The organism is Streptomyces sp. JLBG701, assembly GCF_058544905.1.
In genome coordinates this window covers 2,035,148-2,091,018 of record NZ_CM178588.1, presented here as the reverse complement: position 1 = coordinate 2,091,018, position 55,871 = coordinate 2,035,148, and the positions used below count along the sequence as shown (strand labels likewise).

Genomic DNA, 55,871 nt, shown 5'->3' with positions numbered 1-55,871 from the left:
CAGGCCTGATCCGGCGGGTGCGGACGCACTGACGCTGTGCCACGGTCCCGCGGGCCACACGGTCACGGACGAAGTGAACTCCTCTCCGGCCGCGACCTCGATCTGCGACGGAGTGAGGATCATGAAGCCTTTCAGGTGCCATGATCCGTTGCTGAGGGGTGTCTGTTTGCCGGTCATGCCGTCAGCGTGCGCCGATACCGCAGGTTCGGGGAGATGACGACGGGGCCGCGCAGGAGGGCCGATCGGGCGCCGTTTCGAGGCCATCCGGCCCGGGGCGGACGGTCCCCGCGTGTCAAGTAGTGTCGGCTCCGCCGCCGCGGTGCTGCCTCCTGTGGACCGCCTGGGCGCCCGTCGACGGGAGCCCAGCCGAACAGCGGGCGCATGTCCATGGGCGCTCCCGCGGTTGGGCCGAGGCGTGCCGCCACCACCCGGACGGCACGCTGCTCGCCGGCCGCGACTTCCTCGGCCTCGCCCGCCGGTTCACCGTCCCGCCGCGCAGGCACGGCGCCGGTGCGGGGACTGTCGCCGTGCTGTCCACCTCGTACGGCAGCCGTCCGGACCGGCTGCTGACGGGGCAGGCGCTCCAGCGCGTCCTGCTGTGCGCGGCGGGCCACGGCGTCATGGCGGCCTTCCACACCCAGCCCCTCGAAGTGCTCCTGCACGGCCCGGTCGTCGCCCTGTGGTGACGACGGTCAGCAGATACGGGGCAGTTGCTCCCCGAGCGGCATGTCCACGATGCGCCGCGCGCCGACCAGGGTCCGCAGCGTCACCCGCCCCCGCGGCCCGTCCGGCAGCACCTCGCCGATCCGCACCGCCGCCGCGCCCTCGGCCACCGACCGCATCGCGGCCAGCGCGCCCTCGGCCGCGTCGGCGGCGACGAAGGCGACCAGACAGCCCTCGTTGGCGACGATCAGCGGGTCCAGGCCCAGCAGGTCGCAGGCCGAGGCGACCGCCTCGGGCACGGGGACGGCGCTCTCCTCGATCTCGACGGCGACGGACGAGTCACGGGCGATCTCGTTGAGGGCGGCGGCGAGTCCGCCCCGGGTCGGGTCGCGCAGTACGTGGACGGCGGCGCCGAGCGGTGCCAGAGCGCGTACGAGGCGGTGCAGCGGCCGGGTGTCGGAGGCGATGTCGCTCTCGAAGCCGAGGCCCTCGCGGGTGCTCAGCACGGTCGTGCCGTGCAGCCCGATCGGCCCGGACAGCAGCACGGTGTCCCCGGGGCGGGCCAGCGTGGCGGACGGCTGCAGCGGGCCGTGCCGCTGCCCGATACCGGTGGTGTTGATGAAGAGCTTGTCGGCGGCGCCGTGCCCCACGACCTTGGTGTCCCCGGTGACCACGGGTACACCGGCGTCCTGTGCCGCCTTCCCCAACGAGGCCAGAACAGCCCGGAGTTCGGCCAGCGGCAGACCTTCCTCCACGATGAGGGACACGGACAGCGCCAACGGCCACGCGCCCCGCATGGCGAGATCGTTGACCGTGCCGTGGACGGCGAGGGAGCCGATGTCCCCGCCGGGGAAGAAGAGCGGGCTGACGACGAAGCTGTCGGTGCTGATCACCAGTTCCCGGTAGCCGGGCAGCAGCGCGGCGTCCTCCAAGGGGCCTCCGACGTCGCCGACAGCGGGCAGGACCAGCTGGTCGAGCAGCTCCGCGGTGAGGCGGCCACCGGCGCCGTGGCCAAGGAGCACGACCTCTTCTTCATGCTTCGGGGTGGGGCATTCGATGGTCATGCCGTGCTCCTCGCAGGAGTGCGTCCGGCCGCGTGGAAGGCGGCACAGGTGCCCTCGGACGACACCATGGGCGCGCCCAGGGGATGACGGGGCGTGCAACGGGTGCCGTACGCGGCGCAGTCGGTGGGCAGCTTCGCCCCGGTGAGAATGGCGCCGGCGATGCACTCGGCGTCCTCGACGGGGCACAGTCCCCCCACGTCGAAGCGGCGTGCCGCGTCGAACCGCCGGTACTCCTCGGCCAGTTCGAGCCCACTGTCCGGCAGCGGCCCGATGCCGCGCCACGCCCGGTCGGTGACCCGGAACACCTCGCGGACGGCGTCCTGGGCGTCGGTGTTGCCGGAGCGGCGCACGGCCCGCACGTACTGGTTCTCCACCTCGTACCGCCCGGACTCCAGCTGCCGTACGGCCATGAGGATGCCCTCCAGCAGGTCCAGCGGCTCGAACCCGGTGACCACGATGGGCACCCGGTACCGGGCGGCGATCGGCTCGTACTCGCGCCAGCCCATCACCGCGCACACGTGCCCGGCCGCCAGGAACGCCTGCACCTCGCAGTCCGGGTCGTCGAGCAGCGCGGTCATCGCGGGCGGCACGAGGACGTGGCTGACCAGCATCGAGAAGTTCGTCAGCCCGAGCCGGGCCGCGTGCAGTACCGCCATCGCGTTGGCAGGCGCGGTCGTCTCGAAGCCGACCGCGAGGAAGACCACCTCGCGGTCCGGATGCTCGGCGGCCAGACGTACGGCGTCCATCGGGGCGTAGACGACGCGGACGTCCGCGCCCCGCGCCCGCAGCGACAGCAGGTCGGTGTCCGTGCCGGGCACGCGCAGCATGTCGCCGAAGCTGGTGAGGATCACGCCGGGCCGGGCGGCGATGGCCATGGCCCGGTCCAGGGTCTCCAGCGGGGTCACGCAGACCGGGCAGCCCGGTCCGTGGATCATCCGCATCCCGGCGGGAAGCAGCTCGTCGATGCCCTGGCGGACCAGGGTGTGGGTCTGGCCGCCGCACACCTCCATGATCCGCCAGGGGCGCGTGGCCGTCTCCCTCAGCTCGTCCAGCAGCCGCCGGGCGAGCACGGGATCGCGGTATTCGTCGAGGTACTTCATCGGTGCGTCAGGTCCAGTCGGATGTCGACGACCCCCTCCACGGCCTGTACCGCCCGGGCCACCACGGGGACGAGCGTGCGGTCGGGCATGGTTCCGCCCAGCGTGACCACGCCCTCGGCCACCGACACCGTCAGGGTGGTGGTGACCGGAAGCCGGTTCAGGACGGAGTGCCGTATCTCCTCCGCGATCTCCTCGTCGGAGCGGAGGAAGACCTTGAGCAGGTCGCCACGGCTGACCACGCCCTGCAGGAGGCCGACCCCGTCCACGACGGGCAGCCGCTTCACGTGCCGGCGGGCCATGATGCGGGCGGCCTCGGCGAGCGACGCGTCCGCGTGCACGGTCACGGCCGGCGCGCTCATCAGCTCACCCGCCGTCACACCGGCCGCCTTGGCCCGCTCCGCCAGATCGCCCTCTTCGGTGTCCCGGAACTCCTCCTTGGCCATCAGGTCGGCCTCCGAGACCACCCCCACGACCCGGCCCTCACCGGCCAGCACCGGCAGGGCGCTGACCTTCCACTGGTCGAGCAGCTCGACGATCTCCTTGAAGGGCGCCTCACTGCCGACGGCGACGACGGTGTGCGTCATCACATCGCTCACGGTGTACGGAGATTCAGGCATCGCAGCCTCCCGAAAGGTCTCCCGGGATGTCTCCCGAGGTGCGGACGACCGTCAGGTCGAGGAAATGGGTGGAGCACGAGATACACGGGTCGTGGTTGCGGATCGCCCGCTCGCACAGGGCCGTCAACTCGGCGTCGTCCGGGTCGTGTTCGCCGATGGCCCGCTGGGCCAGCCGCCGCAGGTCGTCCTCGATCGCGCCCTGGTTCTGCGCGGTGGGAGGAACCAGCGAAGCGCTGGTGACGATGCCGTCGGCGTCGAGCTCGTAACGGTGGTAGAGCAGCCCGCGCGGCGCCTCGGTCGCACCGTGCCCGACGCCCGCGACCGGCGGCACCTCCGTGTACGGGCGTGCGGGCGGCTCGTACGCCTCGATGATCCGCAGCGCCTCGTCGACGGCGTACACGGTCTCCACCGCCCGCACCAGGATGGACCGGTACGGATTGCGGCACACGGCGCCCTCGCGCGGATCGCCCAGCCCCGCCTCGACCGCCGCCTGCAGTGCCACCGGCGACAGCAGGTGCCCGCCGACCGCGAACCGGGCGAGCGGGCCGGTGAGGTGCAGCCGCCCGTCGAGCCGAGAGTGCAGCGCGGTCGAGTGGACCACGTGCGTCTCGGTGACGCGGTCGGTGAAGTCCCGCAGCGGGAAGGAGCCGGTGGTGCCGTCGGCCCGCACGAAGGCGGTGATGCCGCTCTCGATGGCGTACGTGTCCGGGGCGGCCAGCGCGAGGAGGTCGGCGTCGGTGTGGGCGTCCGGGAAGTCGAGGCCGGCCACCCAGCGCACGGTCTCCCATGCGTCGTCGAGTGCCTGCTTCAACTCCTCGGCGAGCGGCCGTAGTTCGGCGCGCGTCGGCGCCCGGTGGAAGCCGCCGAGGCGCACGTTCACCGGGTGCACGGCCCGCCCGCCGAGCAGCTCCATCAGGGCGTTGCCCGCCTTCTTCAGCCTGAGCCCCCGTTCGACCTCGGCCCGGTGCGTGCGCGCCAGGTCGATCGCGCTCGGGCGGCCCAGGAAGTCCGGTGCGTGCAGGAGGTAGATGTGCAGGGCATGGCTCTCGATCCACTCGCCGCAGTACAGCAGCCGTCGCAGATCACGGATCACCGGATCGACTCTCACCCCGCAGGCGTCCTCGATCGCCGCGCACGCGCTCATCTGGTACGCCACCGGGCAGATCCCGCACACCCGGGCCGTGATGTCCGGCGGCTCGGTGTACGACCGGCCGCGCAGGAACGCCTCGAAGAAGCGCGGCGGCTCGTAGATCTCCAGCCGCGCCTCGGTGACCGTGCCGTCGTGGACATGCAGGCGCAGCGCGCCCTCGCCCTCGACCCGGGAGAGCGAGCCGACGTGCAGCACACGGGATCCGCGGTGGGTCACTTCCTCAACTCCTTGTCGAATGCGGCGGCGTTGAAGGTGTGCAGGAACCGCTCGACGGCGTCCTCGTCGAGGCCGTCGCGGCGCAGCAGAGGGATCAGCGCGGGCAGGTTCACCGACCCGGACGGGCCGAAGCAGCCGAAGCAGCCACGCTGATACGCCGGGCAGAGCGCCCCGCATCCGGCGTGTGTGACCGGGCCGAGGCAGGGGGTGCCGTGGGCGACGGTGACGCAGACCGTGCCGCGCCGCTTGCACTCGAAGCACACGCTGTTGTTCGGGATGTCGGGCTTGCGGCCGGCGAGGAACGCGGTGATCACTTCGAGGAGCTGGCGCCGGTCGATCGGGCAGCCGCGCAGCTCGAAGTCGACGTCCACATGGGCCGATACGGGGGTGGAGGTGGCGAGCGTGGAGATGTACTCGGGGCGGGCGTAGACCGTGCGCCGGTACTCGTTGACGTCCGCGAAGTTCCTGAGGGCCTGGATGCCGCCGGCCGTCGCGCACGCGCCGATCGTCACCAGGTGGCGGGATGCGGCGCGGATGGAGCGGACTCGTTCGGCGTCCCCGGGCGTGGTGACCGAGCCCTCGACCAGGGACAGGTCGTACGGGCCGGGCGCCACCGCGCTGGTCGCCTCCAGGAAGTGCGCGATCTCCACCTTGCCCGCCAGCGCCAGGAGTTCGTCCTCGCAGTCCAGCAGGGTGAGCTGGCAGCCGTCGCAGGAGGCCAGTTTGAACACGGCGAGCGTGGGCGTGCTCATCTCACAACTCCCTTACGGACAGCAGGGGTTCGGCCTGGTCCCAGCCGACGACCGGTCCGTCCCGGCACACCAGCAGTGGACCGAGCTGGCAGTGCCCGCAGTGTCCGGTCGCGCAGCGCATGTTCCGCTCCAGCGAGACCCGGATCCGGTCCCCCCGGACACCGCGCTGAGCGAGCTCTCGGGCGGTGGCGCGGATCATCGGCTCGGGGCCGCAGACGAAGGCCCAGGTGTCGGCCGGCTCGAAGGGCGCCCGGCCGAGGAGCTGGGTGACCACGCCGACATCCCCGCGCCAGGTCGTGTCGGGCCAGTCGACCGTCACCCCGGTGTACGCCGTCGGCCAGCTCTCCGTCTCCATCCGGCCGATCAGCTCGCCCGGAGTGCGCGCCCCGATGAGCACGCTGAGCCGGCCGTACGCCTCCCGTTCGGCCAGCGCGCTCAGGATCAGCGGCCTCACCGGGGCGTACCCGATACCCCCGGCCACCACCAGCACGTCGTGCCCGCGGGCCTGCTCGAGCCCCCAGCTCGTGCCGTACGGGCCGCGCAGGCCGAGGACATCACCGACCCGGGCCGCGCACAGGCCGTCGGAGACCGCGCCCACGCTGCGGATGGTGTGGGCCAGGCCGCCCGTGGACTGGACCGAACTCACCGACAGCGGGATCTCACCGCGACCGAAGCAGTGCACCATCGCGAACTGCCCCGGCGCGAAGTCTTCCAGCGAATCGGCGACCGGGTCGAGCCGCAGCGTGACCGACTCCTCGGTCTCCCGCCGGCGGTCGACCACGAGGTAGGGGACCGGAACAGCGGTCATCGCACACCGCCGCTCGTGGATGCGCCGTACAGGTCGACCAGCCGGGCGCGGGCGGCGTTGAGCCGATGGGACAGCACGCGGCCGACCCAGCGTCCGATCGCCCTGCCGAACTCGGCATCGTCGTCGCACATCCGGCGGACGGCGACGGCATCGAACTCGTGTGCCCACAGCGGGGTCATCGCCACGGCGCCCAGCTGCCACGCATACGGCTCGAACAGCCAGGAGCAGCCCACGAGATCACCCTCGCCGACGGTCTCGATCACCGGCGTGCGATGGCCGGGGACGTGCATGTCGAGGGCGACCGTGCCGTCGCGGACGATCCAGAAGCGGTCGGCGCGTGCACCCTCCTCGAAGAGCCGGGCGTCCTGGTGGAGGTGGACCTCGCGGCCGACGCGCAGGAGCCGGTCCCGGTGCTCGGGCGGCAGAGCGTGCGTCAGGCTGAGGGTGATCGAGGGAGTCATCGCTCCGTCTCCGTCTCGAATTCGGCGTGCAGCGCGGCGACTTCCTCCGTTATGTCGATGCCGGCCGGGCACCAGGCGATGCACCGCCCGCAGCCGACGCACCCGGAGCTGCCGAACTGGTCGTGCCAGGTGGACAGTTTGTGGGTGAGCCACTGCCGGTAGCGGGCACGCCCCGAAGCGCGGACCGAGCCCTCGTGCAGATACGAGAAGTCCAGGTCGAAGCAGGAGTCCCAGCGCTGCCAGCGCTCGGTGTGGTCACCGGTGAGGTCGGTGACCTCCTCGGTGGTCGTGCAGAAGCAGGTGGGGCACACCATCGTGCAGTTGCCGCAGGTCAGACAGCGGGCGGCGACGTCGTCCCAGCGCTCGGCCTCCAGGCTCGCGCCGAGCAGCGCACGCAGGCCGACCGGGGGGAGCGCTCGCCCCATGCGGTCGCGGGCGGCGGCCACCGAGGCGTGGGCGGTGTCCTCCGTGACCGTGTCACCGGCGCGGTGGGGTACCTGGTCCAGCAGCTCGGCGCCCTCCTCGCTGCCGACGCGGACGAGGAAGCGGTGCCCGCCTTCGTCCACCACCTCGGTCAGCGCGAGGTCGTAGCCGGGGTCGGCCGCGGGCCCGCCGCCGGTGGAGACGCAGAAGCAGGTCGCACCGGGCTCGGTGCACTCGGCGGCGATCAGTAGCGCCTTGGACCGGCGCTTCCCGTAGCCGGTGTCCTCGTACCGCCCGCCGGTCAGCACGCGATCCTGGATCGCGATGGCCCGCAGGTCGCAGGGCCGGACGCCGAGGAAGGCGTACGAGGGCGCCTCGGGCTCGTGCGCGGTGAAGACGGGACCGGTTCCCTCCGGCGTGCGGTCGGCGCTCCACAGCCGCTCCCGCGACGGGTGCAGGTAGGACTTCCAGGACTGCGGACCCGCGCTGTGCGCGAAGGCGGCCCCGTCCTCGCGAGGGACGAGCCGGTAGCGTCCGGCGTCCAGTTCGACACCCCAGCCGTAGGGGAGCTCGGCCGCCGACGTCAGCTCGGCCAGCACGATCGCCCCGTCGCGCACGGTCGGCCCGACGACGGTCCGTCCCCGCGCCACCAGCGTCGCGACGAGGGCGTCCAGCCCGTCCTGGTCGAGCACGGCCGGGGCTGCGGTGGCGGTCATGACGGTCCTCCTGGTCCGAGGTGGCTCCGTTCTCCTCCACCGTCAGCTTCCGACTCCGGTTGGCACGTACGGCAGGGGCTGACCGGCCCTGTTGACGGGCCGACCGGGTCCTTTGGAGGCGCCGGGACTACGGCGCCCCGTCAGGGGCGCGGGGAACTGCGCGCTCAGCCCCCTGCGACCCGCGGTCCAAAAGTCGGCCTGCACCGGAACGGCGCTGGGCCGGCCCTCCAAGCCGAGCGTCACGGCAGAGGCTCGCCCAGTTCGCCCTCGACCGCGTCCGCCATCGCCCGCAGCACGTCGAGCGTCCTGTGCGCTTCCGCCTCGTCGACCAGCGTGATCGCGAAGCCGACGTGCACGATGACGTACGAGCCGATGTCCGCCTCGGGCGTGCAGCTGAGGCAGGCCTCGCGCCGTATGCCGCCGAAGTCGACGGTGGCCATGCGCAGTCCGGCGTCGTCGTGGATCTCCAGGACCCGGCCCGGGATGCCCAGACACATACGCGTTCACTCCTCCTCGGCGAGCCGGGCGGCGGCGACCGCCGCCTGGCCGTAGCTGATGCCGCCGTCCCCGACCGGGACCTGACCGCCGACCAGTACTCGCAGCCCCTGCGCGTGCAGCCGGCGCTTGACCTCGGTGAGCAGCCTGCGGTTGACGAAGCAGCCGCCGCCGAGGCACACCGTGCGCGGCGCGCCCTCGGCCACGGCCCGCGCGGCGAGGTCCGCGGTGACGATCGCGAGCGTGAGGTGGAAGGCCGCGGCCAGCCGGGCCACCGGCTCGCCGCCCAGCTGCCGCGCCAGCAGGTCGGCCAGGGTCGGCGCGGGGTCGTACACCCACAGGCCCCGCACCCGCACGACGCGGTGGGCGAGTGGTACGGCGTGCTCGTCGCCCGCCGCCGCTTCGAGCAGCACCGCCGCCTCGCCCTCGTAGCTGACCCGGTCGGCGAGGCCCAGCAGCGAGGCGACGGTGTCGAAGAGCCGTCCGGCGCTGGACGCGCGCGGGCAGTTGACGTCCCGGGCGATCATGGCGCGCACGGCGGCGACCTCGGCGGGGTCCAGCCGGTCGGTGAAGGCCCGGGTGAGCCACGGGTAGGGGCGCGGGGAGCCCAGCGGTTCGCCGCCGAACAGATGGCCGAGGGCCGTGCGGGAGGGATGGCGTACCGCCGCGTCGCCGCCGGGCAGGGGCGCGGTCGCGAACCTGCCCACGCGACGGTAGCCGCTCATCGTGGCGACGAGGATCTCGCCGCCCCACAGGGTGCCGTCGTCGCCCAGCCCGAGCCCGTCGTAGGCAACGCCGAGGAACGGGCCCCGTACGCCGTGCTCGGCCGCGCAGGCGGCCACGTGCGCGTGGTGGTGCTGCACCGCGATACGGCGCAGCGGCTGCGCCAGCGCCCACTGCGTGGACAGGTAGTCGGGGTGCAGATCATGGGCGAGGACCTGCGGCTCGATGCCGGTGAGCACCTTGAGGTGGTCGTACGACGCCCGGAACGCCTCGAACGTCGCCAGATCGGCCAGGTCGCCGGTGTGCGGGCCGAGGTGGGCGCGGCCGTCGGCGGCCAGCGTGAATGTGTGCTTCAGCTGGGCGCCCACCCCGGCGACCGGCCCCCGCACGTCGAGCGGCAACGGCGCCGGGGCCAGGCCGCGGGCCCGGCGGACGGTGACCCGGGTCCGCCCGGTGAACTGCACCACCGAGTCGTCGTAGCGGGAGCGGATCGGCCGGTCGTGCGTGAGGAAGCCGTCCGCGACACCGGCCAGGGTACGGCGGGCCTCGGCGTCGTCGAGGGCGATGGGCTCGTCGGTGAGGTTGCCGCTGGTGACCACAAGGGGCCGGGCGAGTTCGTCGAGGAGGAGGTGGTGCAGGCCGGTCGTGGGCAGGAACAGGCCGACGCGGCTCAGGCCGGGATGCACCTCGCGCGCCAGTGGAGGAGTGCCGCGCCACCGGCTTCGGGCGAGCAGCACCACGGGACGCTCCGGAGACGTCAGGGCCCGCAGTTCCGCGGCGCCGATCCGGGCAAGCCGGGCCGCCGACTCCACGTCCCGGACCATCACGGCGAACGGTTTCGCCGGACGGTGCTTGCGCCGCCGCAGCTCCGCCACGGCCCGCGGATCGCCCGCGTCGCACACCAGCTGATAGCCGCCGAGCCCCTTCAGTGCCACGATCCCGCCCGCTTCGACGGCCTTGACCGCCGCCCGCAGTGCCTCCTCGCCACGAAGCTCCTCCCAGGCCAGTCGCGGCCCGCAGACGGGGCAGGCGACGGGTTCGGCGTGGAAGCGCCGGTCGGCGGGATCGCCGTACTCCGCCGCGCAGTTCGCGCACAGGGGGAACCGGCGCATCGTCGTGCGGTCCCGGTCGTAGGGCAGGTCCTCGATGATCGTGGCGCGCGGTCCGCAGTCGGTGCAGTTGATGAACGGGTAGCGGTGGCGCCGGTCGCGGGGGTCGCGCAGTTCGCGCAGGCAGGCGGCGCAGATCGCCGCGTCGGGCGGGATCTCGCGCGGGCCGGCGTGACCGGGTGCGCTGTGGCGCACGCGGAAACCGGGGTCGTACGCCTGCTGCCGCGGGCTCTGGGTCAGCAGCACGCGGCGCACCCGGGCGAGGGCCGGCGCGGCGTCCCGCAGACGCGCCGCGAACTCCTCGATCGCGCGGGGCGGTCCGGCGACCTCGCCCTCCACGTGGCCGTTGACGTTGGCCACCCAGCCGTCCAGGCCGAGCGCGGCCGCGGTGCGGTAGACGAACGGGCGGAAGCCGACGCCCTGGACGATTCCCTCCACGTGGAAGTGCCGCACGGTCATGCCCGCCCCCTGGCTGCCACGATCTCGTCCTCGACGGCGTCGGCGAGCGGATCCACGGCGTCCGCGACGGCGGGGGAGAGCCCGGTGCCGAACGAACCGTCGGCGCCTTCCACGGCGTACACGACGAGGCGGTCCGGCATGAGCCCCAGCACCCCGGCGAGTTCGACCGCCTCGCCGAGGCCCAGCCCGTGCGAGCTGGTGGACTGTGGATGGGCGAAGTGCCCGGCGTCGAGTTCGAGGCGGTGCACGCGCCCGGGGGTTCCCGGGTGGGCGTGGGCGGCGTCCACGACCACGGCCAGCGAGACGCCCTCCCACAGTCCGATCAGTCGGCCGGGGTCGCCGTCGCAGGTGGCGAGCACGGTGTCCGGCGGCAGCGGCCGCTCGTCGGCCCGCTCGCGCAGCCGGGCGACCACGGCCCAGCCCACGCCGTCGTCGCGCCGGAACTCGTTGCCGACGCCGACGACGGCGATCCGCGTGCGCGCTCTCATGCCTCTCACGGTGCGCTGCCGTGCTCCAGCTCCACAGGGGCCGAACGACCCAGGCGCGAGGGCCGATCGTCCCCGGGACCCGGACGGCGGCGGACCGGCGTGCCTCGTGAGCCACTGGCTGTCTCATTCGCCGCCCTGTGACAGCCGAGGGCCGGTTTCAAGAGCCGTGAGAAGCGCCACGTCAGGACGGCACGACCGCGACCGGGCACTGGACGTGCCGCAAACAGGTCGTGAACGGTCGAGATGGTCGTGGCGCGTCGGCCGGCCACCGTCTTGCTCCTGTGAGGGGAACGGCGTCGCCGAGACACCCTGCGGCCGCCGCTTCTTACCAGGTGCGGCCGGTGATCCTCTCGACGTTTTCCGGCGCGAAGAACTCCTGGACCGGCACGGTTGCGGCGATCACGCCGAAGAACCGGCTGGTCTGCTCAGGATTGCCGCGCAGTGCCCAGAACAGCTCCTGCATCTGCTGCGGCGCGGGTTCCAGGGTGGCGAGTTCGCAGGTGAACTCGTACAGCGACAGCGTTGCCTCGTTGCGTGTGCGTTCGTAGCGGGCGAGCGCCTCGTCCAGGTCGCGGCGGCCGGAGAAGCCGTCGTCGATGGCCTCGGCGAGCAGCGTCGCGTCGCGGAACGCATCGGTGATGCCCTGGGCGGTGATCGGGTCCTTGTGGTACCCGGCATCGCCCGCGAGCGCCCAGCCGGGCCCGTACGGCTTGCGGTAGTAGCCCGGGAGGTCGGCGGTCCCGACGAATCGCGTCTCGCGGTGCGCCGCCGCCAGGCGTTCGGCGAAGGAGGGGCCCAACTCGGCGATCGTGCCGAGGAAGTTGCCCTCGATGTCGCGCCGGAACTCGTGGAAGCGCCCGTGCGGCCAGTTGAGCACGACGCAGGTCAGGCCGTCGTTGGTGGGGATCGCGCCCCACATGGCGCCCGGCCGGTCGTACGCCTCGACACCCGAGGTGGGCAAGCCGCTCCAGTAGGCGTAGTAGCCGCACGACACGCGCGGCCTCTCGTGGTACGCCGGGGCGTCCACGCTACGGGCGACGAGCGAGTGCAGGCCGTCGGCGCCGACCACCATCCGGGCGTGCTCCACGGTCGCCGAGCCGGGCCCACCGCGGATCCCGGTCACCCGCCCGTCCTCGTCACGGACGAGCTCATGGACGGGGAACCCCTCGCGCACTTCGGCGCCCGACGCCCGCGCGGCCTCGACGAGGACCGTGTCGAGCACGGTCCGTCGCGGTGCCAGGCTGGGCACGCCATCGAACGGCAGCAGCGGAGCGTCGAGCGCGAACTCCCCGACGTCGAACCGCATCCGGTCGATCGGCGGGCAACCCGAGGCCACGATCGCGTCCAGCAGTCCCCAGTCGCGCAGCTTCGCGACGGCGGGCTCGTGCAGCCAGTGGGTCGACATGGTGTCGCTCGGGAAACCCGCCCGGTCGACGACGAGCACACGATGGCCCGCGCGGGCCAGCAGCATGCCGGTCGCCGAGCCGGCGCACCTGGCCCCCACGATGATCACGTCGTGCATCGCCGTGCCCCTCTCGCTGATTCCTCTGACACCGGTGGAACTGAGAGCAGGATCGGGTGGCGAGGACGGCGCGAGCATGGGTGCGCGCACCTATTCCGTCACGGACTCACGAAGTTGCGTGCTCCGGGGCGGCGCGGGCATCCCGGGTGCGACGCTGTGGGGAACGGGACAGGGCGGAGGGACTCCGTGGCGCAGGCATCGATCACCGAAGGACAAGCGGCGCTTGAGCGAGGGGACTGGACGGCGGCACAGTCGTTCTTCGCCGAGGCCCTGGCGCAGGAGGAGACGCCCGACGCGCTGTATGGGCTGGCGCGGTCGACGGACTGGCTGGGCGACTACGAGGCTGCGATCGATCTGTACGAGCGGGCGTTCACCGGATTCCGGGCGCGGGGTGAGACCCGACTGCCGGCCCGCATCGCCGGACGCGAACTCCCCTTCCTCTACATCGCCGTGCACGGCAACCTCGCCGCGTCGAACGGCTGGATGGAGCGGGCCGGGACCCTGCTGGAGGAGGCCGGCGACTGCCCGGAGCGCGGCTGGGTGGAGCTGACGCGCTCCCTGGCCACCGACGATCCGGAGCAGAAGGAGCGGCACGTCCGGACGGCGATGGAGATCGCCGAGCGGTTCGGCGACACCGACCTGGCCTTCGACGCGCTCGGCGCCCGGGGCACCTGCATGGTCATGCGGGGCCAGGTCGCGGAGGGGATGCGCCGGCTCGACGAGGCGGTGACCGCGGCCAGCAGCGGCGAGGTGCGCGACGGCCAGACCGTCGGTGAGATCTACTGCAAGATGCTGCTGTGCTGCGAGTTGGCCCTCGACGTGCGCCGCGCGCAGCAGTGGATGGCGGTCGCGGAGGCGTTCGCCCGGCGCTCGAACTACCTTCCCGTGTCGGCGATCTGCCGCATGTACTACGGCGGGATCCTCACGGCCGCCGGGAGGTGGACGGAGGCGGAGATCCAGCTGACCATGTCCGCGCAGATCTACACCGGCGCGTACCCCGCGATGCGTTCCGGCGCCGTCGTCCGCCTCGCCGACCTGCGGGTACGGCAGGGCCGACTGGACGAGGCGGCGCAGCTGCTGGCGGGCTACGAGTGGGACTCCTACGCGGTGCAGCCGCTGGCCCGCCTGCACCTCGCCCGGGGCGAGACCGAGGTCGCCACCACGCTTCTGCGCCGCTTCCTGGACCGGGTGGGCGAACACGTGCTGCACGCCCCGGTACTCGCGCTCCTCGCCGAAATCGAGGTGGCGGCGGGACGGCTGGAGGAAGCCCGGTCGGTGTGCGCCCGCCTTGGCATGATGGCGGACCGGGCCCAGCGCCCGCACATGCGGGCGCTGGCCGAGTACACCGCGGGCCTCGCCTGCGCGTCGGCCGGGGAACCAACCGCCCTGGGCCATCTGGAGCAGGCGCTCGCCGCCTTCGCCTCGGCCGGCCTGCCGCTGGAGGAGGCCAGGACCCGACTGGCGATAGCCCGCACCGTGGCCGCCACCGAGCCGGAGGTGGCCCGTGCGGAGGCACGTGCCGCGCTGACAGCATTCGAACAAATGACCGCGGCCCCGGACGCCGACGCGGCGGCGAGCCTGCTGCGCAACCTCGGCAGTCCGGGCCGTGCCTGGCCCCGGATCGGCGGCACACTCACCAAACGGGAGTCTGAGGTGCTGCGGCTGGTCGCCGAGGGGCTGTCGAACGAGCAGATCGCCCAGCGGCTCTACATCAGCAAGCGCACGGTGGAACACCACGTCGGCAGCATCCTCGGCAAGCTCGGGCTCTCAACCCGGGCCGAGGCCCTGGCCTATGCCGTCCGTCGCGGCTGAGGCTTGAACCTGTCGGCAGGAGCGGGGGTTCAGACGTCGGCCGGCTGATCCACGTCGGTGAGTAGAACGCCGGTGACCAGATCGGGGCGGATGCGGACCGTGTAGTCCATGGTCTGCTGCTGCACCCAGGGGTGCAGCAGCGCCTGGTAGCGGGCCAGTTCCAGCGGGTCGGTCACCAGGTGGGCGTAGCCGGTGGCCACGACGCTCCAGCCGAGGTGGGTGTCCGGGTCGATGGCGTCGGCTTCGTAGGCGACGACGACGCCGGGCAGGCCGGCCCTGCGGGTGTACGAGGTGAGTGCCGCGCCCTCGTGGGTGCGGATGACGATGTCGCCCTCGTCCAGCAGGTGGTTGACCGGGCGGACGGTCGGCAGTGCGTGCCGGGTGAAGACGATCCTCCCCAGGGACACGCTGCCGAGCAGCCGCAGGGCTTCGGCGCTGTCGAGCTCGACGCTCCGGCGCGGCCCGGGGGAGGCCGCGTGGCCGTTGTGGATTCCCATGACCAACTTCCGTACGGACTCGTCGCTCACTTCATGCCTCCGGTTACGGCACCCGTGCTGTCCCTTCGGCGGCTTGTCGTACCGCCAGGGTGGGGCGGCGGGGTCGTGGGCAGGGCCCCAGTGGGTCGATCAGGAGCATCGGTTCGGTCTCGCCTCGCTGGGGATGTCCGGCCCATGCCGCCGTCCGACCGGTCCTACTCGCCAGGCATGTCGACCGGTCCGTAGTAGGCCGCCCGCATGAGCTGCTGCATGTCGTCGAGCATGGGCATGCGCGGGTTGGCGGGGGCGCACTGGTCCTCGTAGGCGTTGAGGGATTGCTGCGGCAGGGCGTCGAGGAAGGCGCGCTCGTTGACGTCGAGGGCCCGGAAGGATGGCTCGATGCCGACGGTGTCCCGCAGCCGTTCGACCGCGGTGGCGAGGGATTCGACGCCCTCGACCGGGGATGTGGCGGGCAGGCCCAGCGTGCGGGCGATGTCCTGGAAACGTTCCGGGGCGCGGTAGTTCTCGTACTTGGGCCAGCCGGTGAGCTTGGTCGGGACGGTGCCGTTGTAGCGGATGACGTGCGGCAGCAGGATCGCGTTGGTGCGGCCGTGGGCGATGTGGAAGGTGGCGCCGAGGGTGTGGGACATGGCGTGGACGATGCCGAGGAAGGCGTTGCCGAAGGCCATGCCCGCGATGGTGCCGGCGTTGTGCATCTTCTCCCGCGCCTCGGCGCTGTCCGCACGGTTGTTCACCGCGGCGTCGAGGTTGTCGAAGATGAGCCGGATGGCGTGCAGGGCGGGGCCGTCGGTGAAGTCGTTGGCGTACACGGACACATACGCCTCGATGGCGTGGGTGAGGGCGTCGAAGCCGCTGTCGGCGGCCAGCGCCGGGGGCAGGTCGGCGGTCAGCAGCGGGTCGACGATGGCCACGCTGGGCGTGAGCGCGTAGTCGGCCAGCGGGTACTTCTTGCCGGTGGCGGGGTCGGAGATGACCGCGAACGGGGTGACTTCGGCGCCGGTCCCGGAGGTGGTGGGGATGCACACCAGGCGGGCGAGCTTGCCGAGGACGGGGAAGCGGAAGGCGCGCTTGCGGATGTCGGAGAACTTCTGCCGCATGTCGGCGAAGTCGAGGTCTTTGCCCGCGGCCTGCTGCTCGTACAGCAGCCACATCACCTTCGCCGCGTCCATCGGCGAGCCGCCGCCGAGCGCGATGATCGTGTCCGGGCGGAAGTCCCGCATGAGGCGGGCGCCGCGCTGGACGGAGTCGATGCTGGGCTCCGGCTCGACGCTGTCGATGATCTGCAGCGTCACGGGCTCGGGGCGGCGTTGCAGGACTCGGCCTATGCGGTCGACGAAGCCGAGTCGGGTCATGGTCGCGTCGGTGACGATGGTGACGCGGTGGACGTCCGGCATGGAGGCGAGGTAGCGGATGGACCCCGGCTCGAAGTAGATCTTCGGCGGGACCTTGAACCACTGCAGGTTGTTGTGGCGGGTGGTGACCCGCTTGATGTTCAGCAGCTGGGCGGCGGAGACGTTGTTGGACACCGACGTGCTGCCCCAGGAGCCGCAGCCGAGGGTCAGCGACGGCAGCAGGCTGTTGTAGATACCGCCGATGGCACCCTGCGAGGAGGGCGCGTTGACGATGACCCGTACCGTCTTCATGCGGGTGCCGTACGCCTCTGCCAGCGCCGTGTCCTCGGTGTGGATGACGGCGGTGTGGCCCTGGCCGTGGAAGGCGACCATGTCAGCGGCCAGGTCGAAGCCCTGCTGTGCGGAGCCGGCCCGCAGCACGGCGAGGACCGGGCAGAGCTTCTCGCGGGTCAACGGCTCGTCCGGGCCCACGCGTTCGGCCTCGACCAGGATGAGCGAGGTGCCCTCGGGCACGCTGAAGCCGGCCTGCTCGGCGATCCACGCCGGGCTCTGTCCCACGGCCGCGGCGTTGACCTTGGGCTCGCAACCCGCGCCGGCGGCCTGGCCGGTGGGGAAGAGGAACGCCTCCAGCCTGGCCTTCTCCTCGGCTGTGGCGAGGTGGGCGTGCAGGGTGCGGAACTCGGCCAGGGCGGCGTCGTAGATCTCGGTGTCCAGGATGACGGCCTGTTCGGAGGCGCAGATCATGCCGTTGTCGAAGGACTTGGACAGCACCAGGTCGTTGACCGCGCGGCGCAGCTTGGCGCTCTTGTGTACATACGCGGGGACGTTGCCGGCGCCGACGCCGAGCGCGGGCTTGCCGGCCGAGTACGCGGCCTTCACCATCGCGTTGCCGCCGGTCGCCAGGATCAGCGACACCCCCGGGTGGTGCATCAGCGCGCCGGTCGCCTCGATCGACGGCGTCTCGATCCACTGCACGCAGTGCTCCGGCGCCCCGGCGGCGACGGCCGCGTCGCGCACGATGCGGGCCGCCTGAGCGCTGCACCGCTGGGCGGAGGGGTGGAAGGCGAATACGACGGGGTTGCGGGTCTTCAGCGCCATGAGGGCCTTGAAGATCGTGGTGGAGGTCGGGTTGGTGACGGGCGTGACCGCGCACACGACGCCGACCGGTTCGGCGATCTCGATCACGTCGTCGATGTCGTCGCGGGCTATGACACCGACGGTCTTCATGGGGCCCATGCTGTGCGTGACGTGCTCGCACGCGAACATGTTCTTGGCGGCCTTGTCCTCGAAGAGGCCGCGCCCGGTCTCCTCCACCGCGAGCAGGGCCAGCGCGGTGTGCTGGTCGAGGGCGGCGACCGAGGCCTTCTTCACGATGTGGTCGACCTGCTCCTGCGTCAGCACCTCGTAGTCGGAGAGCGCCTTCAGCCCGTTCGTGACCAGTCGGTCCACCGCGATGGAGGTCTCGGACGGCGCGCCGCCAGGGGCGGCGGTTCGGGTTCGGGCGTCCTGTTTGGTCATGGGGATTGCGCCTCCGTCGTCGAGGTCATGGCGGGTGGACCGGCAACTTGCGGTGTGGGAAGCGGCACCGCGAGGGATCGGTACCGCTCCCAATACCACCGTCTCTCGGACGGGAGCTGCCACCCAGGCGCCGAAGGTCCCAGCCGGGGCCCGACCGGCCCCGGGTTGCCGGGGCCGGTCGGCAGCCGACGTCGAGCGTGCCGGGTCAGCCAGGTCTGCCCCGCGCTGCAGCAACCAGCAACCAGCAACCAGTTAGGGCGCTTTGATGATTCTTCCTGACAAAGGCTGTATATGCAGTCCGACTGTCGTCATCATGTCGCCATGACTGGGGAGGGTCTCGCCCGCGTATCAGATGACGGCGTGGGACGTCTGGTGGACAACCGCTACCGGCTGCGGATGCGGCTTGGGGACGGCGGAATGGGGACGGTCTGGAAGGCGACGGATGAACGGCTCCAGCGCGACGTGGCCGTCAAAGAGCCGCGGCTTGAGCAGCACCTGCCCGAAGCCGAGCGGGCCAGAATATTCCAGCGGATTGAGCGTGAGGCGCGTGCTGCAGCCAGGATCCGCCATCCGGGAGTCGTGGAGATTCACGACGTGGTGATGGAGGATGGCCGGCCCTGGATCGTCATGGAATGGGTTCCTGGGCAGTCCCTCATGGATCGGTTACATGGAGGCCGCAGTCTGGATCCCACGAGTGCGGCGCAGATCGCCCTGCCTGTGCTGGAGGCGTTGTCCGCCGTGCACCAGGAGAGCGTTCTGCACCGCGACGTGAAACCGGACAACGTGCTGATCACGCCGAACGGTCGAGTGGTCTTGGTGGACTTCGGGATAGCCCGGACGGACGGCGAGACCCGGCTGACGCAGACGGGTGGCCTGGTGGGCACACCCAACTACATCGCGCCGGAACGAGCGAAGGGACAAGAGCCGGGTCCACCAGCAGACCTGTGGTCGCTGGGCGTGTTGCTCTTCCGCGCGGTGGAGGGCTGGGAACCCTTCAACCGGGGTTCCGCCACAAGAACACTGGACGCGGTAAAGCACGATCCGCTGCTTCCGCTGAAGTGCACAGGCCCACTGAGCGAACTGATCGTGGACCTGCTCAAGAAAGAGCCGTCCGACCGCCCGACGGTGGACCAGGTGCGTGAGCGGCTGAAGAGAGTGGCTGGCCTGGAACAAGGTCGGCCGAAGCCGTCCCCAGTGCCGCCAACGGCGGTACTCCCACTCCCGGGCGGCGCTGCCAGTGACGGCGGCAGGGGCCGCGCGAGCTCCCGATGGTGGACACGGCGCCGCAATCAGGTACTCGCATCCGCCGTGGCGATGGCCGCAGTAATCGCACTCACGCTGGCGTGGAGCCTTCCGTCCGGAAGCGGACTGCCCGATGGCTGGACGTGGCACACCCCTGACGGGCTGCATGTGAAGGTCGGTACTCCCGATGCGTACAGTCAGGAGGTCATCAAAGATGGTGTCGCCTTCAACGATCCTGACAAGACCTTCAGCGTGGCGTTCTACCGGGAAACGGGAGTTCAGGAGACTGCACTGGCGACGGCCAACTCGACCAAGGACAGTCTCACCCGCGAAGGCGAGGGGGCCAGTGGCCGGAAAACGGACGTCACCAACGTGACCATTGACGAGACCACTGTGCAGTCCAAGCCGGCTGCAGCCCTCGGGTTCAGCTATCGGAACCGCACTGGTGCCGACGTCACCACCGTCTTCCACCGAATGGACATGATCGTGGTCAGTGACGGAGGAGTGCGTTACTGGCTCGCGATCTCGATGCCGAGCGTGGGCGAAGAGCGCGCGAAAGGTGAGCGACTGTACAGAGATGTTCTCGATCACTTGGAGATTGACGACCTTTGAGGGCGATGGCGCCGGGGGCGAGGCCGGGTCGGTCGGACATGCCGTAGGCGATGTGCCCGGCCAGGACCGGGACCAGGAAGCCGAAGGCGGGGGCGCCGATCTGGAACATCAGCGCGGCCCAGCTGTCCACCTGACCCCAGGTGAAGTGTTCCCTGACCGAGGCCGCCTGGCAGTACGGCCGGGAGCAGCTGGGACGGTGATCGCGCCGCGCTCCGCCCTGCCGCGGGTCTCGTCGATCAGTTCGCGGGGGCGGTTGATGGCCGCTCTGACATCCTCCAGGGCGCCGAAGTCCACGCCTGCGGGCTGCGCGCGAAGGCCAGGCTCGGCTGGGTGACGTGGGCGGAGCGGGCGTGCGGGATGCCGATCCCGCCCTCCAGGCCGGTGGGCAGCTGTTCCTCGCGGGCGGCGATGTCGGCGAGGAAGCCGTCGAGGTCGGTGACCCGGCCCTGGTCTGCCAGGCGCTCGGCGAGCGCGCGGGCGGCTGCGTCCTTGCTCTCCGCCGTCAGGTCGAGGTCGATCAGTTGGGGATTGATGAGAGGGACAGCGGAGTCGATCATGCGCCCTGCTCCTGCGGGCTGGGCTGGTTGGGGTTCAGGGCGGCGGCGGTGGGTTGCGGGCATCGCCGGGCGAGGGGGCGTCGTTACGGCCGTGGTTGCCTACTCCCTGCACGCCGCCGAAGCGGCGCCAGGGACTACCGCTCGGGGAGCCAGTGGTGGGCGATCCGGCGCGAGGGGTGTTTCTCGGGCGGGTGGGTGTCGTCGATGCGGTAGGTGAGGCTGTTCATCACGCCTACGACGCCGTCCACCCGCCAGGTCAGCTGGACCACCAGCGGGATGTCGCCGCGGCGTTCCAGGCGTCCCTCCAGCGTGGCCATGCCGTCGTGGACGGAGACGATGACGGTGTGGGGCGGCAGGCACATGGCGCGGGTCAGGACCTCGTCGACGATCTCCTGGCGGATCTCCTCGTCTGTACGCAGGAAGACCCGCAGCAGATCGCGACGCGTGGCAATGCCGATCAGGCGGTCCTCTTCATCCACCACCGGCAGCCGTTCGATCTGGTGGCGCTCCATGACCCGTGCGGCGTCCGCGACGGGCTGCTCCGGGTGCACGGTGATCGCGGGCGTCGACATCAGTTGCCCGGCGGTCATGGCACGGGCCTTGGCAGCCGCGATACGCACCTTCCGGCGCAGAGCCGGCAGCCGGAAGCGGCGTCCCCGGTGCTCCTGTTCGGCCTGAGCCGCCTGTCGGCGTATCAGGTCGGTCTCGGAGATCACGCCGAGGACCTTGTCGTCGGCGTCCACCACCGGCAGGCCGCTGATCCGGTGCCGGGCCAGCAGCTGTGCCACGTCCTTGAACGGCGTCTCACGGCGCGCCCCGATGACCTCGGCGGTCATCACCTCGCCGACCTTGGAGGTCTTCATGGCAGTTCCCTTCCCACTGGTGCGTGCGGAGCGCAACCGGTGTCCCTGCGCACGGCCCCTGCGGGCCGACGGATCCATGCAGGGCGTCCTGCTCCTGCGGGTAGGCATCGGGGGCCGGAACTCGCGGGTGAGGGCGGCCGGTCCGGTCGCCGCTGTTCCGTTGGACTGTCCCGGGCAGCCGGCCCCCGATGCCTCTTCAGCCTCCCGCGCACCGCCTCGATGGCGCACGGGCCAACCGGTCCCGAGTCCCCGGGCCGAACCGCCCTCTCCTCGGCCGCGCTCGGTCCGGGCACGGAACCGCCGCACAGCAGGCCAGGAAGGCCGGCGCACCACAGTGTGGGGCGACGAGAGGTTCAACCATCAAGCCGGGTACGACAGTTGCCGTGCCCGGGTCAAGACGGCGGCGGCAGCCGCTCAGAGCGCGGCGGCGATGCGGAGCGTCACCGGGGCTGAGGTCGGTGACGGCTCGGCTCGGCTGGACCCGTCCGGTTCTGTACGCTCTGCCGCGCCGAGCGCCGTCGGCGTGGGTGAGGCCGAAGTCGCCGTTCGGCGCGCTTGCGTCTGCCCAGCCCAGTTCGCGGTGGGTACTCCCGGACGGAGCCGCAGTCCGGGCCCTGCAAGGATCCTTGCCCGGGCGGGTCACGCCGAGCGGGTGTCCGGCCGTCCCGCGTCGCGGCCCGCAGGGTCTCCGGCCGGTTGCCCGCCGCGCCAGGGCGGGGTGACCGGCCGGTGGGCGGCGTTGCCCCCGTGGACCGCTCGCTCCACCTGACGGCGCAGCCGGTCCTGCAGCCGGTCGGTGACCTCCTGGCTGGTTGCCTCCTGCGCGTGAACGACCACGACGGTGCGGCCCACTCGGAGGTCGGCCACGGCCGACCACGGGTGCTCGGCGTGATGGGCCGCCGCCTTGGCGATCCTCACCTCGCCGGTGATCGCCGGCAGCCCCGGCCGGTTCACGACAGCGTCGATCTTGGAATGGGCGTACGCGAGGTCTTCCACGCCGACCTCGCCTTCGGCCCGTACCTGGACAGCAGTCGCGGTACCGCGGGCTTCAGCGTCCCTGCCAGTCATGCCGACCACTCCTTCTTGCTCGTTCTCGTTCTGTGCCGGCTCCAGCCTTTCGCCGCCGCTGACCGGTACCCCAGGGCCGATCGGGCCCGACGGAAGGGCCGTGGGTCCCGTCGTGGTCACGGTCGGCCCCGCTGATGGGAGCGGCTCGCGAACTCGCGGGCGGCGCGGCCGTGGCCGCCGTGCATGTCCTGGTGACTCACCCTCGCTCTGCGCCGCACCCTGCGGCTGTGACCACCTCGGCGGCATAAGGCGGCATGGAGAGCTGACAAAACCCCGCGGGGGTAGATTGAGCGGACGGCGAGCCCCCGCCGACCGGGCTCACAGAAGGCAAGGCCGGGCGGAGGTGACGGCGATGGTGACAGGCCGCACCAGTGCGGTCCGCTGGGCACGCAGCGCTGTCATCGCCCTGCTCGCCGCGCTGGCCGTGCTGATCCACCATGAGACGGCAACTTTCACCGCCACTCCGGGGGAACACGCCGCACATTCCACGCACACCGGGCACGCCATGCCCGACATGACGTCCTCGGCCGCTGCCGCCGTCCCGCAGGGCACCGCCGCTGACCACACGGACACACTCGACGCGCCCGCACCCGCCCCCGCGCACGGCGTCGACGGCAGTGCCTGCGCCGATCCCGGCATGCAGCACTGCACCACCGCGGGCGTCGACACGGTCAAGCTCGCCCCGCCGACGCAGCACCATGGCCAGCAGGCGGGGCACCCGTACCAGGCCAAGCCCGGACGGTTGCCCGCCGGGACGATCAGCCGCGCGCCACCCGACCTGTCGGTCCTCTCCCAACTGCGCATCTAGGCCGCGCCCACGGCACCCGTGTGCCGTCTCTGCCGCGACCTCCATGCCAGCTCGAACAAGAGGACTCACATCGTGAACAGCATCAACCGCCGCTCCGTCCTACTCGCCGGACTCGGCGCCGCCGGCGCGGGCGCGCTCGCCGCCTGCACCGACTCCGCCGGCACTACTCCCGCGCTGGTCAGCCCCTCCGGTTCCGCCGTCGCCGCTGCCGAGAAGAAGCGAGCCGGCACCGGCAGGCAGCACAAGACCACACTCACCGCCGCGCCCGCTGTGATCGACCTCGGCGGCGGCATCGGGGCCAAGACCTGGACCTTCGACGGCCGCACACCTGGCAAGGAGGTCCGGCTCTCCGCCGGAGACACGCTGGCCGCCGAACTCGTGAACCAGCTACCGGACAGGACCACCACCTCGATCCACTGGCACGGCATCGCCCTGCGCAACGACATGGACGGCGTGCCTCCGGCCACCCAGACAGCCGTGCGCGCCGGGAGTTCCTTCACCTACCGTTTCATCGCCGACGCCCCCGGCACGTACTTCTTCCACCCGCACGTCGGCCTTCAGCTCGACCGCGGCCTGTACGCCCCGCTGATCGTCGAGGACCCGCGCGAGCCGCTGGCATACGACGACGAATGGGTCGTCGTCCTCGACGACTGGGTCGACGGTGTCACCGGCACCCCCGACGAGGTCTTCGCCGAACTCAGGCAGGGCATGGGCGGCATGGACATGGGCGGTAATTCCGGCTCCGGCATGGACGGCCAGGACATGCACGGCATGGGGAACATGAGCGACGATGCATCCCCGTCCGCCTCCGCCTCATCGGGCGGGATGTCGTCGAGGTTCATGCTCATGGGCGCCGAGAGCGACCTGCTCGGCGGTGACGCCGGCGACGTGAAGTACCCCCACCACCTGGTCAACGGCCGTGTTCCGACCGACCCGGACGTCTACACGGGCAAGCCCGGCCGCAAGGTGCGCCTGCGGATCGTCAACGCGGGCAGCGACACCGCCTACCGCGTCGCCCTCGGCGGCCACAGGATGACGATCACCCACACCGACGGCTTCCCTGTCCGACACCGACAGGCGGACGCACTTCTGATCGGCATGGGCGAGCGCTACGACGTACTGGTCACCCTCGGCGATGGTGTCTTCCCCCTGGTCGCCCTGGCCGAAGGGAAGAACGCAAACGGCCTGGCGCTCGTGCGCACGGGCTCGGGCAGCGCGCCCTCGGCCACCGTACGGCCGAAGGAGCTCGACGGCACGGTCATGACCGCCTCTCGGCTCCGCGCGGCCGACGACGTGCGACTGAAGTCCGCCAGGACCGATGTCACGCACCAGGTCAAGCTCACCGGCGGCATGATGCACTACAACTGGGCCATCAACGGCAAACCGTTCGACATGGCCAATCCGGACGCCAACCCGATCCTGATCGAGGAGGGCCACCGGGTCCGGCTCGACTTCGTCAACGACACCACCATGTGGCACCCGATGCACCTGCACGGCCACACCTACCAACTCGGCGACTCCGGCCCACGCAAGGACACCGCCATCGTGCTTCCCAAGAGGAAGCTGTCCGTCTTCTTCGACGCCGACAACCCCGGCCAGTGGATGCTGCACTGCCACAACGCCTACCACGGCGAGGCCGGGATGATGACGAACGTCGCTTACCAGGCATGACCTCACAGCTGGCTGGCACGCGGCGTGCATGCGTGCCGGCCAGCCGCCGCCGTGAACCCCAGGCAAGAGGCGGGTCACGTTGCACCACGCAGCAAGCCCCGGAGGGCCGAAGCCGGGCCGTCCTCTCCGGCCCTCCGGGGTGTGTCAGCGGCTGTCGCTGGCCTCCGTCTCGGTCAGCGCGGCCCGACCCGCCTCCAGACGGGCCACCGGGACACGGAACGGCGAGCAGGAGACGTAGTCGAGGCCCGCACCGTGGAAGAAGTGCACCGATTCGGGGTCACCGCCGTGCTCGCCGCAGACGCCGATCTTCAGGTCAGGGCGTGCGGCGCGGCCCTCGGCAACCGCGATCTCGACCAGGCGGCCGACGCCGGCGCGGTCGATCGTCTCGAACGGGGACACCTTGAAGATGCCCTTGTCGAGATAGGCGGAGAAGAATGCCGCCTCCACGTCGTCGCGGGAGAAGCCCCAGGTGGTCTGGGTCAGGTCGTTGGTGCCGAAGGAGAAGAACTGCGCCTCCTCCGCGATCCGGCCCGCGGTGAGCGCCGCCCTGGGCAGCTCGATCATCGTGCCGACCGGGCACTCGACGGGGACGCCCGATGTCCTGGAGACCTCGGCCAGTACCTGCTCCACCTCCTCACGGACGATCCGGAGCTCCTCGACCGTGTCGATCAGCGGCACCATGATCTCCGCCCGCGGGTCCCCGCCCGTCCGTTTGCGTTCCACGACCGCCTCGGCGATCGCCCGTACCTGCATGGCGACCAGACCCGGCGCCACCAACCCCAGGCGTACGCCGCGCAGGCCGAGCATCGGGTTCTCCTCGTGCATGCGGTTCACGGCCTCCAGCAGCTCGGCGTCGTGCGCGCTGGGCGGGTTGCCGTGCGCCTCGGCGGCGGCGAGGCGCACGGCGAGTTCGGTGCGGTCGGGGAGGAACTCGTGCAGTGGCGGGTCGAGGAGGCGGATGGTGACCGGCAGGCTGTCCATCGCCTCCAGGATCCCGACGAAGTCCTGCCGCTGGAGGGGCAGCAGCGCGGCCAGCGCCCGTTCGCGTTCGGCGTCGGTGCGGGCCAGGATCATCGCCTCGACCAGCTGCCGTCGGTCGCCGAGGAACATGTGCTCGGTGCGGCACAGGCCGATGCCCTCGGCTCCGAACCGGCGGGCGCGGGCGGCGTCCTCGGGCGTGTCGGCGTTCGCCCGCACCCCCAGTCGCCGTACACCGTCGGCCTGTTGCATGGCGCGGGCCACGGCGTCGACCAGTCCGTCCGAGCGCTCGCCTGTCTCGAAGTACCGCATCACCGCGGAGTCGACCAGCGGAGCAGCGCCCGGATAGACGGCGCCTTCGGAGCCGTCGACGGAGATGACCGTGCCCTCCTCCACGGTGGTGTCGCCCACGGTGAAGCGGCGGCCCTGCGGGTCCACGGTGATTTCTTCGGCGCCGCACACGCATACCTTGCCCATGCCGCGGGCGACCACGGCCGCGTGGCTGGTCTTGCCGCCGCGGCTGGTCAGCACGGCCTGGGCGGCGATCATGCCGGGAAGGTCGTCGGGGGTGGTCTCCTGGCGTACGAGGACGACCTTCTCGCCGGCGGCGGCGCGCCGGACCGCCTCGGCGGAGTCGAACACCGCGGCGCCGACGGCGGCGCCCGGCGAGGCCGGGAGTCCGTGCGCGAGCGCGTCACCGACGGCCGAGGTGTCGAAGCGGGGGAACATCAGCCGGGCGAGCCCGTCCCCACTGATGCGCGCCAGCCCCTCGTCCGCGCTGATGAGACCCTCGTCGACGAGCTCGGCGGCGATGGCGAAGGCGGCCTCGGCGGTACGCTTGCCGACGCGGGTCTGCAGCATCCACAGCGTGCCGCGTTCGATGGTGAACTCGATGTCGCACAGGTCCCGGTAGTGGGTCTCCAACGTGCTCATGTGGTCGCGTAGTTGGGTGAACGCCTCCGGGTTCAGACGGCCCAATTCGTCCAGCGGCACGGTGTTGCGGATACCGGCGACTACGTCCTCGCCCTGCGCGTTGGACAGGTAGTCGCCGTACACGCCTCGGGCGCCGGTGGCCGGGTCGCGGGTGAAGGCGACGCCGCTGCCGGAGTCGGCGCCGAGGTTGCCGAAGACCATGGTCTGCACGTTGACCGCGGTGCCCAGGTCGTCGGGGATGTGCTCGCGGCGGCGGTAGAGCCGGGCGCGTTCGCCGTTCCAGGACTCGAAGACGGCGAGGATCGCGCGCCGCAGCTGCTCGGCCGGGAGCTGCGGGAAGTCCTCCCGGGTCTCGTTCTTGATCAGGTTCTTGTACGTCTCCACGAGCTGGGCGAGGTCGCCGGCGTCCAGGTGCAGATCGTCCGGGGCGTCGCGCAGGTCCTTGAGCAGCGTCATGGCCTGCTCGAACAGTGCGGGATCGACGCCCATGACGGTGCTGCCGAACATCTGCACGAGGCGGCGGTAGGAGTCCCAGGCGAAGCGTTCGTTCCCGGAGGTCTTCGCCAGGCCGAGCACGGACTCGTCGTTGAGGCCGATGTCGAGGATCGTCTCCATCATGCCCGGCATGGAGAAGCGGGCCCCGGAGCGGACGGACAGCAGCAGCGGATCATCCGGCTGCCCCAGCCGACGTCCGGCGGCCTCCTCCAGGGCGGTCAGATGGTCGGAGACCTCGCGGGCCAGGCCGTCCGGCTCGGCGCCCGTGGTGAGGAAGGCGCGGCACGCCTCCGTCGAGACGGTGAAGCCGGGCGGCACCGGCAGACCCAACCGGGTCATCTCGGCCAGGTTGGCGCCCTTGCCGCCGAGCAGGTCAGCCATGTCACGGCCGCCCTCGGTGAACTCGTACACGTAGCGGACCATGACGTGTGCTCTCCTTCCGATATCCAACGTTGTCCGGGTGGACTTGCCATACGAGGCTGCCCGCCGCCCGTGGTCCCCGTCGGGCTACGACGTGCGGCGGACAGGCGCGGGTGTTTCACATCTCGAAGACGATGCGGGCCTTGATCTGTCCGTCGAGGACCTGGGCGATGGACTCGTTGACGGTGTCCAGCGGCCGGGTCTCGTAGATCACCTTGGTGCGCCCGGCGGCGTGCAGCCGGAACACCTCGTCGAGGTCCTGACGGGTGCCGACGATCGAGCCGATGACGGAGGTGCCGTTCAGGACGGTGTCGAAGATCGGCACGCTGATGGTTCCGCCGGCGGGCAGGGCGACCATGACCAGCTTGCCGCCTCGCCGCAGACCGCTGTAGACGGAGGCGAACGCCTGCTCGTTGACGGCCAGCGCGATCGCCGCGTGGGCGCCGCCATGCTGCTTCAGAACCTCGGCCGGGTCCTCCTTGCGGGCGTCGATGAGGATGTCGGCGCCCAACTCCCGGGCGAGTTCGAGCTTCTCGTCGGTCACGTCGATCGCGGCGACGGTGGCCCCGGCGATCTTCGCGTACTGCACGGCGAGGTGGCCGAGACCGCCGACTCCGGAGATCGCGACCAGCTGGGTCGGCCGGACTCCGGCGACCTTGAGGGCTTTGTACGTGGTGACGCCGGCGCAGGTCAGTGGGGCCGCGTCACGCGGGTCGATGCCGTCGGGGACCACAGCGGCGAAGTCGGCGGGGGCGAGCATTTTCTCTGCGTACCCGCCGTCGCGGCCGTACCCGGTGTTGACCTGCTGCTCGCACAGCGTCTCCCAGCCGGACAGGCAGTGCTCGCAGCGCCCGCAGGCCCAGCCCAGCCAGGGCACGGCCACCCGCTGACCGACGGCCAGGTGGGTCACCCCGTCGCCGAGCGCCTCGACGATGCCGACACCCTCGTGTCCGGGCACGAACGGCGGGGTGGGCTTGACCGGCCAGTCGCCGTGCGCGGCGTGGATGTCGGTGTGGCACAGCCCGGACGCCTCGACCCGGATGCGGACCTGGCCGGCGCCGGGCTCCGGGTCGGGGCGCTCCTCGATCACCAGCGGCTGGCCGAAGGACCGGACGACTGCTGCCTTCATGTTGATGCTCCTCGGTTCTGTCTGTTCGGTGCGGTTCCAGCGTCGGACGGGCCCCGACGCGGCGGGCAGGTACTGGACGTCCTCGGTGGGTGGGCCGCTCGGCCCTCAGGCCGCGCGGAAACCGGCCCTCAGTCGTGCGGGACGACGGCGACCGGGGCGGCGGCGTGGTGCAGGACGGCATGGGCGACCGGCCCGATGCGCATACCGAGAGCGGGCCGGTGCACTCTGCGGCCGACCACCACGAGGCCGGCCTGGGCGGCGGCCTGGAGTACGACGCCGGACGCGCGGGCAAGATCGAGCGTGTGGACGACCGGGACCTGCGGGTACTTCTCGCGCCACGGCTTGAGTGCGTCGGACAGCGCCTTCTCCGCCTGCCCCGTGATCCCGCCCTCTCGGCCGGCCTGCTGCACGACCGCGGGGCCGAATCCGTACAGCGGCGGCAGGTCCGGCGCGTGCACGGCGCGCAGTGTGGTCCTGCGGGCGGCGGCCTGGTCGAAGGCGAACTGCAGCAGCGGCCCGGCCGGGTCGGCCAGGTCCTGGAGTCCGACCACGACCTCCCCGCCGTCGTGCTTTGCGGCTGAGCGGGCGTTCGCCCGCACCATGACCACTGGGCCCTTTGCCCGGGCGAGCACGTGCTGGCCGACGGAGCCGAGCAGGAACCCGGCGACGGCGCTGTGCCCGCTGGAGCCCAGCACCAGCAGCTCCGCCGTCTCGGCCTGGCCCAGCAGCACCTCGGCCGCGGTGTCGGAGACTTGCTCGGTGCTGACCGTCAGTTCCGGATGCCGCCCGCGCAGCTCCTCCTCGGCCTCCCGCAGAATGCGCAGAGCCCAGCGCTTCTGCGTGTCGAAATCCTGGGCGCCGGGCACGTCGTGCGGCTGCCAGATCCAGGCGTGCACCAGATGCAGCGGCAGATCGCGGCGCTGTGCCTCGCGGGCTGCCCAGTCGGCGGCGGCCAGGCTCTCGGGGGAACCGTCCAGGCCGACGGTGATGGGGCGAATCATGGGAAGAGACCTCCGTGTCCGAGACGGGACCAGCGGGCCGCGGACGATTGCGCCGGCCCTCACCCTGAGCCTCACGACAGGGTGGCCGCGACTCCAGGGGCCGATGGTCCCGATCCGGGCTGCTCAGCCCTGTCGTCCAGGGCCCGCCCGTCCCACACAGGGCTCGGCACCGCCAGAGGGGAAAGGGCCGATCGGCCCTGGTCCTTCGGCCCGGAGTCACGCAGGATCTCTCACAGGGAAGGATCGGTTCCGCCCACCAGGCGGATTCCGGCGCGGGAGACAGACGACGCAGGACAGGAGCCGTCGATGACGGACAGCGAGCAGCCCACCTCCAAGACCGCGATTCGGGTCTTCCTGCTGGACGACCACGAGGTCGTACGGCGCGGGGTGCACGACCTGCTGGACGACCAGCCCGACATCACCGTGGTCGGCGAGGCCGCCAATGTCGAACAAGCCCTGGCACGCGTCCCCGCCCTGCGCCCGGACGTCGCCGTGCTCGACGTACGCCTCCCCGACGGCGACGGCATCACCGTGTGCCGGGAACTGCGCTCGCGCATGCCGGACCTGGCCTGCCTGATGCTGACCTCGTTCGACGACGAAGAGGCTCTGCTCGACTCGATCATGGCCGGAGCCTCCGGCTACGTGCTCAAGCAGATCCAGGGATCGGACCTGGTCTCCGCCGTCCGCACGGTCGCCGCGGGTCAGTCCCTGCTCGACCCGAGCGCGACCACGAAGCTGATGGCCCGCCTGCGCAACGACCAGCAGAAGGAAGAGGAACCTGACGCGCTGCCCGGCCTGACCAGCCGGGAGCAGGAGATCCTCGCCCTGATCGGCGAAGGGCTGACCAACCGCCAGATCGGCCAGCGGCTCTACCTCGCGGAGAAGACCGTCAAGAACCACATCTCCCGGCTCCTGGCCAAGCTCGGCGTGGAGCGGCGCATCCAGGCCGCGGTCATCGCCACCCAGGTCCAGGAGCGGCTCAAGCACGACGGGGCCTGACAGTCCGTACGGCATCGAGGTCCGCTGGGCCGAACGTCCCTCACCTGGCCCCCGGACGGCCCAAGCCCGAACCGATCCCCTGCCAGCAGGCTGGCAGCGCCCACCAGAAGCGGATCGATCGGGAGGACGACGGACATGAGCGTGCGCGTAGGCATCAACGGCTTCGGCCGTATCGGACGCAACTACCTGCGCTGCGTGCTGGAGCGCGCGGGCGCCGGGGCGGGGACGCCCATCGAGGTGGTGGCCATCAACGACATCACCTCGCCGGCGACCCTGGCCCACCTCCTGGCGTACGACTCGACGTATGGCCGCCTCGGCCGCATCGTCGAGCACGACGACGACTCGATCACCGTGGACGGGCACCGCATCGCCGTGACCGCCGAGCGCGACCCGGCAGCACTGGCCTGGGGCGAGCTCGGTGTGGACGTCGTCATCGAGTCCACCGGTCGCTTCCGCACCCGCGAGGACGCCGGACAACACCTGAAGGCCGGCGCGCGCAAGGTGCTGCTGTCGGTGCCGGGCAAGGGAGTTGACGCCACGATCGTGATGGGCGTCAACGAGGGTACGTACGACCCGGAGTACGACCACGTGGTGTCCAACGCCTCGTGCACCACCAACTGCGTGGCGCCCATGGTGAAGGTCCTCGACGAGCACTTCGGCATCGTCAAGGGGCTGATGACCACGATCCACGGCTACACCAACGACCAGGTCGTCCTCGACGGCCCGCACAAGGACCTGCGCCGCGGCCGCAGTGCCGCCGTCAACATCATCCCCACCAGCACTGGCGCCGCCCGCGCCGTCGGGCTGGTCCTTCCGGAGCTGACCGGGACCCTGGACGGCATCGCCGTACGTGTGCCGGTCGAGGACGGCTCCCTGACCGACCTGACCCTGGTGCTCGACCGGCCCGTGAGCGCGGACGAGGTCAATGCCGCGTTCCGGGAGGCCGCCGATGGTCCGCTGAAGGGCATCCTGCGGGTGTCCGACGCCCCGATCGTCTCCCGCGACGTGGTCGGCGACCCCGCCTCGTGCGTCTTCGACGCTCCGCTCACCCAGGCGCACGGAAACCTGGTGAAGGTGTTCGGCTGGTACGACAACGAGTGGGGCTACACCAACCGGCTGCTCGACCTCACCGAGTATGTCGCCGCCCGGCTCCCGCAGAACTGACAGACCGAGAACCGAAGTCGGCATGGGGCCGCCGGTCCGGACAACGAAGCCGGTCGGCGGCCCTGTGCCGTCGCGCAGTTCGATCTCCGGGGGGTGCTGTCGCCGTCCCTGGCGCCACGCACGGGCCGGTGCCGGAGGCCCGAGCGTCCCTGGCACAGGGGCCGTTCGGCCCCTGCACCCCTCCCCGGAACGCGGGTGAGGTTGGTGCGACCGGACTGGACGAAGGCACGTGGGAGGTGCCATGGACGTTGCCACCGCCACCTCGGCAACCGCGTTGCGCTCCGCGCACGAGAGGTTCATGACCTCGTCTGAACCGCCGGAGGGCGTACGGCGCCTGGTGGCCGACTCGTGGCGGCGCTGCGCGGCGGGCGGCGTACGACCCGACGGCAGCCGTCTGCCGCCGCTGCGCGGGACGGCCGAACAACTGGCGGCCTACCGGCGCACCCACCCGCTGGTCGCGGTGCTCCCCTTGTTCCGGGAGCTGTTGGGAGCCGGTGCCGCGGACGACGGGCACGTCTTCGCGGTCGGTGACACCGACGGCACCCTGCTGTGGGTCGAGGGCGACACCGGGGCTGTGGAGCGCGCCGAGCGGATGCACTTCGCCGAGGGTGCCGTGTGGTCCGAGGCGCAGGCCGGGACCAACGCACCTGGACTGGTACTGGAGTTGGGGCAGCCTGTCCAGATCGTGGCCGGCGAGCACTACAGCGCCGCAGCGCACGGCTGGTCGTGTGCCGCCGCCCCGGTACGCGACCCGGGCACCGGCCGGGTACTCGGTGTCGTCGACCTCTCCGGCGGCGGCACCATCGCCACGCCCCCCGCTCTGGCCGCGGTGCGGGGTGCCGCGCTGGCGGCCGAGGCGGAACTCGCCCGTACGCTGACCGCTCCTGCGGTTCTGCTCGGCCCCGACGGGCGCGTGGTGCGTACACAGGACGTGTCCTGCCCGGGACGGGACGGCGCCGTACGGCTGATGGCGCTGGGCCGGGACAGCGCCCTGTTGGAGTGTGCCGGGAGAGTTCACCGGCTGAGCCCGCGGCACAGCGAGATCGTGGTCGCGCTCGCCCTGGAGGGCCGTGGCGTGACCGGCGGCCGGCTCGCGGTGGACCTGTCGGAGCGGGAGCTGTGCCCTTCGACTCTGCGGGCCGAGCTGACCCGGCTGCGTACGGTGCTCGGGCCCGCCCTGCTCGGGTCACGGCCGTACGCATTGCTGAGCCCGGTGCGGACCGACTTCGCCGACGTGACCGCGCTGCTCGCCGAGGGACGGGTGGGGGAGGCGCTGGTCGGCTATACCGGTCCGCTGTTGCCGCGTTCCGAGGCGCCGGTCGTCGTGGAACAACGGCGGGCCCTGGAGCAGCAGTTGCGTGGTGCCGTCCTCGGCAGCCGCGACTCCCGGCTGCTGCGCCGCTGGGTGGACGAGGCCTGGGGAGTCGACGACGCTCCCGCGTGGCAGGCCCTCGCCCGCGCGCTCCCGGGCGGTTCGCCGCAGCGGGCCGCTGCGGCGAACCGGGCCCGCGCGCTGGACGCCGAATCGTCTCTCCTGCCCCGGCTGCCGCAGGTCGGACGGCATGCAGCGTTGTTGCAGCGTTCCGGTACCTAGCGTGCTGAGCATCGCCACAACCCTCGCGAAAGGTGAGGATCATGAGGTACGAGCCTCCGGGGAGGACGGGCAGTCCCGTCGACGTCGCGCCCCGGTACGAAAACTTCATCGGCGGCAAGTGGCAGGCACCCACCACGGGTGAGTACGCGCCCAACCTGTGCCCCGCCACCGCCAAGCCGATCTGCGAGGTCCCGAAGTCCGGACCTGAGGACATCGAACTCGCCCTGGACGCCGCACACTCCGCACAGGGAAGGTGGGGCGAGGCTTCCACCGCCCAGCGGGCCGCGGTGCTGAACAAGGTGGCCGACGCCATCGACGCGCACCGCGAGGAGCTCGCGGTCGCAGAGAGCTGGGAGAACGGCAAGCCGGTCCGTGAGACCCTCGCGGCCGACATCCCGCTCGCCGCCGACCACTTCCGCTACTTCGCGGCCGCGATCCGGGCCGAGGAGAGCTCGATCACCGAGATCGACAAGGAGACCGTCGCCTACCACTTCCACGAGCCGCTGGGCGTGGTCGGGCAGATCATTCCGTTCAACTTCCCGCTGCTGATGGCCGCGTGGAAGCTGGCCCCGGCCCTCGCGGCGGGCAACGCCACGGTGCTCAAGCCGGCGTCGCCGACCCCGTGGTCGATCCTGAAGCTGATGGAGGTCATCGGCGACATCGTGCCGGCGGGCGTCCTCAACGTCGTCAACGGGCCCGGCGCCGAGATCGGCAAGGCGCTGGCCACCAACAAGCGCATCGCCAAGGTCGCCTTCACCGGTGAGACCACCACCGGCCGGCTGATCATGCAGTACGCGGCGCAGAACATCATCCCGGTCACGCTGGAGCTGGGCGGCAAGTCGCCGAACATCTTCTTCAACGACGTGGCCGCGGCCGACGACGAGTTTCTGGACAAGGCCGTCGAGGGGCTCGTGCTGTACGCGTTCAACAAGGGCGAGGTCTGCACCGCTCCCTCGCGCGCACTCATCCAGGAGGACATCTACGAGGAGTTCATGGGCCGCTGCCTGGAGCGCATCCGCGCCATCAAGCAGGGCGACCCGCTGGACACCGCGACCATGATCGGCCCCCAGGTCTCCAAGCAGCAGATCGAGAAGATCGCCTCGTACGTCGACATCGGCGTCAAGGAGGGTGCGGAACTGCTGGTCGGCGGCCACCGGCCCACCATCGGCGGGGAGTTCAAGGACGGCTACTTCTACGAGCCGACCGTCCTCAAGGGCCACAACAAGATGCGGGTCTTCCAGGAGGAGATCTTCGGACCCGTCCTCGCGGTCACCACCTTCAAGGACGAGGCCGAGGCACTTCAGATCGCCAACGACACGCTGTACGGCCTCGGGGCCGGCGTGTGGAGCCGCGACACCAACCGCACCTTCCGGATGGGCCGCGCCATCAAGGCCGGCCGTGTCTGGACGAACTGCTACCACCAGTACCCCGCGGGTGCCGCGTTCGGTGGCTACAAGGTCTCCGGCATCGGCCGCGAGACACACAAGATGATGCTCGACCACTACAGCCAGACCAAGAACCTGCTGGTCAGCTACGGCACCAAGCCGCTCGGGCTGTTCTAGCCGAGCCGGCGACACCAGCGGATCCGAAGGGGTGCACCGACATGCCCGCGACGCTAGTGAACGGCAACGCCGGGCGCGTCACCGCCACCCGGGCGGCGCACAAGGCCATCCAGGCCCTGCGCGCCGCCCACGGCGGCCAGGTGATGTTCGTCCAGTCCGGCGGCTGCTGCGACGGCAGCGACCCGATGTGCTTCCCGGGCGGCGAACTCGCCCTCGGCGAGAGCGACATGCTGCTCGGCGTCCTGGACGGGTGCACCTTCCACATCGACGCCGACCTGTACGAGGCGCTCGGCCGTCCGCGCCTCGTCCTGGACGTCGAGGAGGGCACACCGGGCGGTTTCTCCCTCGCGGCCGGGGACGGGCTGCGTTTCGTCACACGGATCGAGGACCCGGCAGTGAGCCGGGTCCCGGCACAGAGCCGATTTCCAGCTCAGAGCCCAGTCGAGGAGCAGATCATGAAGGCAGCAGTCGTCACCGACCTCGGGAAGCCCCTGGAGATCCAGGACCTTCCCGTCCCCGAGCCCGGCCCCGGCCAGGTGCTCGTGAAGATGGAGGCCTCCGGCCTCTGCCACACCGACATCCACGCCGCCCACGGCGACTGGCCGGTCAAGCCGCAACCGCCGTTCACCCCCGGACACGAGGGCGTCGGCCCTGTACAGGCCGTCGGCGACGGCGTCTCCGCCGGCCTGGTCGGCAAGCGGGTCGCGATCCCGTGGCTCGGCTCGTCCTGCGGCACCTGCCGCTACTGCGTCTCCGGCTGGGAGACCCTGTGCGAGAGCCAGGTCAACTCCGGCTACTCCGTGGACGGTTGCTACGCCGAGTACGCCGTCGCCGACGCGGGGGCGGTCGTCCGGGTACCCGAGGGCGTGTCGTCCTTCGACGCGGCCCCGCTGACCTGCGCCGGCGTCACCACGTACAAGGCGATCAAGGTGGCGCGCGTGGTCCCGGCCGAGCGGGTCGCCGTCTTCGGCGTCGGCGGCCTGGGCCACCTGGCCGTGCAATACGCACGCCTCGTGGGCGGCTTCGTGACCGCCGTCGACCTCGAACCCGACAAGCTGGGCCTGGCTCATCGGCTCGGCGCCGACCAGATCGTCAACGCCCGTACGCACGACCCGGTCGAGGAGATCAAGAAGGCCGGCGGCGCGGACGTGGCCGTCGTGCTGGCCGCCTCGCCCAAGGCCTTCGAGCAGGCCTACCGGTCCCTCAACCGGGGTGGACGTCTGGTCATGGTCGGATTGCCCGCCGACAACGCGGCGATCAACGTGCCCATCTTCGAGACCGTGCTCAGCGGGATCTCCGTCATCGGCTCCATCGTAGGCACCCGCCAGGACCTTGCCGAGGTGTTCGCACTGCACGCGGCCGGACGCACCCAGGTCATCGCCGAACCACGGCGCCTGGACCAGGTCAACGAGTCCTTCGACGAGGTCCTCGGCGGACGGGCCGAAGCGCGGCTCGTCTTCGAGTTCTGAGAGTGCTGCGGCCCGGCCACCACCGGGTCACAGGGAGAGGCAGCAGATCATGGCAACCCTCATCATCGGTGCCGTACGGGAGCGGGCGCCCGGCGAACGCCGTGTCGCCCTCGTCCCCGAGGCCGTAACCCTCCTGCGCCGGGCGGGACTTGACGTCCTGATCGAGACCGGTGCCGGCTCCGGAGCTTGGTTCACCGACGCCGAGTACACCGACGTCGGCGCGACCGTCGTACCGCAGGAGGAGCTGTACGCCCGCGCAGACGCCGTGCTGTGCGTCGGCCCGCCGGACGCGGAGACGGCGCAGGCGCTGCGCGCCGGGCAGACCGTGATCGGCCTGCTCGAACCACTGCGGCACCCCGGCCTCGTCAAGGAGCTGACCGAGCGCGGCATCCGCACGGTGAGCCTCGATCTGCTGCCCCGCACCCTCAGCCGCGCCCAGTCCATGGACGCGCTGACGTCCCAGGCCAGTGTCGCCGGCTACAAGGCGGCACTGGTGGCGGCCGACTCGTACGACCGGTTCTTCCCGATGCTGACCACCGCGGCGGGCACCATGCGCCCGGCGCAGGTCCTGGTCCTCGGCGCCGGAGTGGCCGGGCTGCAGGCGATCGCCACCGCCCGCCGCCTCGGCGGCGTCGTCTCGGCGTACGACGTACGCCCCGCGTCCCGAGGGGAGGTGGAGTCGCTCGGCGCCCGGTTCCTCGACATCCAGAGCTCGCCGAACGGGGATCCGGGGGCCGGACAGGGCGGCTACGCACGGGAGTTGACCGAACAGGAACAGCGGGCCCAGCGGGAGGCGCTCGACACGCACATCGCCCGCTCCGACATCGTCATCACCACGGCCCAAGTACCGGGCCGCAAGCCGCCGTTGCTGGTGACCGCCGCCGCTGTCGAGCGGATGAAGCCCGGCTCGGTCGTCGTAGACCTGGCGGCGAGCGAACTCGGCGGCAACGTGGAGGGCACCGAGCCCGACAAGACCACCGTCCTGGACAACGGCGTCACCCTCATCGGCGCCGGGCGCCTGCCGTCCGCGATGGCGACCGCCGCGTCCACGGCGTACGCCCGCAACCTCGTCGCACTGCTGCGCCACCTGGTGCGCGACGGTGAACTGGTCCTCGACCCGGCCGACGAGATCACGGCCGCACTCATGGGAGGAGCGTCATCATGAACAACCTCGATCTCCTCACCGCGGTCACCGTCTTCGTGCTGAGCGTCCTGGTCGGCATCGAGGTCATCAGCAAGGTCCCGGCGACCCTGCACACCCCGCTGATGTCCGGCTCCAACTCCGTGCACGGCATCGTCGTCATCGGCGCGATGCTGATCGCGGCCGAGGCGCACAACTGGATCGGGTACGTCCTCGCCTTCGTAGCGATGGTGTTCGGCGCCATGAACGTCGTCGGCGGATACGTGGTCACGGACCGGATGCTGGAGATGTTCCGGGCCAAGCCGACCCCCGAGAAGTCCGTCACGGAATCGCAAGAGAAGGCGGGGGTGTGAACGCCATGAACACCGTCTCCAACGCCGTTCACTACATCTTCCTGGCCGCGGCCGCCTGCTTCGTGATGGGCCTGCACCTGATGAACCACCCACGCACGGCCCGCCGCGGCAACACCCTCTCCGCCGGGGCCATGGCCCTCGCGATCGCCGCTACCGTGTGGCTGGTCATGGACGAGAACGTGATCAGCCGGACCGGCTGGCTCGTGCTGATCTCGGGAGGCGTCCTCGGCGCGGCACTCGGCCTGTGGGCCGCCCGCGAAGTGCAGATGACCGCCATGCCCCAACTGGTCAGCCTCTTCAACGCCGTTGGTGGCGGTGCGGCCGCGCTCATCGCGGTGGGTGACCTGCTCCAGGCCGACCACCCGGCCGCCCTGGGTGCACGGGTCTCCCTGCCGGGCGCCCTGGACATCGTCATCGGCGCGGTCACCTTCTCCGGTTCGCTGATCGCGGCGGGCAAGCTGCAGGGCCTCGTGTCCGGCGCACCCGTGGTCTTCCCGGGCGCGCGGCTGCTCAACGTCCTGCTGCCGGCCTCCTTCGTCGCCGGCACGGTCTGGCTGGTGCTGGCCCCCGACAGCCAGGTCGCGCTGTACGGACTCGTCGTCGTGGCCCTGCTCTTCGGCGTGACGATGGTGCTGCCGATCGGCGGCGCCGACATGCCCGTGGTCATCGCCCTGCTGAACGCCTTCACGGGCTCGGCGGTCGCCATGGCCGGCTTCGTCCTCGACGAGACCGCACTCATCATCGCGGGCATGCTCGTCAGCGCCTCCGGCGGCATCCTCACCAAGCTCATGGCCGACGCCATGAACCGGTCCATCGCCAACATCGTCATCGGCGGCTTCGGCACCGGTGACAGCGCCCCTGCGGCGACCGCATCCGGTGCGCCGGCCCAGGTGCGCCCGGTCTCCGCCGACGACGTGGCGATCCAGCTGGCGTACGCGAGCAAGGTCATCTTCGTACCCGGGTACGGCCTCGCCGCCGCCCAGGCCCAGCACGAACTCGGCGCCCTGGCCAAGCTGTTGACGGACCACGGTGTCGACGTCAGCTACGCCGTCCATCCGGTCGCGGGCCGCATGCCAGGACACATGAACGTGCTCCTGGCGGAGGCCAACGTTCCCTACACACAGCTGAAGGAGATGGACGACGTCAACCCCGAGTTCCCGCAGGCCGACGTCGCCCTTGTCATCGGCGCCAACGACGTCACCAACCCGATCGCCCGCCGCTCCGGCAACGCGATCTCCGGCATGCCGATCCTCGACGTCGACAAGGCCAAGAGCATCGTCGTCATCAAGCGCTCGATGGGCCACGGCTACGCCGGGATCGACAACGAGCTCTACACCGACCCGAAGACCGGGATGTTCTTCACCGACGCGAAGAAGGGACTGGGGGAACTGAAGGCGGCGGTGGGGGAGTTCGTCGGCTGACGCACCAGTACTGGCCACACGACTACTTGAGCCCTCGCGGAAGGCGCGAGGGCTCAGGCGATGGCTGGTTCAGTCGGGTCCGGCTCGCGCAGAGGGCCCGCACGACATACCGCGCCGAACAACGTGTGGGTGCGACGGGGTCCCGGCCCATTCCGGCGGGCCGGGACCGGTGATTCACTCGTGCGGGACGACCGCGACCGGGCAGCGGACGTGGTGCATCACCGCGTGCGCGACCGGCCCGGTGTGCGGGCCGAGCCTGGCCGGGCGGATCCTGCGGCCGACGACCAGCAGGCCGGCATCCTGCGAGGCGTGCTGCAGTTGCTGCGCCGCACGCCCGTTCTCCACCAGCTCCCGCACCTCCACCGTGGGGTACTTCTCCCGCCACGGCTGGAGCACGGGGGCCAGCGCCCGCTCGGCGGCCTGCTGTGCGGCGGTGCCGGCCTTCGCGTCCACCGCACCGGGGGCGTACGGCAGACGCCACGTGTGCACGACCCGCAGGGGCGCGGACCGCAGCGCCGCGCACTCGAAGGCGAACGCGAGCACCACCTCGCACGGATGCGCGGTGTCCGCGCCGACCACGACGTCGCGGTACCGGGTGCGTGCCGAGGGGTGGCCCTCCGTGTCGGGTACGTGCTCGTCCTCGAGAGTCTGGTCGGCCCGTACGAGGACGACGGGCCGCGTCACACGGGCCACCGTCGCCGACGCCACCGAACCGGCCATGAACCCGCCGAAGCCGCTGAACGCACGGCTGCCCAGGACCAGCAGCTCGGCCTCGACGCCCTCCGCGACGAGGGCGTCGGCCGCGGGCCGGGCGAGCTGCTCGGCGCTGAGATACACCTGCGGATAGCGCTCGTTGAGCCGGTCCATGGCGCTGCGCAGGATCCGCCGCGCCCAGTAGCGCGGCGCTTCGAGCTCGGGCAGCGGTGACGCGTCGGGGGACAGGCCCTCCCACGCGTGCACCAGGCGCAGCGGCAGGCCGCGCCGCAGGGCCTCTCTGGCCGCCCAGTCGGCGGCGGCGAGGCTCTCGCGTGAACCGTCCAGGCCTACGACAACGGGACGAAGCACGGCCAACACCTCCCCGGATCGGGCCCGCACACCTTTGTGTGGACCGCACTCGAAGCGTCCCCGCGAGGGTGCCGGCGGGGCATGGGCCGCGTGGGCCCTGCGTCCGGGTCGAACGGCACTTTGTTCCTGCTCGAGTCGTGGTCGGCGCACGTGGTGGGGAGCCTCGGCCCCAGGTGGGTGTCGTCCGGCACATGCAACGAGGGCCCACCGGAACCCGGCACAGGGCCACTAGGCCCATTCCCGCGGCGGCTCGATGCCCGATGCTGAAGGTGTCGCGCGATCGGAGAACACAGGAGGACGCCATGTACGGCACTCCGCACATCGTGAGCGATGTGATGACCCGCACTGTCGTCGCCCTGGGCCGCGGGGCGACGTTCAAGGACATCGTGAAGACCATGCGGCAGTGGAAGGTCAGCGCCCTGCCCGTGCTGGAGGGTGGGCGCCTGGTCGTCGGGGTCGTCTCCGAGGCCGACCTGCTGCCCAAGGAAGAGTTCCGCGACGGCGACCCGGACCGGTACACCCAGCTGCGACGCCTGTCCGACCTGGTCAAGGCTGGCGGGGTGACCGCGGAGGAGCTGATGACCGCACCGGCGATCACCGTCCCGGCGTACGCGTCGCTCGCGCAGGCCGCGCGGATCATGGCGCGCAGCAGGGTGAAACGGCTGCCCGTGGTCGACGACGAAGGCGCGCTGCAGGGCATCGTCAGCCGGTCCGACCTGCTCAAGGTCTTCCTACGCGACGACGAGGACATCGCCGAGGAGATCCGCCGTGAGGTCGTCGCCCACCTGTTCCCCGAGCCGCTCGAACCGATCCGGGTGGAGGTGCGCGACGGAGTCGTGAAGCTCACTGGCAGGATCGGGGACACCAGCCTCGTGCCCGTCGCCGCACGGCTGGTACGGGCCGTCGAGGGCGTAGTGGACGTGGACTGCGCGCTCACGGGTCCGCCCCGCCGTCCGGACCTCGACCCGGATCTTCCGGACGACGGCACGACCTCACAGCTGTCGGGAGCCCGCGACATCGCGTGAAGCAGTTCCTCAACCGGCAGATGAGAGGTGGGCGTTCGGCCGCCAGGGCTGGTCGGGGCGAAGGGTGAGGAAGCCACCGCCTCGTAAAAGGACGGTGTCCTGATCCTCACGATCCCGGTGCCCGAGAGGAAGAGGGGCGCCACGACCATCCCCGTGCGGTACGACTGAACGCGGGTTCGCGAGGCAGTGCCGCACCACGTATGCGAGGCCGGGAGTGCGTTCCGGCTGCACACACGTTTGTCCGGTCCACAAGGGATGAGAGGCCTCAGAGGCCTCCCTGGCCTGCCCGGGCCCTTCGGCCCAGTGACGCGACTACCTGCTCCGCCGAGGCTGGAGATGTACGCGGTGCAGGGGGGGGAACCATGACCGTCTCCAGTAGGAGATCGTCCGGGACCGGGTTGCGCTGCTGACCTGGGATGTGGCCTGGCAGGCTGAGGACCGGCATGACAGAACGGGAAGGGCCCCTACCCACTTCTCGCGGATCCTGATTGCGCGGTGCACGGCTGTCAGCCGCTTCTCCGCGTCTACTCGGGTCCTTCCCGTCACTGCAAGCACACCACGTGGGCGCCGGACCCGCCAGGGCCGAACGGCCCGAAGCCAGGCCTAGGCCGGTAAGGAGATGGACGCCATGACGCAGCAAGTTCCTCGTCGAGAGCGACCACGCGCGCGTCCTCGTGGACTGCGGGCTATTCCAGGGCCTCGCCGGCGGTGCCGCCCCTCCGCACAGCACATGGTCCACGGCGGGACAGACGCGGTCGCGGTGTTGCGGGACCGCATCGACCGGCCCCTGGGTTGGTCTGCCGTCGTCCCGCGCTCCGGGGAGCACGTGCTCGTTCGGTGACGTATAACCCCGGGCCGACCCGCCCAGCGTGCCCCGTGGGTCCCCCGTGCAAGAGCCGTTCCATCCCTTTGCCCGGGCCGGTCGGCTCATGTGCCCTGACCCGTTTCGCCGCCTGCTGCTGAGCGCGGCATGACCGTGTCTGCAGACCTCGGAGGTGCTCCTCCAGGTTCGGAAGTCAGCCGGTCTTTCCGCCCCATCGGGTGTCGGCCCGTGCCCAGTCCGCGGCCCATTGCTCCATGCGGGTTGCGTGCCTGTGACGACGGTCAGCACAGTGCCTTCTATGTCGATCTGAGGGAGCTCCGCTGCGACGCAGCCATGCAGGCCGAGGCCATTCGGAGGCTCTTCGCGTTCAGCTTCGACGCACGGTTCCACCTCATCGGTGCCCCCGAGGAGATCCGGATGGGCGCCGCGGGCGATCCACGCTTCACTCTGCACGCCACCGTGGAGTCAGCCTGGGACCTGTGGGAGTAGCGGGCTGCCCCGCGATTGATTGGGGTGTGCTGGCCTGTGGGTTGGCTGGTGAGTGACTCTGAAGGTCGTCGTGCGGCCTTCAGGACGGCTGCTGGGCTACGTCCTGTATCAGCCGCACGATCGGCAGGCGGGGGAACGGCTGCGGGATCTGCTGGACGTGACCCACCGTGCCGCCAATCGCAACACCCGCCGTCGGCCGAGCACCGAGCTCGCCCACGTACGCACGACCACACGCTGAAACCACCCTTCAGCCAAACCCCTAGCCCAGCACGCCCCAGCTTTGGCATGCACATCCTGGGCGCAGGGCCAGGGCCCCATGCGCAAACCGTGCACCTCAGGGGGAGGACGCAGTTTCCCATCGCACAGGACTACAATTTGAAGAGTTCTTCAATTGGTTAGTTGCGTTGGGCGATAGATGGTCCAGGGTGTGGAGGTCGGGGTGGACGCAGTCGTCGAGGCGCTGCTGGCGCGGGTGCGGGCGGCTCGGGCCGGGGTGGCGGATGCCGTGGCGGCGGAGGACCCGTATGCCGTGGCGGTGGCGCAGGACGAGCTGGACGACGCGGTGAGGTTCGCCCGCAGGCACGGGCTCGACGTCGAGGTGGCGGGGGCCGACGAGGAGTGAGTGGCATGCCGGTTCCGCTGTACGAGGCGAAGGCGGAGTTCTTCCGCATGCTCGGGCACCCGGCGCGGATCAGGGTGCTGGAGCTGCTGCAGGACGGACCGAAACCGGTGCGCGACCTGCTGGCCGCCATCGAGATCGAGCCCTCCAGCCTGTCGCAGCAGCTGGCGGTGCTGCGCCGCTCCGGCATCGTCACCGCCACCCGCACCGGCTCCACTGTGGTGTACGAGCTGGCCGGCGGGGACGTGGCCGAACTACTGGCCGCCGCCCGCCGGATCCTGTCCGTGCTGCTGTCCGGCCGTCAGGAACTGCTGGACGAGCTGCGTGTCACGGAGTCGGCGCGGTGACGGGCGGGAACCCGTTCCGGCCGTGGCGCAGAGACCGCCGGCCCGCGGCAGCGATAGAGCATGTGCCATCCCCGGTGCCCCGCCACATCGTCTCCGTACCGGTGGGACCGGACGCGGTGCGGAAGGCCCGTGAGGCGGTGGCCGGACGCTTCGCCGAGGTCGGCGTCGCACCGGGTTCCGCATTCGCCGACGCGGTGCTGCTGGTGGTCAGCGAGCTGGTCGTGAACGTGCTTCGGCACGCGCCACAGTCCCCGGTCGCCGACGTGGGCATATCGGTCGGGGCGGGCCAGTTGGTCGTCAGCGTCGCCGATGCTGAGCCATGCCTGCCCGATCTCGAACCGGGCGCGATGGGGGCGGGACTTCACATGGTCGCTGAGCTGGCCGCCGAGTACGACGGCGACGTCAGCGCGGAACCGGCCGTGGACCGCGGCGGCAAGGTGGTCCTCGTCCGGTTCGGCATGCCGTCGTAGGCCGCAGGAGCGTGGAGATCGCGGGAAGCAGGGAGGCAACAGCGTGAGTGACGAAGCCGAGGCGGCCGAGCCTCCGGAGAGCAGGCGGCGCAAAGTGAATGACAGGGACAGCTTGATCGAGCGCGGTGTCGCGATCCGGGCCGGCATCTACATCTTCGGCACCCATCTGATCGCCGGGTTCGTGTGGCTGCTCTTCTATCTGGGTGACCACGCGAACAAGTAACCGGGACTCAGGGGGGCCCAGCTGACCACGGACATGGGTCTGACGCTGTGGATCGACCCAGCCAGTGGGCGGCCGGTCTTCTCCCGCATCCAGCCGCCCATGCCTCCGGCTCGGCGGATTTCCCTTGGCGTGCGGCTTGAAAGCTTCTTCAATTCGCTAGTTGTCGTGACCGGCATGGACGGGGCGAAAAGACTGCTGAGGGTGATCGCTGTTGTGGGGCACGCGGATCTCGCGCCCTGGACCCCTGGCATTGTTTGGAGGAGGAGCTGCGTGCCCGGCCGGCCCGGTGTGCCGAGGCGGGGCGGACGGGCCTGGTCCGGGTCGGGCAGGGGCTGCCGGTGGCGTTCGGGAGGGCCGCGAAGCAGGCGGGGCCGGCGCTGGTGGCCGAGAGGATTGGCAGTATTCGGGTCGGGGCCATTCGGTGGCTCGGAACCGGAGAAGTTCGAGGGGCGCCCCGCACCGGCGTCCCTCCAGGGGAGTAACACCTGTTAGAGATCGTTGCCGGCGTAGGAGAGATTGAAGCTCTTGTTGGTCAGCGGGAAGTCCGGGACGATCGTGTCGTTCAGGGCGACCGGCAGCGCGGGCCAGTTGAAGAAGGACGGGTCGACGGGCTTGACCCGGGCAAGCGTGCCGTCGGCTGCGAGTTCGACGCGGGTGGCGATGGTGCCGCGCCAGCCCTCGACGAGGCCGACACCACTGCGGGGACCCTCCCCAGGGGCGGTTGAGGGCCCGAGCACCGCGCCGGTGGCGACACGATCGCGCAGCTGACGGATCAGCGCGAGGGAGGCGTCGATCTCCTCGGCGCGGACCAGGAAGCGGGCCAGGACATCGCCGCTGGTGTGCACTGGGACGCGGCCCGGTTGTCCGTGCGGGGTGAACGGGTGCGCGATCCGGGCGTCCTGGGACAGGCCGCTGGCGCGGGCGACGTAGCCGAGGCAGCCGATGTCGCGGGCGGCCTCGGTGGGCAGGATCGCGGTGCCGGTGAAGCGGTCGTGGACGGTGGTGTGGCCGAGCGCCAGCCGTACGATCTCGCTGATGTCCTCGCCGATGGCGTCCAGTTGGGCGGGGCTGGGCAGGGTACGCAGCACACTGCCGCCGGGGACCACGCCGCCGCGCAGGAGCCGGTGTCCGGTCACCGTGTCGTTGAGGCGCAGGAGTTGTTCGCGGACGCGTTGCGCGTGGGCGTTGAGGATGCCGTGTCCGACATCGTTGCAGAGCATGCCGAGGTCGGCGACGTGGTTGTGGAGCCGTTCGAGTTCGAGGAGCAGCGCGCGGGCGCACTGGGCCTGTTCGGGGACGGTCGTGCCGGTGGCCTCCTCGACGGCCAGGCAGTACGCGAGGGCGTGACCCACGGCGGTGTCGCCGCTGATGCGTTCCGCAAGCGGAAGTCCGGCGGCGATACTGCGGCCCTGGAAGAGCTTCTCGATGCCCTTGTGCACGAACCAGAGGCGGGCCTTGAGTTTGAGGATTGTCTCGCCGACGACGGAGAAGCGGAAGTGGCCTGGTTCGATCAGTCCGGCGTGGACGGGGCCGACGGGGATCTCGTAGACGCCGTCGCCGGTGACTTCCAGGAAGGGGTAGGGGCCTTCCTGTTCGCCGAAGGCCGGCGGGTCCCCGGCGTCGGGGTGCATCGGGTACCAGCCGCGCGGCCAGTGGAAGTGGCGTACCAGGCGGCGCGGTTGCGGGTGGTCCAGGGGCACGATGCCGTGCAGGTCGTGCATCTCGCGCTCGAACCGGCCTGCGGGGAAGGAGAGATGGGCAAGGCTGGGCACCTCGGGCCGGGCGGGGTCGAGGCGTACCTGGAGCTCGATGCGGGTGTCGGGCGGCCCGGAGACGAAGAGGTAGACGACGCGTACGGCGTCCGCGTCGTGGTGGGCGGCGAGCAGGGCCAGGCGGTGTCCGTCGCGCAGCAGCCCCTCGGCCCGCTTGGGGAGGTCTGTGGCGGAGACGTCGTGCACGGTGCGCGCCATGGCGTCAGGGCCTTTCGAGGACGGCGGCGGCCTGGGAGAGCAGATCGCCCAGCGGGCCGGCGGTGATACCGAGGACGGCGCAGGCCGCCAGACCCAGCACGAGGGGCCACAGCGCGGACGGGTTTTCCGCGACGGCCGTGTCCCTGTCGGGAGCGGGCCCGAGCAGCATCCGCGCGGACCGGGTGGCGAGCGCGGCGAACGCGACCAGGACCAGCAGCAGGGCGGCGGCCAGGGTCCAGCCCAGTCCCGCCCCGGCGGCGAACCCGGCGCGGGCGATGGCCAGTTCGGAGGCGAAGAGGCTGAACGGCGGAAAGCCCAGCAGCGCCACGATCGCGAGCCCGAACAGCGCGCCCAGCCACGGCGATTGGGCGAGCAGTCCGCGCACCCGCCCGATCTTGGACGTACCCCGCAGCTGGAGGATCTGGCCGGAGGCGCAGAACGCGGTGGCCTTGGCGAGCCCGTGCCCGGCGATGTGCAGCAGCGCGGCGGCCAGGGCGAGCGGGCTGCCGATCGCCGCCGCCAGGGCGATCAGGCTCATGTGCTCCATGCTGGAGTAGGCCAGCATCCGCTTGTAGTCGCGCTGGGCCAGCAGCAGCCCGGCCGCGAGGGCGAGGGTGAGCAGCGCGATGCCGGCCAGCAGGACCCGGGTGAAGTCGATGCCGAGGGCGGCGTCCGCGATGACGCGGTAGCGCAGGATCGCTGCGAAGGCGACGGACAGCAGCACCCCGGACATCAGCGCCGAGACCGGGGCGGGGGCCTGGCTGTGGGCGTCGGGCAGCCAGGCGTGCAGCGGGATCAGGCCCGCTTTGGCGCCGTAGCCGAGGATGATGAGCGTGATGCCGAGCCGGGTGACCGCCGGGTCGAGGCGATCGGCGCGGGCGAGCAGGGTCGGCCAGTCCAGGGCCCATGCCTCGGCGATGCCGGCCTGCCGGGCGGCGTAGTAGATCAGCACGGTGCCGAGGAAGGCCAACGCGATTCCGGCCGAGCAGATCACCACGTACTTCCAGGCCGCTTCCACGGATGTACGGGTGCGACGGTGGCCCACCAGGAACGCCGTGACGATGGTCGTCGCCTCGATCGCCACCCACAGCACACCGAGGTTCGCGGTCACCACGGCCAGGCACATCGCGGCGAGGAAGCCGTGTACGAGGGCGTGGTAGCGCCACACGGTCCCCTCCGTCGACCGCCCGGCGACCCGCTCGCCTCCCAGATACGCGGGGGCTGCGGCGCAGGCGATCAGCGCGACGGCACCGACTACCAGCAGCATCCACACGGTCAGCGCGTCCGCGCGCAGCAGGCCGGAGTAGGCGGCCACGTGCCCGTCGTCGAGCACCGGTCCCGCGAGCCCGGCGCCGCAGGCCAGGATCACAGCGGGGGAGGCGATCCCGGCCCAGTCGCCCGGGTGCCGTTCCGGCGACGGAGAGGCAGCTCCCGTCGCTTCCTCTGTCCTACCGGCGGGCGCTGGACCGGTCCCCACTGTCACCGGCTCAGACTGGCGCTCGACGATGGGCAGGGCGGCGGACGGCCGACTCGCGCGCAGACCGGCGAGGGCGTACGCGGCCGCCACGGTCAGGGGTGCGGCGGCGGGCGCCGTGACGAGCAGGGCGGTGAGGGAGGCGGTCATCAGTCGTGCAGCTCCCGCAGGTCGTCGATGTCGGTGGTGCCGAACGCCTCCCGTACCCGCACGGTGAGCAGTTGCAGGACCAGGACGGCCAGCAGTACGTCGAAGGAGACGCCGAGTTCGACGATCAGCGGCACTCCGGAGGCGGCCAGGAAGGCGGTCGCGGTGATGCCGTTGTCGAGCAGCAGGAAGCCGACGACCTGGGCGAGCGCGCGGCGCCGGGTCACCAGCACGAAGAAGCCGATCAGGACCACGGCCAGGCCGACCGGCAGGGCACGAGTGGCGGGCGTCGGGTCGAGTTCGATGAGGGGGCGGGCGACGGCGTAGGCGAGCAGCGTGAGGGCGGCGGCGGTCAGCAGGGACGCGGCCACGTTGACCAGCGGCTGCGTCTCTCGTGCCTCGATGTGCCCGCCGTCCCCCTCGGCGACGAGCGCGGCCAGGGCGCGGCGGATCAGATACGGCAGCAACCCGGCCCGCAGCGCCCCGATGCCCGCCGCGACCACGATCAGGTCCCAGCGGTCCTCGTGCAGCCCGAGGAGCAGGGCGATGGCGGCGAGCGTGATTCCCTGCAGGGCGAACAGCCGTACGATCGCGGCGAGTTCGCGCCGCCACAGCACCGCCACGGCGGCCAGCAGGAACGCCCCGCAGGCCAGATCGAGCAGCTGGGTGAACAGGCTGTCGCTCATGGAAGCTCACTCACCTCCCAGGAAGTACGAGGCGGTCACCGCGAGCAGTGCCAACAAGAAGGAACCGGCGAGGAGTTCGGGCACCCGGAACAGCCGCAGCTTGGCCCAGAACACCTCGGCCGCCGCCAATGCCATGCCCAGCACCGCCACCTTGACCACCACCAGCAGCAGGGCCAGCGACACGGCGGTGAGCGAGGCGCTGGTGGCGATCCCCCATGGGGCGAACAGCGAGGCCAGTAGCCCCAGCAGCACGGTGAGCCTCAGCTGTGCGCCGAGCTCGACGAGTGCCAGATCCGGTCCGGCGTATTCCAGGACCATGGCTTCGTGGACCATGGTCAGCTCCAGGTGGGTGGAGGGGTTGTCCACGGGCAGCCGGCCGCTCTCGGCCAGTACCGCGACCGCGAGCGCGGCGATCGCCAACAGCCCGGCCGGGGAGGTCAGCCGGGCGGGCTGGTCCGCCGCCCCGGCGACGATGACGGGCAGGTTGGTGGACCCGGCCGGTATCGACAGCGCGAACACCGCCATCAGGATGGTCGGTTCGACCAGGGCGGCGATGGTCATCTCCCGGGAGGCGCCCATGCCGCCGAACGCGGTGCCGGTGTCCAGGCCCGCGAGCGCCAGCGCCAGCGTGCCGAGGGCGAGGAGCGCCACCACCAGGATCAGGTCCGCCCGGCTCCGCACGGGGGTGTCGGTGGAGATCAGCGGTACCAGGACGGCCAGCACCAGCGAGGTGGCGACCAGCAGCGGCGGCGCCCACCGGAACGCGGGACCGGTACCGACGGGGGTGATCGGCTCCTTGCGCAGCAGCTTGCGCATGTCCCGCCAGGGCTGGAGCACCCCGGCGCCGGCCCGGCCCTCCAGGCGGGCCCGGGTCTGCCGCATCAGCCCGGTCAGCAGGGGCGCTCCGGCCACCACCGCGCCCACCTGGAGGGCGATCGCCGTGTATCCGACCGTGTTCACCAGCCCACCACCAACACGACCAGCAGAGCGACCAGTCCGAAGAAGCCGTAGCCGAGATAGGCGTGCACACTGCCGCCCGCGAGCCTGCGCGCCGACTGCCCGGCGGCCGCGAGGAGCGCGAGCACCGGCCGGTACAGGCGGTGTTCGATGCGGTCGGGCACCCGGTTGCGGAAGCGCACCCGCTCCACGAGATACGCCGACTCGCGCACCGGCGTGACGTCCACGTCCTGCTCGGGGGCGAGCACGTCGTCGAAGACTCGCTGGAGAGGCTCGGCGAACGAGGTGGCCGTGTAGGCCATCCGCGGGGTCGGAGCCCCGCCGCCGCAGTCCCACAACCTGGCCTGCGTACGCCGCTGTCGGCGCCGTGCCGCCCAATGGGCCGTCGCCATGACCGCGCCCAGCGCGACCAAGAGGGCCGCGATGATCCATAGCGGGGAGAGCGTGGCGGACACCTCGTCCAGGCGCACCCGCAGCCCGCCGCCGGACACGGGCCGGGTCCCGGCCAACCCGACTGCCGCCACCGCCCGCTCCAGCCCCTCGCCCAGCAGGCCCGGCACCAGGGCCAGGGCCGCGCACAGGGCCGCGAGCAGTCCCATCCCCACCCGCATGAGCAGCGGTGACTCCTTGGCTGCGACGGCTCCTTCGCCGCGCGGCCGGGCGAAGAAGCCCACGCCGAGCGCCTTGACGAACACCGCCGCCGCCAGGCCCGCCGACAGGGCAATCACTGCCACCGCGAGGGGCAGCACGATCGCGGTGGTCACGCCGGGCACGGCCAGCCCGTGGATCATCGACTGCAGCAGCAGCCACTCACTGATGAACCCGTTGCCCGGCGGCAGCGCCACCGCCCCCAGCGCACCGACCGCGAACAGCCCGGCTGTGAACGGCATCCGGGCGCGCAGCCCGCCCAGGAGGTCCAGGTTCCGCTCGCCGGTGGCGCGTAGCACCGAGCCCGCGCCCGTGAACAGCAGGGCCTTGAACGCGGCGTGGTTGACGAGGTGCAACAGTCCGGCGGCCAGCGCGAGGCCGGCCAGCGCAGTGTTCCCGGTGTGGGCGAACAGCCCGGCCGCGCCGACGCCGAGGACGACGAGCCCCATGTTCTCGCTGGTCGAGTAGGCCAGCAGCCGCTTGAGGTCGGAGGCCATCGCGGCCTGGAGGATCCCGTACACCGCTGAGAGCCCGCCCATGGCCATCACGAGCAGCCACCACCAGGCCGGTCCCCCGCCCAACAGGTCGAAGCCGACCCGTACAAGACCGTAGATCCCGAGGTTGACCATGGCCGCGCTCATCAGCGCCGACACCGCGCTGGGCGCTTCGGGATGCGCCCGCGGCAGCCAGGCGTGCAGCGGCACCAGCCCCGCCTTGGAGGTGAATGCCACCGCAGTCAGCACGAACACGAGCCCGCGTACGGTCGGCGAGATCCCCGCGGTGCCGGCACGCAGGGCGGCGAAGGTCTCTCCGCCGGCCTGAGCGGTGTACACCATGAGGCCCACCAGGAGCAGGACAAGCCCCAGGTGGGTCATCACCGCGTACCAGACGGCCGCCTCCCGTACGGCGGGCCGGGCGCGGTGCTCGGACAGGACCAGGAGCAGCGAGGTGAGCGCCATCAGCTCCCACAGCAGCAGGAACGTCGAAACCGAGGCCGCCGTCGGTACCAGCAGCAGGGTCAGGGCGAACAGCGGCAGTGCCGCCTGCGCGCCTCGCGAGCCGAGGCCATGCGACCCGTGCGATCCGTGCCCGGCCACATAGCCGATGCCGTAGACCGCCACCGCCGCCACCACGGCCCCTGCCACCGCCATGAACAGTCCGGACAGGGCGTCCACCCCGAAGTGCGTCCCGGCCAGCGGGAGCAGCCCGGATACTGCGGCCGACCAGCCGTTTCCGCCCAGTGCAGCCATACCCGCTGTGCCACCAGCCACCCCCACACCCGCCGTCAACACACCCACCACCCAGCCGCGCACCCGCTGCGGCAGGACCAGCCCGGCCGCCCCACCCGCCCCACCCAGTCCGGTGGCCGTCGCGAGGGCGGCCGGAATCAGGCTCACCGCCCGGTCACCCTCCGCAGCGCCGCGATGATGTCGTCCGGCCGCGGCGGACACCCGGGCACCGCAAGATCCACCGGTACGACGTCGGAGACGGCGCCCTCGACGCCGTAACCGCCCGCGAACTCCCCGCAGTTGATCGCGCAGTCGCCGACCGCCACGACCAGCCGCGGCTCGGGCATCGCGGCGACGGTGCGGCGCAGAGGCTCGGCCATGTTCCGGGTCACCGGCCCGGTCACCAGGGCCATGTCCGCGTGACGGGGCGAGGCCACCAGCCGGGCGCCGTACCGCTCGGCGTCGTAGACCGGATTGAAGGCTGCGGCGATCTCGATCTCGCAGCCGTTGCAGGAACCGGCGTCCACGCACCGCACCTGGACCGAGCCGCCGAACTCCCGCGCCTGCGGTAGGACGTCGGCCTCCGGGCGTGGTGGAGCGGGCTCGGCCACCCGCCCGGTGTCCCGGATCTTGCGCAGCAGACTCATGACCGCCCCTCTCCCGTCGCTGGTGAGGACTTGCATCCGCAGGTGGCTAACGGGCTCACCCGAGGCCAGAGTTACGCCATTTTTCCTACGCTTTGCCAAGCTTGCGCCGTCTTGTCAGTGTTCGACGGGCTGAGACCCGCGGGTGAAGGTGGCCGCCTCCCGCACCACGGAGCGCTGTCAACTCCCGGGAGACGGTCGCCGCATGAGGGCCGTCGCTAGGACGGCGGTTTCGCCTCCGCCTGGGCGGCCTGCAGATCGGCGAGCAGCTCGGCCTGCCCGGCCAGCACCCCGGAGAGGATGCTCCGCGCGACCCGCAGGAGCTCGGTGATGTGCGGGCTGGTCAGCGAGTAGTACACGTTCGAGCCCTCCTTGCGGGTTACCACCAGGTTCGCCCTGCGCAGCACCGCGAGCTGCTGTGACAGGTGGGCCGCCTCGATCCCCACCTCGGGCAGCATCTCCGCCACCGCGTGCTCGCGCTCGCTCAGCAGTTCAAGGACCCGGATGCGGGCCGGGTGGCCGAGGGTCTTGAAGAACTCGGCCTTCAGTTGGTACAGCGGCGTACTCATCGTGCCGTCGCCTCCCCGGTACAGCAGCCCAGCCGCACCGGCCGGCCCTCGGCCCATCGCATCCACCTACTCGTCAACAACATGGGCCCGATCCTCCCGTGCGACGAGGCCCCGCCGAATCCGCGCACGAGAACCGAGCCACCCCAAACCAGCGGTAGCCGTGAGAACCTAAACAATTGCTAAGATTAGCAAGTCTATACGTGCCATGAGGAGGCTTGCGTGAGAATCATTCCGCTGCGCGGCGCGGGCGTCGTCTGGTTCAAGTGCCCCGCCTGCCGCCTCAAGTGCCGGCCCACCGCCGTCGGCCCGGAGGGTCAGTGCCCGCGCTGTGGACACAGCAGACTGGGCCGGCCAGTCCGGTAGCGGGATCCGTTTCGAGTGGGGGTCTGCCGGTGCGGGCTGCCTCGCCGCGACGGCCGCCTGCCTGGTCGACGTCGACGTACTGTCCTTCACCACGGCGGTGAGTGTCGCCGTCCAGCGGGGCATCCGGATTCTTCCGTTCCGGCTACCGGACGGCCCTGCCTGCGTGGCCGAGCGGGCCCCGGCGGAGGGGGCGGGCGGGTCAGCCCTTCCTGACCACGCTCGACTTGAGCTGCATCGCCCCGAAACCGTCGATCTTGCAGTCGATGTCGTGGCCGTCGACGCCGTCGACCAGCCGGATGTTGCGGACCTTGGTCCCGGCCTTGATCCCCGAAGGGCTCCCCTTCACCTTGAGCGCCTTCACCACGACCACGGAACCGCCGGCAGGAGGGTGGCCGCGCAAGACGGGGCCCTCGTCGATCACAAGGGCGTCCGCGCCGCTGAGCGCAGTGGCGCCGGTGCTGCGGTAGCCGGGCTGAGCCTGCTCCAGCTCGGCTCGACGATCTCGCGGGTTGAGCTGTGGGTGGTCGCGTAGCCCACCAGGTGCAGGCACTCCGCCGCTATGCGGCACCGCTCTTGGCGAGAGGTGACGTTTCCACGGCCCTGAGCGGCGACGCTGGCCGTTCTGGGGCGGGCACCGCGACCACGGGGACCGTCGCGTGCCGCAGACACTCACGTCCCACCGTCCCGATCGCGGGCAGCTCAAACTGTCCATGAGCCCTGCGTCCCAGGGCGAGCAACAGTGCGCCGGGCGCGTGATCGAGCAGTGCCCGCGCGGGCGGCCCCTCCACGAGAACGGCACGCACGGCGCCGCCGATCTGTGGGCCGAAGACCTCTCGCACAGTCGAGGCGAGCAGTTCGGCCGCCTGTTCGCGCTGCTGCGCGGCCGTGGGACGGGCCGATGCCGGAGCATACGGCGCGAATCCGGATGTGGTCGGTTCCCAGGCGTGTACGACCACGACCTCCGCCCGCAGGGGGAGGGTCTGCTCCCTGGCCCAGCGCAGTGCGGCTTTGGACGCCTCCGATCCGTCGACGCCCACCACGATGCGTTTGCCGTCCGTGAGTTGGGTCATATGCAGCCTCCCTGGCCGGCCTCTCGAGTCACGATGCCCGATCCGGTCGGGCGGGGCATGGGCCGAGCGGTTCCCCACGCGTGCCCAACGGTCCCTTGCCGACGGCCGTGACGAACCTGGCGCGGGCTCATCTTCGGTGTCCGGGCGAGGCGCTGAGCGGCCCAGGGGCTGAGCCGGGCCGAGTGGCACTCAACGCGGCGCGAGGCCCGACAGGGGCCGAATGGCCCAAGCCGTGACCGAACCGCCCCTCCCGTCGCCCGGCCATGGATGCGACGGTGAGCTGGAGCCCTGTGCTGCTGCACGTCTGCGCAGCCCGACGAAATGCGGTGAGGGATATGGAGCTACCCCTGGTCGTGGGTGTCGACGGATCGGATTCGAGTCTCGTCGCAGTCGACTGGGCGGTCGACGAGGCGGCCCGGCGTGGTCTGCCGTTGCGACTGGTGTACGCCTCCCTGTGGGAACGCTACGAAGGTGCCGCGCCGTCCGACGGCGCCGAACGCCCGTCCGAGCAGGTGCTGGCGGACGACATCGTCGGTTCCGCGGCGGAGCGTGCCCGACGGCGCAATGCCGAGGTGAAAGTCTCCGGGGAGGTGGTCCCCGAGGAAGCGGCGTCCGCTCTCCTGCGCGAGGGCCACAATGCCTCCGCCCTGGTGACGGGATCCCGCGGCCGCGGCGAGCTGACGGGCCTGCTCCTGGGCTCGGTCTCCCTGGCCGTGGCGGCCCGCGCCCACTGCCCGGTGATCGTGGTCCGCGGCGACAAGGCCGGCCTGGCGGGTACCCATGAGCGGATCCTGCTCGGCGCGGGCGAGTCCGCGACCGGCGGTGAGGCGGTGCGGTTCGCCTTCCGCGAGACCGCGGCCCGCGGCTGCACACTCGATGTCGTACGTGCCTGGCGCTGCCCCGTGCACGAGACCGCCGACCACCCCCTGCTCGCCGGGGAGCCGGCGCACCACCACGAGGAGCAGGCGTCCGCCGCACTCGATGCCCTGCTCCACGACCCGATGGCCGACCACCCCGGGGTACGGGTCCGCCGTCACACCGTGGAGGGGCCGACCCGCAAAGTGCTGCTGACCCGGTCGGCGGCTGCCGACCTCCTGGTCATCGGAGCGCAGCGCCGGCACGGCCAGTTCGGCCTCCAACTCGGCCGGGTGGCGCACACGCTGCTGCACCACGCCAAGTGCCCGGTGGCGATCGTGCCGCAGCGGGTGTGACCGTGCACCGCCCACTCACCCCTGTGACGTCCCGCGAAGCGCTGGCACCGGTGCTGCGGGACGTGCGCGCCGTCGTGTTCGACACCGACGGAGTGATCACCGACTCGGCCCGGGTGCACGCCGCGGCGTGGAAGACGGCGTTTGACGCCTTCCTGCGCGCCCACCAGTCCGAAGACCCCGAACGGTGGCGACCGTTCGACGTGCGGGACGACTACCTGCGGTACGTGGATGGCAAGTCTCGCCTCGATGGCGCCGCCGCCTTCCTTGCCGCGCGCGGTATCGAGACCTTGCCCGAGACGGTGCGCTCCGTCGCGGCGGACAAGGAGCGGCTGTTCGTGCAGCGGCTGCGTGAGCACGGCGTCGACGCGTATCCGGGGACGCTACGGCTGGTGCGCGCCCTGCGCCGGGCGGAGGTGC

52 protein-coding genes and 2 pseudogenes (2 of these 54 running past the window's edge) are annotated in these 55,871 nt (G+C 71.3%); 23 read left to right on the top strand and 31 right to left on the bottom strand.

Features of this window, described 5'->3' with window-relative positions:
- Positions 1–177 carry the 5' portion of a hypothetical protein gene (locus AC5DRG_RS09580; protein WP_491809571.1) on the bottom strand. 189 nt of this gene lie to the left of the window's left edge, so the window shows 177 of its 366 coding nt (coding positions 1–177); its start codon is at positions 175–177; its stop codon lies beyond the left edge, outside the window.
- 122 nt (positions 178–299) lie between these two features.
- Between AC5DRG_RS09580 and AC5DRG_RS09575 the strand changes: the two genes are divergently transcribed.
- Positions 300–686, top strand: coding sequence for a hypothetical protein (locus tag AC5DRG_RS09575; RefSeq protein ID WP_491809570.1), 387 nt, complete (start codon positions 300–302; stop codon positions 684–686).
- A 6-nt stretch (positions 687–692) separates the two neighbouring features.
- Here AC5DRG_RS09575 and hypE read toward each other — a convergent pair whose 3' ends face one another.
- From hypE to AC5DRG_RS09515, 12 genes are all read right to left on the bottom strand, one after another.
- A complete protein-coding gene (gene hypE, locus AC5DRG_RS09570; protein ID WP_491809569.1) occupies positions 693–1,727 on the bottom strand; it encodes a hydrogenase expression/formation protein HypE in 1,035 nt (344 codons plus the stop codon).
- The gene (gene hypD, locus AC5DRG_RS09565; RefSeq protein WP_491809568.1) at positions 1,724–2,827 is read right to left on the bottom strand and encodes a hydrogenase formation protein HypD; all 1,104 of its coding nucleotides are present in this window, start codon (positions 2,825–2,827) and stop codon (positions 1,724–1,726) included. The genes hypE and hypD overlap by 4 nt, the downstream gene beginning before the upstream one ends.
- A complete protein-coding gene (locus tag AC5DRG_RS09560) occupies positions 2,824–3,444 on the bottom strand; it encodes a CBS domain-containing protein (RefSeq protein WP_491809567.1) in 621 nt (206 codons plus the stop codon). Before AC5DRG_RS09560 ends, hypD begins: the two co-directional genes overlap by 4 nt.
- Positions 3,437–4,810, bottom strand: a complete 1,374-nt coding sequence (locus AC5DRG_RS09555; protein WP_491809566.1) for a Ni/Fe hydrogenase subunit alpha — start codon at positions 4,808–4,810, stop codon at positions 3,437–3,439. Before AC5DRG_RS09555 ends, AC5DRG_RS09560 begins: the two co-directional genes overlap by 8 nt.
- Entirely contained in the window at positions 4,807–5,562 is a 756-nt protein-coding gene (locus AC5DRG_RS09550; protein ID WP_491809565.1) for an NADH-quinone oxidoreductase subunit B family protein, read from the bottom strand. The genes AC5DRG_RS09555 and AC5DRG_RS09550 overlap by 4 nt, the downstream gene beginning before the upstream one ends.
- Before the next feature lies 1 nt (position 5,563).
- Entirely contained in the window at positions 5,564–6,370 is an 807-nt protein-coding gene (locus tag AC5DRG_RS09545; protein WP_491809564.1) for an FAD/NAD(P)-binding protein, read from the bottom strand.
- Positions 6,367–6,831: a Crp/Fnr family transcriptional regulator gene (locus tag AC5DRG_RS09540; protein WP_491809563.1), complete on the bottom strand. Its 465-nt coding sequence runs from the start codon at positions 6,829–6,831 to the stop codon at positions 6,367–6,369. The genes AC5DRG_RS09545 and AC5DRG_RS09540 overlap by 4 nt, the downstream gene beginning before the upstream one ends.
- Entirely contained in the window at positions 6,828–7,970 is a 1,143-nt protein-coding gene (locus AC5DRG_RS09535; protein ID WP_491809562.1) for a 4Fe-4S dicluster domain-containing protein, read from the bottom strand. Before AC5DRG_RS09535 ends, AC5DRG_RS09540 begins: the two co-directional genes overlap by 4 nt.
- A gap of 239 nt (positions 7,971–8,209) precedes the next feature.
- Complete coding sequence (locus AC5DRG_RS09530) at positions 8,210–8,467, bottom strand: HypC/HybG/HupF family hydrogenase formation chaperone (protein ID WP_491809561.1); 258 nt, start codon at positions 8,465–8,467, stop codon at positions 8,210–8,212.
- Between the two features lie 6 nt (positions 8,468–8,473).
- On the bottom strand, positions 8,474–10,756 hold the full coding sequence (gene hypF / locus AC5DRG_RS09525; RefSeq protein WP_491809560.1) for a carbamoyltransferase HypF: 2,283 nt from the start codon (positions 10,754–10,756) through the stop codon (positions 8,474–8,476).
- On the bottom strand, positions 10,753–11,244 hold the full coding sequence (locus AC5DRG_RS09520) for a hydrogenase maturation protease (protein ID WP_491809559.1): 492 nt from the start codon (positions 11,242–11,244) through the stop codon (positions 10,753–10,755). The genes hypF and AC5DRG_RS09520 overlap by 4 nt, the downstream gene beginning before the upstream one ends.
- A gap of 325 nt (positions 11,245–11,569) precedes the next feature.
- Entirely contained in the window at positions 11,570–12,766 is a 1,197-nt protein-coding gene (locus tag AC5DRG_RS09515) for an NAD(P)/FAD-dependent oxidoreductase (RefSeq protein WP_491809558.1), read from the bottom strand.
- A 186-nt stretch (positions 12,767–12,952) separates the two neighbouring features.
- Here AC5DRG_RS09515 and AC5DRG_RS09510 point away from each other — a divergent pair, with 186 nt between their 5' ends.
- The gene (locus AC5DRG_RS09510; RefSeq protein ID WP_491809557.1) at positions 12,953–14,578 is read left to right on the top strand and encodes a LuxR C-terminal-related transcriptional regulator; all 1,626 of its coding nucleotides are present in this window, start codon (positions 12,953–12,955) and stop codon (positions 14,576–14,578) included.
- 29 nt (positions 14,579–14,607) lie between these two features.
- Here the strand turns inward: AC5DRG_RS09510 and AC5DRG_RS09505 are convergent, their stop codons facing one another.
- Both AC5DRG_RS09505 and adhE read right to left on the bottom strand, forming a co-directional pair.
- The gene (locus AC5DRG_RS09505) at positions 14,608–15,075 is read right to left on the bottom strand and encodes a pyridoxamine 5'-phosphate oxidase family protein (protein WP_491813003.1); all 468 of its coding nucleotides are present in this window, start codon (positions 15,073–15,075) and stop codon (positions 14,608–14,610) included.
- 194 nt (positions 15,076–15,269) lie between these two features.
- Positions 15,270–17,945: a bifunctional acetaldehyde-CoA/alcohol dehydrogenase gene (gene adhE, locus AC5DRG_RS09500; protein WP_491809556.1), complete on the bottom strand. Its 2,676-nt coding sequence runs from the start codon at positions 17,943–17,945 to the stop codon at positions 15,270–15,272.
- Positions 17,946–18,305: 360 nt separating this feature from the next.
- On the opposite strand from adhE, the gene AC5DRG_RS09495 reads away from it, so the two are divergent.
- Positions 18,306–19,799: a serine/threonine-protein kinase gene (locus tag AC5DRG_RS09495; protein WP_491809555.1), complete on the top strand. Its 1,494-nt coding sequence runs from the start codon at positions 18,306–18,308 to the stop codon at positions 19,797–19,799.
- Positions 19,800–20,078: 279 nt separating this feature from the next.
- Here AC5DRG_RS09495 and AC5DRG_RS09490 read toward each other — a convergent pair.
- The 3 genes and pseudogenes from AC5DRG_RS09490 to AC5DRG_RS09480 form a co-directional block, all read right to left on the bottom strand.
- Positions 20,079–20,356, bottom strand: a pseudogene (locus tag AC5DRG_RS09490) (PTS sugar transporter subunit IIA); the annotation flags it as partial.
- Between the two features lie 134 nt (positions 20,357–20,490).
- The gene (locus AC5DRG_RS09485; RefSeq protein ID WP_491809554.1) at positions 20,491–21,219 is read right to left on the bottom strand and encodes a CBS domain-containing protein; all 729 of its coding nucleotides are present in this window, start codon (positions 21,217–21,219) and stop codon (positions 20,491–20,493) included.
- A 639-nt stretch (positions 21,220–21,858) separates the two neighbouring features.
- Positions 21,859–22,287 (bottom strand): hypothetical protein, encoded by a 429-nt coding sequence (locus AC5DRG_RS09480; protein ID WP_491809553.1) that lies wholly within the window; start codon positions 22,285–22,287, stop codon positions 21,859–21,861.
- A gap of 352 nt (positions 22,288–22,639) precedes the next feature.
- On the opposite strand from AC5DRG_RS09480, the gene AC5DRG_RS09475 reads away from it, so the two are divergent.
- Positions 22,640–23,095, top strand: a complete 456-nt coding sequence (locus AC5DRG_RS09475; RefSeq protein WP_491809552.1) for a hypothetical protein — start codon at positions 22,640–22,642, stop codon at positions 23,093–23,095.
- Positions 23,096–23,167: 72 nt separating this feature from the next.
- Entirely contained in the window at positions 23,168–24,766 is a 1,599-nt protein-coding gene (locus tag AC5DRG_RS09470) for a multicopper oxidase family protein (protein WP_491809551.1), read from the top strand.
- 144 nt (positions 24,767–24,910) lie between these two features.
- On the opposite strand, the gene ppdK is transcribed toward AC5DRG_RS09470, so the two are convergent.
- From ppdK to AC5DRG_RS09455, 3 genes are all read right to left on the bottom strand, one after another.
- A complete protein-coding gene (ppdK, locus tag AC5DRG_RS09465) occupies positions 24,911–27,595 on the bottom strand; it encodes a pyruvate, phosphate dikinase (protein ID WP_491809550.1) in 2,685 nt (894 codons plus the stop codon).
- A 115-nt stretch (positions 27,596–27,710) separates the two neighbouring features.
- Complete coding sequence (gene adhP, locus AC5DRG_RS09460; protein WP_491809549.1) at positions 27,711–28,721, bottom strand: alcohol dehydrogenase AdhP; 1,011 nt, start codon at positions 28,719–28,721, stop codon at positions 27,711–27,713.
- A 128-nt stretch (positions 28,722–28,849) separates the two neighbouring features.
- Positions 28,850–29,722, bottom strand: a complete 873-nt coding sequence (locus AC5DRG_RS09455) for a universal stress protein (protein WP_491809548.1) — start codon at positions 29,720–29,722, stop codon at positions 28,850–28,852.
- A gap of 306 nt (positions 29,723–30,028) precedes the next feature.
- Between AC5DRG_RS09455 and AC5DRG_RS09450 the strand changes: the two genes are divergently transcribed.
- The 9 genes and pseudogenes from AC5DRG_RS09450 (at position 30,029) to AC5DRG_RS09410 (ending at position 39,425) form a co-directional block, all read left to right on the top strand.
- On the top strand, positions 30,029–30,721 hold the full coding sequence (locus tag AC5DRG_RS09450; protein WP_491809547.1) for a response regulator: 693 nt from the start codon (positions 30,029–30,031) through the stop codon (positions 30,719–30,721).
- 135 nt (positions 30,722–30,856) lie between these two features.
- Positions 30,857–31,885: a type I glyceraldehyde-3-phosphate dehydrogenase gene (gene gap, locus AC5DRG_RS09445; protein WP_491809546.1), complete on the top strand. Its 1,029-nt coding sequence runs from the start codon at positions 30,857–30,859 to the stop codon at positions 31,883–31,885.
- Between the two features lie 241 nt (positions 31,886–32,126).
- Positions 32,127–33,479 (top strand): GAF domain-containing protein, encoded by a 1,353-nt coding sequence (locus AC5DRG_RS09440; RefSeq protein WP_491809545.1) that lies wholly within the window; start codon positions 32,127–32,129, stop codon positions 33,477–33,479.
- Positions 33,480–33,517: 38 nt separating this feature from the next.
- The gene (locus AC5DRG_RS09435; protein WP_491813002.1) at positions 33,518–35,041 is read left to right on the top strand and encodes an aldehyde dehydrogenase family protein; all 1,524 of its coding nucleotides are present in this window, start codon (positions 33,518–33,520) and stop codon (positions 35,039–35,041) included.
- Between the two features lie 41 nt (positions 35,042–35,082).
- A pseudogene (locus tag AC5DRG_RS09430) lies at positions 35,083–35,364 on the top strand (DUF779 domain-containing protein); the annotation flags it as partial.
- 132 nt (positions 35,365–35,496) lie between these two features.
- On the top strand, positions 35,497–36,510 hold the full coding sequence (locus AC5DRG_RS09425) for a zinc-dependent alcohol dehydrogenase (RefSeq protein WP_491813001.1): 1,014 nt from the start codon (positions 35,497–35,499) through the stop codon (positions 36,508–36,510).
- A gap of 49 nt (positions 36,511–36,559) precedes the next feature.
- Positions 36,560–37,675 (top strand): NAD(P) transhydrogenase subunit alpha, encoded by a 1,116-nt coding sequence (locus AC5DRG_RS09420; RefSeq protein ID WP_491809544.1) that lies wholly within the window; start codon positions 36,560–36,562, stop codon positions 37,673–37,675.
- Positions 37,672–38,004, top strand: coding sequence for an NAD(P) transhydrogenase subunit alpha part 2 (locus tag AC5DRG_RS09415; protein WP_491809543.1), 333 nt, complete (start codon positions 37,672–37,674; stop codon positions 38,002–38,004). Before AC5DRG_RS09420 ends, AC5DRG_RS09415 begins: the two co-directional genes overlap by 4 nt.
- Positions 38,005–38,009: 5 nt before the next feature.
- Positions 38,010–39,425 (top strand): NAD(P)(+) transhydrogenase (Re/Si-specific) subunit beta, encoded by a 1,416-nt coding sequence (locus AC5DRG_RS09410; protein ID WP_491813000.1) that lies wholly within the window; start codon positions 38,010–38,012, stop codon positions 39,423–39,425.
- A gap of 174 nt (positions 39,426–39,599) precedes the next feature.
- On the opposite strand, the gene AC5DRG_RS09405 is transcribed toward AC5DRG_RS09410, so the two are convergent.
- Positions 39,600–40,490: a universal stress protein gene (locus AC5DRG_RS09405; protein WP_491809542.1), complete on the bottom strand. Its 891-nt coding sequence runs from the start codon at positions 40,488–40,490 to the stop codon at positions 39,600–39,602.
- A 302-nt stretch (positions 40,491–40,792) separates the two neighbouring features.
- Here AC5DRG_RS09405 and AC5DRG_RS09400 point away from each other — a divergent pair, with 302 nt between their 5' ends.
- From AC5DRG_RS09400 to AC5DRG_RS09370, 7 genes are all read left to right on the top strand, one after another.
- Positions 40,793–41,515 (top strand): CBS domain-containing protein, encoded by a 723-nt coding sequence (locus tag AC5DRG_RS09400; protein WP_491809541.1) that lies wholly within the window; start codon positions 40,793–40,795, stop codon positions 41,513–41,515.
- 1,156 nt (positions 41,516–42,671) lie between these two features.
- The gene (locus tag AC5DRG_RS09395) at positions 42,672–42,827 is read left to right on the top strand and encodes a hypothetical protein (protein WP_491809540.1); all 156 of its coding nucleotides are present in this window, start codon (positions 42,672–42,674) and stop codon (positions 42,825–42,827) included.
- Positions 42,828–42,879: 52 nt separating this feature from the next.
- Positions 42,880–43,065, top strand: coding sequence for a hypothetical protein (locus AC5DRG_RS09390; RefSeq protein WP_491809539.1), 186 nt, complete (start codon positions 42,880–42,882; stop codon positions 43,063–43,065).
- A gap of 201 nt (positions 43,066–43,266) precedes the next feature.
- Positions 43,267–43,449, top strand: coding sequence for a hypothetical protein (locus AC5DRG_RS09385; protein WP_491809538.1), 183 nt, complete (start codon positions 43,267–43,269; stop codon positions 43,447–43,449).
- A 5-nt stretch (positions 43,450–43,454) separates the two neighbouring features.
- Positions 43,455–43,793 carry an ArsR/SmtB family transcription factor gene (locus AC5DRG_RS09380; protein WP_491809537.1) on the top strand — a complete coding sequence of 113 codons (339 nt, stop codon included), beginning with the start codon at positions 43,455–43,457 and terminating at the stop codon, positions 43,791–43,793.
- Positions 43,794–43,867: 74 nt separating this feature from the next.
- Positions 43,868–44,263 carry an ATP-binding protein gene (locus tag AC5DRG_RS09375; protein WP_491809536.1) on the top strand — a complete coding sequence of 132 codons (396 nt, stop codon included), beginning with the start codon at positions 43,868–43,870 and terminating at the stop codon, positions 44,261–44,263.
- Positions 44,264–44,306: 43 nt separating this feature from the next.
- Positions 44,307–44,486, top strand: coding sequence for a DUF6126 family protein (locus AC5DRG_RS09370; RefSeq protein ID WP_491809535.1), 180 nt, complete (start codon positions 44,307–44,309; stop codon positions 44,484–44,486).
- 488 nt (positions 44,487–44,974) lie between these two features.
- Here the strand turns inward: AC5DRG_RS09370 and AC5DRG_RS09365 are convergent, their stop codons facing one another.
- From AC5DRG_RS09365 to AC5DRG_RS09325, 9 genes are all read right to left on the bottom strand, one after another.
- Entirely contained in the window at positions 44,975–46,456 is a 1,482-nt protein-coding gene (locus tag AC5DRG_RS09365) for a hydrogenase large subunit (RefSeq protein ID WP_491809534.1), read from the bottom strand.
- Between the two features lie 4 nt (positions 46,457–46,460).
- Positions 46,461–48,080 (bottom strand): proton-conducting transporter transmembrane domain-containing protein, encoded by a 1,620-nt coding sequence (locus AC5DRG_RS09360; RefSeq protein WP_491809533.1) that lies wholly within the window; start codon positions 48,078–48,080, stop codon positions 46,461–46,463.
- On the bottom strand, positions 48,080–48,763 hold the full coding sequence (locus AC5DRG_RS09355) for a hypothetical protein (protein ID WP_491809532.1): 684 nt from the start codon (positions 48,761–48,763) through the stop codon (positions 48,080–48,082). Before AC5DRG_RS09355 ends, AC5DRG_RS09360 begins: the two co-directional genes overlap by 1 nt.
- A gap of 6 nt (positions 48,764–48,769) precedes the next feature.
- Positions 48,770–49,723, bottom strand: a complete 954-nt coding sequence (locus tag AC5DRG_RS09350) for a respiratory chain complex I subunit 1 family protein (RefSeq protein WP_491809531.1) — start codon at positions 49,721–49,723, stop codon at positions 48,770–48,772.
- Positions 49,720–51,765, bottom strand: a complete 2,046-nt coding sequence (locus tag AC5DRG_RS09345; RefSeq protein ID WP_491809530.1) for a proton-conducting transporter transmembrane domain-containing protein — start codon at positions 51,763–51,765, stop codon at positions 49,720–49,722. The genes AC5DRG_RS09350 and AC5DRG_RS09345 overlap by 4 nt, the downstream gene beginning before the upstream one ends.
- The gene (locus AC5DRG_RS09340; protein ID WP_491809529.1) at positions 51,762–52,244 is read right to left on the bottom strand and encodes an NADH-quinone oxidoreductase subunit B family protein; all 483 of its coding nucleotides are present in this window, start codon (positions 52,242–52,244) and stop codon (positions 51,762–51,764) included. Before AC5DRG_RS09340 ends, AC5DRG_RS09345 begins: the two co-directional genes overlap by 4 nt.
- Positions 52,245–52,459: 215 nt before the next feature.
- Positions 52,460–52,810, bottom strand: coding sequence for an ArsR/SmtB family transcription factor (locus AC5DRG_RS09335; RefSeq protein ID WP_491809528.1), 351 nt, complete (start codon positions 52,808–52,810; stop codon positions 52,460–52,462).
- A 562-nt stretch (positions 52,811–53,372) separates the two neighbouring features.
- Positions 53,373–53,723 (bottom strand): PhnA domain-containing protein, encoded by a 351-nt coding sequence (locus AC5DRG_RS09330; RefSeq protein ID WP_491809527.1) that lies wholly within the window; start codon positions 53,721–53,723, stop codon positions 53,373–53,375.
- 7 nt (positions 53,724–53,730) lie between these two features.
- Positions 53,731–54,243, bottom strand: a complete 513-nt coding sequence (locus AC5DRG_RS09325) for a universal stress protein (RefSeq protein ID WP_491809526.1) — start codon at positions 54,241–54,243, stop codon at positions 53,731–53,733.
- 335 nt (positions 54,244–54,578) lie between these two features.
- On the opposite strand from AC5DRG_RS09325, the gene AC5DRG_RS09320 reads away from it, so the two are divergent.
- Together AC5DRG_RS09320 and AC5DRG_RS09315 are read left to right on the top strand one after the other, a co-directional pair.
- Positions 54,579–55,454: a universal stress protein gene (locus AC5DRG_RS09320; RefSeq protein WP_491809525.1), complete on the top strand. Its 876-nt coding sequence runs from the start codon at positions 54,579–54,581 to the stop codon at positions 55,452–55,454.
- Between the two features lie 23 nt (positions 55,455–55,477).
- Positions 55,478–55,871 carry the 5' portion of an HAD family hydrolase gene (locus AC5DRG_RS09315; protein ID WP_491809524.1) on the top strand. The gene runs 356 nt beyond the window's last position, so only the first 394 of its 750 coding nucleotides appear in the window; the start codon lies at positions 55,478–55,480; its stop codon lies beyond the right edge, outside the window.

Coding starts and splice junctions, on each gene's coding strand:
- ppdK (WP_491809550.1), bottom strand. CDS start 27,595: ATGGTCCGCTACGTGTACGAGTTCACCGAGGGCGGCCGTGACATGGCT.
- AC5DRG_RS09325 (WP_491809526.1), bottom strand. CDS start 54,243: ATGACCCAACTCACGGACGGCAAACGCATCGTGGTGGGCGTCGACGGA.
- AC5DRG_RS09450 (WP_491809547.1), top strand. CDS start 30,029: ATGACGGACAGCGAGCAGCCCACCTCCAAGACCGCGATTCGGGTCTTC.
- AC5DRG_RS09480 (WP_491809553.1), bottom strand. CDS start 22,287: ATGACTGGCAGGGACGCTGAAGCCCGCGGTACCGCGACTGCTGTCCAG.
- AC5DRG_RS09415 (WP_491809543.1), top strand. CDS start 37,672: ATGAACAACCTCGATCTCCTCACCGCGGTCACCGTCTTCGTGCTGAGC.
- AC5DRG_RS09535 (WP_491809562.1), bottom strand. CDS start 7,970: ATGACCGCCACCGCAGCCCCGGCCGTGCTCGACCAGGACGGGCTGGAC.
- AC5DRG_RS09335 (WP_491809528.1), bottom strand. CDS start 52,810: ATGAGTACGCCGCTGTACCAACTGAAGGCCGAGTTCTTCAAGACCCTC.
- AC5DRG_RS09400 (WP_491809541.1), top strand. CDS start 40,793: ATGTACGGCACTCCGCACATCGTGAGCGATGTGATGACCCGCACTGTC.
- AC5DRG_RS09520 (WP_491809559.1), bottom strand. CDS start 11,244: ATGAGAGCGCGCACGCGGATCGCCGTCGTCGGCGTCGGCAACGAGTTC.
- AC5DRG_RS09485 (WP_491809554.1), bottom strand. CDS start 21,219: ATGAAGACCTCCAAGGTCGGCGAGGTGATGACCGCCGAGGTCATCGGG.
- adhP (WP_491809549.1), bottom strand. CDS start 28,721: ATGAAGGCAGCAGTCGTCCGGTCCTTCGGCCAGCCGCTGGTGATCGAG.
- AC5DRG_RS09455 (WP_491809548.1), bottom strand. CDS start 29,722: ATGATTCGCCCCATCACCGTCGGCCTGGACGGTTCCCCCGAGAGCCTG.
- adhE (WP_491809556.1), bottom strand. CDS start 17,945: ATGACCAAACAGGACGCCCGAACCCGAACCGCCGCCCCTGGCGGCGCG.
- gap (WP_491809546.1), top strand. CDS start 30,857: ATGAGCGTGCGCGTAGGCATCAACGGCTTCGGCCGTATCGGACGCAAC.
- AC5DRG_RS09340 (WP_491809529.1), bottom strand. CDS start 52,244: ATGAGTCTGCTGCGCAAGATCCGGGACACCGGGCGGGTGGCCGAGCCC.
- AC5DRG_RS09505 (WP_491813003.1), bottom strand. CDS start 15,075: ATGGGAATCCACAACGGCCACGCGGCCTCCCCCGGGCCGCGCCGGAGC.
- AC5DRG_RS09355 (WP_491809532.1), bottom strand. CDS start 48,763: ATGAGCGACAGCCTGTTCACCCAGCTGCTCGATCTGGCCTGCGGGGCG.
- AC5DRG_RS09550 (WP_491809565.1), bottom strand. CDS start 5,562: ATGAGCACGCCCACGCTCGCCGTGTTCAAACTGGCCTCCTGCGACGGC.
- AC5DRG_RS09540 (WP_491809563.1), bottom strand. CDS start 6,831: ATGACTCCCTCGATCACCCTCAGCCTGACGCACGCTCTGCCGCCCGAG.
- AC5DRG_RS09395 (WP_491809540.1), top strand. CDS start 42,672: ATGCAGGCCGAGGCCATTCGGAGGCTCTTCGCGTTCAGCTTCGACGCA.
- AC5DRG_RS09425 (WP_491813001.1), top strand. CDS start 35,497: ATGAAGGCAGCAGTCGTCACCGACCTCGGGAAGCCCCTGGAGATCCAG.
- AC5DRG_RS09545 (WP_491809564.1), bottom strand. CDS start 6,370: ATGACCGCTGTTCCGGTCCCCTACCTCGTGGTCGACCGCCGGCGGGAG.
- AC5DRG_RS09475 (WP_491809552.1), top strand. CDS start 22,640: ATGGTGACAGGCCGCACCAGTGCGGTCCGCTGGGCACGCAGCGCTGTC.
- AC5DRG_RS09560 (WP_491809567.1), bottom strand. CDS start 3,444: ATGCCTGAATCTCCGTACACCGTGAGCGATGTGATGACGCACACCGTC.
- hypD (WP_491809568.1), bottom strand. CDS start 2,827: ATGAAGTACCTCGACGAATACCGCGATCCCGTGCTCGCCCGGCGGCTG.
- AC5DRG_RS09530 (WP_491809561.1), bottom strand. CDS start 8,467: ATGTGTCTGGGCATCCCGGGCCGGGTCCTGGAGATCCACGACGACGCC.
- AC5DRG_RS09515 (WP_491809558.1), bottom strand. CDS start 12,766: ATGCACGACGTGATCATCGTGGGGGCCAGGTGCGCCGGCTCGGCGACC.
- AC5DRG_RS09420 (WP_491809544.1), top strand. CDS start 36,560: ATGGCAACCCTCATCATCGGTGCCGTACGGGAGCGGGCGCCCGGCGAA.
- AC5DRG_RS09320 (WP_491809525.1), top strand. CDS start 54,579: ATGGAGCTACCCCTGGTCGTGGGTGTCGACGGATCGGATTCGAGTCTC.
- hypE (WP_491809569.1), bottom strand. CDS start 1,727: ATGACCATCGAATGCCCCACCCCGAAGCATGAAGAAGAGGTCGTGCTC.
- AC5DRG_RS09440 (WP_491809545.1), top strand. CDS start 32,127: ATGGACGTTGCCACCGCCACCTCGGCAACCGCGTTGCGCTCCGCGCAC.
- AC5DRG_RS09360 (WP_491809533.1), bottom strand. CDS start 48,080: ATGACCGCCTCCCTCACCGCCCTGCTCGTCACGGCGCCCGCCGCCGCA.
- AC5DRG_RS09365 (WP_491809534.1), bottom strand. CDS start 46,456: ATGGCGCGCACCGTGCACGACGTCTCCGCCACAGACCTCCCCAAGCGG.
- AC5DRG_RS09410 (WP_491813000.1), top strand. CDS start 38,010: ATGAACACCGTCTCCAACGCCGTTCACTACATCTTCCTGGCCGCGGCC.
- AC5DRG_RS09380 (WP_491809537.1), top strand. CDS start 43,455: ATGCCGGTTCCGCTGTACGAGGCGAAGGCGGAGTTCTTCCGCATGCTC.
- hypF (WP_491809560.1), bottom strand. CDS start 10,756: ATGACCGTGCGGCACTTCCACGTGGAGGGAATCGTCCAGGGCGTCGGC.